This is a genomic window from Sphingopyxis solisilvae, assembly GCF_015475875.1.
In the GTDB taxonomy this organism is placed as follows: Bacteria; Pseudomonadota; Alphaproteobacteria; order Sphingomonadales; family Sphingomonadaceae; genus Sphingopyxis; species Sphingopyxis solisilvae.
In genome coordinates, this window is record NZ_JADKYM010000008.1 from 1 (window position 1) to 57,671 (window position 57,671).

Sequence of the window (57,671 nt, forward strand, 5' to 3'; positions counted from 1 at the left end):
CAATGCTGAGCACTGCGAGTTGCACATCTGGGCGGCGCAGGATTTCAGCAGCCTGCCTTCGACCCCTGCTCTATCCGGCGTGGCTTTACCGGCTTCAGCTTGTCCGCCAGGCCCTCGATCAGCGCGTCGATCGATGCGTCGGTCATTCTCATTCGCTTTCAATCAGGGCGGCGAGCTTCTTCAAACCGCGATGGATATTCACTTTGACCAGCGACTCGCTCTGGCCACAGACTTTCGACGCTTCGGCTATCGAGGCGCCTTCAATCTTGACGAGGGTGATCGCCTGCGCCTGTTTTGGCGGCAGCAAAGACATCAGGTGTTCGATGCTGAGCCGCGCATGCACCGCTTCGTCTTCGGCACCAACGGCAGCATCATTATCGCCAAGTTCGACCTCGACCCGCTGTCGGCGCAGCACGTCGATCCAGCGATAGCGCGCGATGGCCGCGAGCCACGGCAGAAAAGCCCGGTTCGAATCCCACGTCGCGAGCTTTCGATGCATCGACACCAGTGTTTCCTGAACAAGATCGTCGATTTGATGCGGCGCAATGCGGCGTGCAAAATAGCGTTCGAGCCATTTACGGCAGTCGGCCAGCAGCGCACGATATGCCGCACGATCCCCCCGCTGCGAAGCGGCCATCAGGCGCGCGAGCGAAGGTTCGTCGAGGGTCATTTCGCCCGCACTCTAACAAGCAGCGCATCGAGCGAGAACAGCCCACCGCCGCGCACGATGAGGATTGCGGCCATTGCTGCCCACAGCGAATGCACCGGCCACCAGGCATCGGGGAAAACGAAAATCTGGATAACGAGCGTCATCACCAGCAGCGCACCCGCCGAAAAGCGCGTCGCGAGGCCGAAGACCAGCAGGATCGGGAAGAAATGCTCGGCAAAAGTCGTCAGCGGCACTGCAAGGACGGGATCGAGCGGCAGCCCCGAAAATTCGGATGCGAACAAATCATATTGCGACGGGTCGATCTGCAAGTAGCTGCCCTCGACCACTTTGGTCTGTCCCGATCGCCAGAACACGCCCGCTAGCGCGAGGCGGAGCAAAAATATTGCGACGGATTCGGGAATGCGCGAGGCAGCGATCTCCACGCCGCGGTCATAGAGTGCGACTAAGCGATTCATCATCCAAGCCTTTCAAATGCCCCGGCGTCGATCAACGCCGCTAGTGCGGCGCCACCGTCAGGATGGTCTTCGGCGAGACGTGCGAGCAGGTTACCGAGCTGCGAAATTTCTTTCGCGAGATCGAGTACGCCTGCCGTGACAGCGTCAGTGGGCCATAGTTGCACATCGGCGGCGGGACGCGTGAAAAGCAGGGTCATCGGACCGCAGCGCAGCGCGGGATCGACGAGTGGCGCTGCGTCGGTCGCAAGGGAAAGGGTCCGCGCCGCCGGATGGAGGCGAACGGCCATTCCGAAAAGAGTCGCTTCGTCACATCCGGCGAGATCGGCGAGCCCGAGCGCCAATGCGTCGGCAGCGTTATAGCTTTCGAGCCAAGCCCACTCGACGCGTGCCAGCTCGGCAGCCAGCGAATCGCCCAGCCAGTCGGCAAAGCCTGCGCCAATGTCGGTCAGCGACCGCCCCTCGGCCCCGCCGGCATCGAGGAACGCGCGCGAAAGGCGGTTGAACGGCCCTTCGCCCAGATGGACGCGCGTTCGGGGAAACGTCTCTTCGAGCGCGACGAGCCGTGCGTGCGAGATGGTGTTGGCGTGAACCCGCAGCCCGCGCAGTACGGCGGCCTCGTCCCCGGCGAAAAGCGCGTCGGGCAGGTGGCCGGGTCCGTGCAGCAATGTCGCTGCGAGAGCCCTTTGGTCGCACTCAAGCAAAGGTCACCTCGGATAGCAGCAGCGCGTCGGCAGTCATCGCCTCCGCCATGAGCGTCGCATAATCCGGGACGTCCGTATCCCATTCCACAAGTACGGGCTTCGGCCCGCCGCGCGCAAGCAATCGGGTCAGCAAGTCCCAGCAACTCGATCGAACGGGCGAGCCGTGATCGTCGATCGCGATCATTCCGCCCATGTCGTCGTCCTTCACGGCATGGCCCGCGACATGGATCTCGCCCACAAGACCGGGATCGAAGGCGTCGAGCCATGCGATCGGATCGAGACCGAGATTGAAGGCCGAAACCTCGACATTGTTGATATCGAGCAGAAGACCGCAGCCACTGCGCCGGCAAAGCGCGTGGAGGAAATCGACCTCGTCCCAATCGCTCTGCGCATAGGCGAGATAGCGCGATGGATTTTCGATCAGGATGGTGCGGCCGAGCCGGTTTTGGACCTTCTCCACCTCGGCTACGAAATGATCGAGCGCCGCATGCGTGTAGGGGATGGGAAGCAGGTCGGGAAATTTGTCGTTCGGGCCATTGCTCCAACTCAGATGGTCCGAGATCATCGCGGGCTGGTACCGGTCGCACAGCGCCGCGAGCGCCTCGAGTTCATCCAAATCGACACCCGCGGCGGAGCCGATCGACAGACCGACCGAATGAAAGCTGAGCGGCAGACACTGGTCAATCGCGGTCAGCCAGCGATGCGGTGGCCCGCCCGCGCCGAAGTAGTTTTGGGGGTGCACTTCGGCCCAGGCGGGCGCCGTCCCGCGCTCCGCCGCCGCGAGCACATCGGCATAGTGCTGAGGTTTGAGCCCTATGCCAGCACGCGGCGGCAGCGATTTGAGCGGGGGAGCGGTCACGAAAGGCTTAGCCCTTGCGCGGAACCGGCTTGGCATTGCCTTTGTGTGCGGTCAGCGTGCCGCCCATCTTGACGCAGCTGCCCTTGGCGACGCTCTTCCAGGCATTACCCTGATAATCGACAGTCGAGGTACCGGCGCAGCTGGTGCCCGGGCCTGCGGCGCAGTCATTCTGGCCCTTCAGCGATACGCCATAGCATTTCTCGGTCTTGCCTTCGGCCGCCACGGCGGCCCCGCCGAAAGCGTTGCCGGCAGCCATGGCGAGAACGGCCGAAGCGGCGAGCGAAAGTTTCAGTCCGTTGGTCATTTCAATCTCCCTTGGGAAAATGGGCGATGCGAGCGATTGCATCGTCTGCCGGTTCGCAGCCCTTCTTGAGGAGGTTACGCCGCGCCCAATTATCGCGACGGGCGCAGCGTCGCGACTGCGCCGCTGTCCAGTATCGCGTGGACCGCGCCGGTAATGTCGGCATCAGAATAGAGCGCGTGCGCCGCGGCCGACGCTGCACCGATCGTCTCGCCGATCCGAAGGCCCGAGAGGATACGGTGTTCGGAAGGGCCAATGCGGCGCGCGCGGACCGTGCCCGCCGGGCGCGTGATCAAAATCCCCTCGGCCTGCCATTCAGTCGTGACCTCGGCGCGATGCGGCGCGAAATGCGCGAGCCAGATCGAGGGGGCGGGCACCGCGAACCACCCGAATCTGGTCGCGGCGTGCAGCCTGGCGCGGCTCGACGACCATTGCTCGGCGGTCATGTCCGCGATAACCGCCGGTGCGACAGGAGCATCGGCCGGCGCGCGCGCCGACGCGAGCTGCAGCCGGTCGATGCTCGCGACCGCCGAGAGGTAAGGCAGCACGCGGCCGATGTTCCGACCGACGATCCACTCCGGGAAAACATCGCCATAGGCGGCAAGTGCGGGACCGTCGGGCGGGACTGCAGCAACGAACTCGCACGCGAGATCGTGAAATGGCGCCCGCCCAAGTATCGCGGCGACTATCGGATAATTGCAGGCAAGCGCTTCGACAACCACGCTCGGCTGTGGCACGCGGCGCGGCGCGCGCGGTACGCCGAATAAACCGCGGGCGTCGAGGGCCGTCCGCTGGACAGTGGCAATATCAGACATAATCACATCCTCTCCTCAGGATGGGAGCCCCGGCCCGCGGCCGGGGCATCCGGTCAGCGCTTCTTGGGGGTCAGCGAGCCGACGCCGTTCGGCGTCTTGATCTTCGTGCAGGTGCCCTTGGCGACGTATTTCCAGGCGTTGCCCTGATAGTTGGTCGTCGAAGTGCCGGCGCAGCTCGTGCCCGGACCCGCAGCGCAGTCATTTTTGCCCTTCAGCGAAACGCCGTAGCACTTCTCCTTGGTCGGCTGCGGCGCGACCGGACCAGCCTGGACGGCAGCGGTGGCAAGGAACGAGAGGGTGGCGGCGGCAAGCGCGATTGTCGATTTGTTCATGATGAAATCCTTTCGGTTGTGAACGCCCTTAAGGGCGTGCCTCCTCATCGGCTGAAACGAGGGCGCAGTCCGCTACCCAAATCGCATCGTTTCCATGCTTAGCGCGTCAGCAGGTTGGCTCGACCATATGCCCACCGATGGCCTCGTGCAGAATGAAGCCCTCAAGAGGGTCGAAATCGCCGCGCCACGGCGCTGCTTCGAGCGTGTGCATCGTATCGGCGTAACCTGCTTCACGGCGCTGGCGGATGCCCGACGGGCTGAAATCTATGTCCTTGCTGTGATCCTCGCCCGCCAGCGCGGGGGCGAGCAAGCGAATGACGTGCATGCGCGTCGGACATCCATAGGCGGCGAGTTCGGCAACCTCGGGATCCTTGCGGCTTGCCCCGGGTAGGTGAGCGCTCAGTTCGGTGATCACATGGCGAAGTCGGTGGAGCTGGCGCTGGCGGCGGATATGGGTGCCGGCGCGGCTCGAATATTGAACGTCCTTCTGGCGGTTCATCACATCCCAGATCGTTTCCGGCTCGGACCCATGCGAGTTCCAGATGTGAACCGCATAGACCATCGAATCACGCCGCGGATTATCGTCGAACACCGCCTCGACCGGCGTGTTCGACAAGATGCCGCCGTCCCAATAGAGGTCGCCGTCGATCCGCACCGCCGGAAAGGCCGGCGGCAGCGCGCCCGACGCCATGACATGGTCGAGGCAAAGCGGCGTGTCGCGCGAATCGAAATAGCGCATCTCGCTGGTTGTCACGCAGGATGCGCCGACGGTCAGCCGCATCTCGCCGGCGTTGACGCGGTCGAAATCGATGAGGTCCGAAAGCGTCTCGCGCAGCGGCTCGACCGAATAATAGCCCGCATTCTCTGCCCCCAACGTAGAATAGACGCTGCCAAAGGCCGCAGGGTTGGGCCTGAAGAAGGTTGGCAGCCCGCCGACGATCGTTGTGAAGTTGCGAAAGAAGCTTGCGATCGGTGTCGGCAGCCCCTCGTCGAAGATGTGTCCATGCTCGATACGGCGCCAGAATTCGCCGAGCCGGTCCATCCTGTCATCGAAAGCGCTGCCGGCGATGATCGCCGCGTTGATCGCGCCGATCGAAGTGCCGATCACCCAGTCGGGTTCGATCCCGGCTTCGTGCAACGCCTGATAGACGCCAACCTGATAGGCGCCAAGCGCGCCGCCACCCTGCAGTACCAGCACTTGTTGCCCATGTGCCTTGAGTTCGCTGGTCAGATTCATTTGATTTCTCCAGGGCTGAGCGTGTCGCCGCCGGTAATCAGGCGCGCGCCGCGTTCGAAGGTAAGATAGTTCCAGAGCCAGTTCGCGCCGACGAGAAGCCGGTTGCGAAAGCCCGCGAGGAAGAAGATGTGCGCAGTGGTCCAGACGAGCCAGGCGAGTACGCCCGACATCCGCAGCCAACCGAAGTCGATGACGGCGCGGTGGCGGCCAATCGTCGCGAGATTGCCATAGTCACGGTAGCGGAAGGGCATCGCGCGACCGCGAAGGATCTGGCGCGCGACATGGCGTCCCTGCTGCTTGGCAACGGGCGCGATGCCCGGGAGGCAGCGTCCCGTCCCGTCGGTGAAAGAGGCGGTATCGCCGATCGCATAGATGCCCGCCAGGCCGGGGACCGACAGGTCTGGTCTGACGATGACGCGCCCGGCGCGGTCCGCTTCAACGCCCAACCAGGCGGCGGCATCCGATGCGCGGACACCCGCCGCCCAGATGACACTGTGCGTGGGCACCCGCACGCCGCCGATGTCGATATAGGTGTCGGTAATCGCGCTTACCCTGTTGTCGGTCATCACCGTGACGCCCAGACCTTCGAGTGCCTTGCGCGCTTTGTCGGAAAGGCACGGCGGAAAAGACGCGAGCAGCCGCGAGCCCGCTTCGACGAGCAGCACGCGCGAGCAATGCGGAGTGATGCTGCGGAAATCCTGCGATACCGACCGCCGCGCAAGTTCGGCGATCGCGCCGGCCATTTCGACCCCGGTGGGCCCGCCGCCGACAACAACGAAGGTCAGCAGCGCCTGGCGCCGCAGCGGATCGGGTTCGGTCTCGGCGCGCTCGAGCGCGAGCAGCACCTTGCGGCGCACTGTCGTCGCGTCATCGATCGATTTGATCCCCGGCGCGTGGATTTCCCAGTCGTCGCGTCCGAAATAGCTGTGGCGCGCGCCCGTCGCGACGATCAGCCTGTCGAAGCGCACCGTGCGGCGGCTCGCCATCAGCACGCGTCGTTCGCCCGCATCGATATCGATTACGGTATCTAAAAGCACCCTCACATTTTTGTGTCGCCGCACGATCGAGCGGATCGGCGCGGCGATGTCGGCGGGCGAAAGTCCGGCGGTAGCGACCTGGTAGAGTAAGGGCTGGAACAGATGATGGTTGCGCTGGTCGATCAACGTCACGCGGACATTGCCGCGCGCCAATTCTCGCGCGGCGGCGAGGCCGCCGAAACCGGCCCCGATGATCAGGACATGGAGAGGCGAGGCGTCGCTTTTCATCGCCTACCCCCGCGCTGTGCCAACTCAGCCAAGACGCCGCGCGGTGGGGTGACACCCTGACCGCGCGGCGACGGTTGCACCGGCCTGGAGACGAAGAAAGCAGCGAGATGTGGCGCGAGCGGCGGTGTCGGGAGAGTCATTGCGCCGTCCACCCGCCATCCACCGGCAGCGCCGTGCCAGTGATCGACTGCCCGCCGTCCGAGCATAGAAAGACGGCGAGCGCGCCCAGCTCGTCGACGCTCGCGAACTTCTTGCTTGGCTGCGCGGCGAGCAGGACATTCTCAATGACCTCCTCGCGTGTGATGCCGCGCGCCGTTGCCGTGTCACCGATCTGATTTTCGACCAGGGGCGTCCAGACATAGCCCGGGCAGATTGCGTTGCAGGTGACGCCGTGCCGCGCGCCTTCGAGCGCAACCGTCTTGGTCAGCCCGACGATGCCATGCTTCGCGGCGACATAGGCGCTCTTGAAGGGAGAGGCGACAAGACCATGTGCCGATGCGACGTTGACGATGCGCCCCCAGCCCACTTCCTTCATCGGGCCGAAGGCGGTGCGGATCGTGTGGAACGCCGCCGACAGGTTGAGCGCGAGGATCGCGTCCCATTTGTCCACGGGAAAATCCTCGATCGGGCTGACGTGCTGGATGCCGGCATTGTTGATCAGGATATCGGCACGGCCGAAGCGCGATAGCGTATCATCGACCAGCCGGGCCGCGCCCTCGGGCCGCATCAGATTGGCGCTGTCATAGTGGACGCGCACGTCGCTGCCCGCCTCGATCTGCGCGCAGAGGCGATCGATCGCAGCCAGCTCGCCGAGTCCGTTGAGGACGATGTCGGCGCCCGCATCGGCAAGCGCGCGCGCGATTCCGAGGCCGATGCCGCTCGTCGATCCGGTGACGATGGCGACGCGCCCGCTGAGCGGACGGACGGACGGCGGGGCGGGCTTGAGTTCGGCCAGCGGCTGAACGGTCATCTCTCTTCTCCTCGAAACTGGAATGCTCCGAAGATGTCGGGCGCGACGCCGCGGCGGAAATGCCGTTCGTGCATGGAAACCATAAGGACAATCGAATGTCCGCGCGGAGTGGCTGCGGCTAGGTTCCAGATGTCCCGGGAAGCGGCCCCGCCGTTACCGACTCCCTGGCCCCCTTGCGTCGGCGTCGTCGCTTCCCGCGGACAACAGGTTCGCAAACAACAGAGGAATATCGCTATGAACTTTAATCGCTTTTCGACGGTGGCCGCCGCGTCGGTCGCCCTTCTGGCCAGCACGCCCGCCTTCGCCGGCACCTGCCCCACCGGCCAGGTCGGCGCCAATCCGCTCAAGGATGCGCCCACCATGCCGAGCAATGTCACCGACACCGTCATCGGGTCTGTCGATCTTGGAAAGGAAATCGGCGTCGATAACCGCGACCTGCGGATGCGCCGCCTGGTCGTCCAGCCGGGCGGCATCGTTCCGATGCACAGCCATGCCGGCCGCCCAGCGCTGATCATCGTCGTATCGGGGGCGATCACCGAGTATCGCAGCAGCTGCAAGGTCGGCATCGACCATCGCGCGGGCGAGATTTCGAGCGAATCCGACGGGATTTCGCACTGGTGGCGCAACAACGGCAAGACTGCCGCAATACTCCTGTCGGCCGATGTGAAGGCGCGCGACTGACAGGCGGTACCGGAGCGTGTCCGAACCTCCGTCCCGGACCGCTCCCGGCGCGGCAGCCTTGCTTGCAGCACCGGATGCCGCGCCGTTTCCGATTCTCGCGCAAGGAATGACATTTTGACCGACCCCTATCGCGCCGGAATCGATATCCTCGCACAAACCGGAACGACACAGGACGCGCGCCGCAACCGTGCCGCAGAGGTCGCGCCCGATTTCATCCGGACAGCCGTGAGCTTCGCCTATGGGGAGATTTTCGCGCGGCCGGGCCTCGACCTCAAGACACGCGAATTGGCGGCCGTCGCCGTTTTTGCCGCGTTGGGCCGCTCAAATAAGCAGCTCCGCCAGCACGTCCAAGCTGCTCTCCATCTCGGCTGGAGCCGCGACCAAATCACCGAAATCCTGATCCAGACCGCAGCGCATGCCGGCGTCGCCGCGGCGATCGACGCGCTCGCCGAATGCCACGACCTGCTTGCCGAAAGCGTTCCAACGCCGGACTGCTGTTAGTGCTCAGGCGGCGAGCGTCGGCCATTCGTGCCGGCGTGCCTCGCGGACGAACGCCCCAACCGCCGGTGAATGCGGGCGACCCCGCATCGTGGCCAGATAGACGGTGCGGCTATATTCAGGCTCGATCAGCGGGCGCACGACCAGGTCGGCGTCGGTCACGCTATGTTCTGGGAAAAAACCGAAGCCGAGTCCCGCCTTGATCATCTTCTGGACCCATTCGTCACGCGGGCTGCTGAACACTTTTTTCGGCACCACGCCGCGCGATGCAAAATCGCGCGCTACGGCCTTGAACACCTCGCACGTCGAGCGGCTGACATAGGGTTCGCCGTCGAGATCGGCGACGCGGATGGCGTTGCGCTCGGCCCATCGATGTCCCGGTGGGAGCACAATCACAAAGCGCTCCTCGAAGATCGGCAGCTGGTGGAACTGGTCGGGCAAATCTTCGGGCACGCCAACCAGGCTCAGGTGCAGGTCACCCTTTTCGAGCGCGTCGATCATCGACGACGCCTCGCCATCGATCACCCGCACCTCGACGTCGGGATGCGCGGCCTGGAAGCGGATGATCAGGTTGGCCACCAGATCAGGACCGATCGTACACATCGCGCCGAGCGTCAGCGTGATATTCTCGGCCCTCTTCGCCGAAAGCGCAACGGCCTTGGCCGCGCGCGCGGAATCCGTAACGCTTTGCAGATAGGGCTTCATCATCCGGCCGAGTTCGGACAGGTGCGTATTGCTGCGTTCGCGGTGGAACAGCGGCCCGCCCAGTTCGTGCTCGAGCTGCTGGATCGCGCGCGTGAGCGCGGGCTGGCTGACATTGCATTTCTCGGCGGCACGAGTGAAATTGAGCGTCTCGGCAAGCGCGACGAAATAGCGGATCTGTTGCATTTCCATTGGCGTCGTTCCCTAATCAACGCGGACCAAGGTCGGTGCTCCACGCCACCCTTGACTAGCGGTTCGTCGCCCCCGCGACGGAAGTTACAGCGGACAGGCGCATTGCTATGATGATCGACAATGTCATCACCGCAACGGCCGCCCACGCATAAGCGAGCCGCGCTGGCAGACCGAGCAGGATCAAGCCGTCGTTACTGCCCGGAACGAGCATCGAACCCATCCCCATCAGCGCCCCGCCGACGCCGCAGCGTAGCATAGTCGCGGCGCGCGGGCGACCGTGGCTCAATCTTCCAGCGATCGCGCCGCCTGCAATAGCGCCGCTGAGCAACGCCGCCGCCATGGCGAGACGGAGCGGCAGCATCGCATCCATCGATTGCGCCAGCGCAGCAAGTGCATCTGTATAGGCCCAAGCGCCGGCACTCAGCAGCGTCGCCACAAAAGCAACAGCGATAACCAAGGTCGCGCGGTGCGGGTGCCAGAGAAACTGGCCGAGGTGCGGTGCGCGGATCGCACCCGCTAACCGCCAGATCAAGAGTAGGAAAAAGAGGCTCGCGATGGCCGCGCTCCCCCGACCGGCTCCTAATTGGGTGGCGGCACCTGTCGGAGCGGCCACCGAAATCGGCAGGGCGCAGCCAAGAAAGAAGCCGAAAGGCGTCGCAAGATAGGCCCATTCGCCGGAACCTATGCGTGCGACCGCGCCGAAGACACAGGCCCGGTTCACCCAGGCGCCGATGCCAAGCAGTACTCCGCCCGCGATGGTGACAGGACTGACGGGATAGGCGGCCGGAGTCATGTTTAGCCAACCCGCAGCCGTCGCCAAAAAGGCCAGCCCGCCGACCCAAACAGCTGCCTCGGCCAATGCCAGCGCCCGGCCAGCGCGCCGGTGATTGAGCAGCTCGTCGATGGCGGCCACCAGGCACGTCGCACCGCGCTGAATGGCGAGACCCATCAGCGCAGCCGACAAAAGTGCGATGACCAAAACGGCAATCGTCGGGATCATTGCGTTGCGGCGCTCGCGATCGACGCCGCCACCTCGCTTGCCATCCTGAACTGCGCCTCGCGATCGGTGATGTGGTAGCGGTTCGCGATCGCACCGAAGTCGGTCCACGCCACAGCTACGCGCCCTGCGGAATCCTCCGTCACCAGCATGCGCACCGGCCAATCGAGCCCCGCAAGCGGATTCGATTGGAGGAACTGTACGCCAAGCGGCGGGTTGCCGAACAATATGAGCGTCGAGCGGCGAAGCGGCAGGCTCGCGCCGAGCGCGAGTTCAGCTTGATCGATCGTCGCAAAATGTTGGATGCCCTTAGCAGTGACGTCGGCCACCAGCTTGTTCACCGTGGCGTCGAAGCCATTGGCGCTTTTTAGCGTCAATACGTCGCCCGCCGTTTGAGCGCGAACGGGGACTTCGCTGGCACGGCCAGCCGGAGCGACCGACAGCAGCGATCCCGCCGCCATGGCCAGAACGAACGATTTGAAACGATTCATGTGCGAACTCCTGCGAAGATTGTCGCAGGCCGGTATCACCCGCCGCCGCGGGTAAGGAAAATTGCGCTTTGCTATAGGATCAATGCGCTCATTGCATTTCCCAATCGGATTAGACGGCGTCTTGATCGATACCCCCGGCTACGACCGTGCCGTGATCGGCCGGCAGCTCGTAAAGGCGGCCGGAACCTGGACAAAGGGTGGGGCTCTGAAGGGGTAGGCGAGCGATGTTCGCTGGAGCACTTCGCGAGCCAAGCCGGCCATCTGGCGCTACGCTTCACCGGTCGCGAACCGATCGTCCGTTTCTGCCAGCGGCTTTGACGGGCGGCGCAAACGCGGCTGTCTTTCCGGCATGATAACGATGCAGCGCGGCTATTGGACGCTCAAAACGAGTCCCGATAATCCGGGCCGATCTGAAAAGCCGAAGGACAGACCATGAAACTAGCTTCCGCCCTCCTCGCCTTTGCCATCGGCCTCGGCGTCAGTCCTGCACATGCGCAATCACTCGCCGACCTTGCCTTTCTCGAAGGGAGCTGGACGAGCAACCGCAGCGGTTTCGTCATCGAGGAAAACTGGACCTCCGCCGAAGCCGGCGTCGTCATCGGCATGTCGCGAGGCACTCAGGACGCCGCGGTGCGCTTCCTTCGCTTCGCCGTGGTCGAACAAAAGGGCGACGCCGTAGTCATGCGGTTCAAGCGCTATCATTCCGACTATCGCACGTGGGAAACGAATGGGCCGAGCGTCATGCGGCTAGCGAGTGCCGAGCCTGGTCAGGCCGTGTTCGAGGCAACAGATTCCTCCTCCGACGTTCAGCGCATCGTTTATCGCGCGCGCGCGGACGGGACCATCGACGTCACCGCAAATCGCGCCGACGAGAAGGGCCCCTATCTGGTCGAATTTTCGCTGAGCAAGGCTGGCTAAGCCTATTTGGGCGCAGAGCAAGGCATTTGTCGCCACACAATCGCGGCAGATGCGAATGCGGTAATAGTGGGGATTCCAAATGAGATCGGAGCCGCCAATTTTATCGAGCCTGCCGAAAGCAAAATTGAGGCGGTGAGGGCGCCCGAGACCCGCCCTGCAAGTCGGGCCGTCCCTTGCACACCGCCAGCCGAAGCCGCCCGGTCAACGGGCACGGACGGGAACAGCGTCCGGTTGTCCGGCGTTTGATACAGGCCGAAGGTCTATTACTTGCGCTCAAACCCGCAGGACGTTCGGCAAGATTCCTATTCGAATTTTAACATGCTTTGGATCGCGCTCGGTGCGATCGGCCTGTCGGTGTCAATCTTTGGCGGCATGGTCGCCAAGAGGATTTGGTAACTCAAGCCGGTCCAAATGAAGTTGCTCCGAAACGTCCGACTGGATCGCGACCCAGCCCGCCGGCCCCCCGCTATCACTGGACCTGGCCGACAGCGGTCAGACGGCTTCAGCCGCGAGAAGGGCGAGAGCCGACATTGCCTCTGCCGCCCGTCGGGAGATGACGACGCCCGCAAGACTCATGACGTGCGCGCGATCGTTATCGTGTAATCCGCAACCAACGTCCAGCGCTGTCGGTTTGAAGATGAACGACAGGCTCGAAGGGAAAATTCGATGGCGCAACAACCTCAGGCCGGGAAGGTAGGAGAATCCCCATCCGAGAAGCGCGGCAAACAAATTGCCGCTTCCAAGCTCCGGAAGGATGTGGGTAGCGGCGAAACGATACGCAGATCGCCGAGGGATAAGGAGTCGGACCTGGACCGCGCCCCGAAGTGGGAACCGCGATATGCCGGTTCGAACCGGCTGAAAGGCAAAGTGGCCATCGTTACCGGGGGCGACAGCGGAATCGGACGGGCCGTGTGCGCGCTTTTTGCGCGCGAAGGCGCAGATATCGCGATCGTTTACAAGAACAACATTTCCGACGCCGACGACACGGCGGCAATCGTGAGAAGCGAAGGACGTGACGCAATTCTGATCAAGGCTGACGTCGGCAAGACAAGCGCCGGGGAGAAGATAGCTTCGAGGGTTCTGGCGAAGTTCGGACGCATAGACATCCTCGTAAATAATGCAGGTGAGCAGCACCCGGCGGAAGATATTCGTGATATTAGCCCGGAGCAGCTGCAACTGACGTTCGCGACAAATATCTTCGGCATGTTCTATCTGGTGCAGGCCATACTTCCGCACCTCAAAAAGGGTTCTGCCATCGTCAACTGCACCAGCGTGACGATGTATCAGGGAAGCGGCGGCCTGCTCGATTATAGCGCCACCAAGGGGGCTATCACCGCCTTCACTCGGTCCCTCAGCGAAAATCTTGTCGACAAGGGCATCAGGGTGAACGCGGTTGCCCCCGGTCCGATCTGGACCCCGCTGAACCCGCGAGGCGGTGCGCCTGCTAAGAAGGTCGCCACTTTCGGCGAAACCACTCCGATGAAGCGGCCGGGCGAACCCAATGAAGTCGCGCCAAGCTTTCTGTTTCTCGCATGCGACGACAGCAGCTACATGTCGGGGCAAGTCCTTCATCCCAATGGCGGCACAATTGTGAACGGTTAAGGACCCGATTGAACACGGCCCGCTGGCAGAATCTCTGGCCGCTTCGTGACTGTCCGGTTTCCGACTCAAATCTGCTCAAGCTGCTGTTCGGCGGTCCATATTCCCCTTTGACGAGACACCAGCGGAAAGGTCGCCTCACACACCGTTCCGATCCCTGTGATACTTTGATGCAGGGAACGATGGTGTCTCCCGGAGACTTACAGTGAGCAGTGGATGCGCCGATCGATCGTGTTTTGCGTCGCACGGAAGCTGGCGTCACGCGCAACGGTTGAACAGCGACACAGATTCCAGGGTGAGAAATGACAGACCAGCACACGTCAGACACGGAGGCCCGTTTCGTGCGAAAGGTGCTGATTTTGGGCGCCGTCGCTGTCGCCGTCGGACTGGTCATCACGCTGCACGATCTCCTGATCCTAGTCTTTGGGTCCGTCGTGATCGCCGTTCTGCTCACATCCATTGCCAACCCCATCGAACGCTGGACAAAACTGAACCGTGGCTTCGCACTGACCATTTCGATCTTGATTGTAGGAAGTACCATTGCAGGGGCCGGTGCATTGTTTGGCACGCAGGCGGCTAAGCAGGCGCAAGAGCTCTCGACGCAGATCCCTGTGGCATGGGACAGCGTCCGGCAACGGCTTTCGACTTGGGGGGTGAACGTGCCGCCTTTGCGTACCGGCGACACTGGCGAGAACGACCAGCTGGCGAGGGCGCAGGCGGCGGAAATCGAGACCAAAACAGGCAGGCTCGCTGACATCGAGCAAAACTTACTAGGCCGGGTGGGAAGTCTGGTGATGACCTTATTTGGTGCAATTGCAAACATCCTGCTCGTGATCGCTGGGGGTATATACCTCGCCGCACAACCAAAGCTCTACCGCGCTGGGTTACTCAAACTCTTGCCAGCGGCAAGGCGCAATCTGGCGGACGAGGCCTTGCTGCATTGCGGTGAGGCTCTCCGCCTCTGGATGTTGGGCACCTTGGTGTCGATGGGTCTGGTGGCGGCCGTCACCGGCACCGGCTTGTGGCTGCTTGGCGTCCAATCTCCGCTAGCCCTGGGCCTCCTGGCAGGCCTTCTAGAGTTTGTGCCGATCGTCGGCCCCATCGCCGCTGCCACCCCCGCGATTTTGGTGGCATTTTCGCAGAGTCCCGAACTCGCCCTGTGGACGCTGGGGCTCTTCGTGATCGTGCAGCAGCTCGAAGGCAATGTCATACAGCCTCTTGTTCAGCGATATGCAGTAGATCTGCCGCCGGCGCTTATGCTCTTTTCCGTGGTAGCCGGAGGAGCCCTGTTCGGGATCGTAGGGATCATTTTTGCCGCCCCGCTTACGGTCGTTGCATTCGTGCTGGTAAAGCGGCTGTATGTTCGCGAACTGTTAGAAACTGAAACCAAGCTGCCACATGAGAAATGACAGTAGTCACGATGTCGCGGCCGTGCTCACCGTGCGCCTGTTCGAGATCTTGCATGCCCATCCGGAGCTGTCACGCGCCGAAGCCTTGAAACAGGTCGAACGCGAGATCCGCAGCGACGCGCGCGACGATCCCTATCTCAAAAGCTGGTCGCACCCTAGCGCCTGGGCGCCCTTTTCGCTCATAGGAGATATCGGTCGCGAAATGTCCCGCGACTAATTGACGGTTGTCCGTAGCATTCTGGCTGTTTAGGGACGGTCCGGTTTTGGCGAGAGACCGGAAGAAGCGGACCTCCGCAGCCCGCCGTACAACCATGATCGGAAGCGACCGATTGCGGACGTCGGTTTTGTATGTATCCTCCACTATATGTTTGGGGGAGCGACCGATGATCGGCAGGCGAAAGGCAATCACAGCGGTGGCGTGCGCCACGTTCATGCCGGGAACGGCACTGTCTTGTCAGATATCATCGCCTCGCCCCGACCCTGTATTTGACAGGCAGACGCAGGAAAAACATTTAAGACTAGTCGAGAGGTTTTTCGAGAAGATTGATCAGGCGCGGTCGTTCGAAGAAATCGAGCGCTCGACCGAGAGCTTGCGACGGGCGAGTTTTCGGTGGCCCGCTCCGCAACCAACTGACCTGCTGGAAGCCACGCCAGTGGGCGATTTGGTGATCGTGCGAGCGCGAGGCATTGAAGCGACGCCCGAGAATGAGTGCAATCCGTTCGTCACGGTCCACGCCTACTACTCGTTCCATTTCGACCAAGACCAGATCGCTTTGATGAATACGATTAGCTACGGCGCTCTCCAGCCCGCCCCAGAGCTACCGGCGGCTATTTCGCTGGAACTATGTGAAGGCGCGCTACTCGAAACATTACCGGATTACCGAAGAGGAACTGCGCTGGCTCAGCGGTCATGTCGAAGAATTGGGCCGCGCGGTTCAAGCCATTTGTTCCGAACGCATTGCTTTGCTAGAGCGCCAAGCGAAATAGCTTAGTCCTCGAAGGGAAGCCCGAATGGAAGATGCCGAAACGCTGGTCACGCTGACCGCCGATATTGTCGCCGCGCATGTCAGCAACAACAGCGTTACCATCTCGGATATCCCACTGGTCATCCGCTCGGTGCACGAGGCGCTCGCCGGTCTGTCATCGAAGACCGAGCCCGAACCCGAACCGCAACAGCCCGCAGTATCGATCCGCGCGTCGGTCAAGCCCGACTATCTTGTCTGCCTCGAAGATGGCAAGAAACTCAAAATGCTGCGCCGCTACCTGCAGACCAATTTCGGCATGACGCCCGATGAATATCGCGCGAAGTGGAACCTGCCGAAGGACTATCCGATGGTGGCGCCGAACTATGCCGAAAAGCGGCGCGAACTTGCGAAACAGATCGGTCTCGGCACGAAAGGCCGTGGCGGCGGCCGCAAGCCTGGCGCGCGAGGTCGTGCGAAGGCAAAATGACCATCGCCGCCCAGATCGAAGCGCTGATCCAGCGCCTCGATGGTGTCTCGATTTGCGATGACTGCATTACAGACCGTCTCAATCTGTCGGTGCGCTCGCAGGCCAATGTTGTGACACGCGGCCTCGGCGGTGCGAACGATTATGCCCGCGAGAAGCGGCCCTGCGGTCTTTGCAGCTCGGTCAAGATTTCGACCTCGCATCGGCGCTGACGCCCTCGGCGAACGCCCGCTTCCCGCGTCGGCGCCATAGCAAAACTTGCTGCTCGCGTGCCTCGCCGCGCAGCGTCGCGGCCGCGTCAACAAGCAGCCCGAGAATGACCGCGCGATCGTCGCCGGTGAGCTCGACCAGATCGGCTTTGGCGACGAGCCCGCCAAGTTCGATCAGCTGGCGTGTGCGCTCGCGGCGCTTCACTTGCCATGCCCGCGTGTCATGTCGCGCCCGTTTCGCCTGAAGGCGATTGCGCGCCTGCACCGCTCGCCGCAGCGCCGCCCGCGTTGCGGCCAGCGCCTTTGCGAGCGCGGGCGCCGTCCCCGCAAAAGAAGGCCGCGCCGCTCTTGCGCCACATCTCCTTCCGCGCGGCGTCTGCGCCGACGGCGTCGAGCAGCGCACCGGCAAGTTGTTCGATCGACAGCGCATCTGCCCCCGTCGCAATCACCAGCTCGCCGAGCTGACTTTGCTTTTTCGTCTTGAGCGCCTTGGCCTTGTCGGTCAGCGCCTGGAGTTCGGCGTCGAAATTTCTCGGTTTGCGCATCGTCTGTCCTTCCATTTGTGAGGGTCGGACGATCCGGCTATGCCGAGTCTCACGCGTGCACAAGCAGCTGAAATCTCCCGAGACTTTGTGATCCCGAGCGCGATGAAATCGTGTGAGGGCGCGCTTATACGTCGTGCCGACGTGCTCGTTTAGCTGTAAATGGATAGCCCTTATGGCGATCTATCATTTCACAGCCAAAGTGATTTCCCGCGCTGGCGGCAGCAGCGCGGTCGCGGCCGCGGCCTACCGGTCGGCCGACCGGCTCCACGACGAGCGGCTCGGCCGTGCCCACGACTTCTCCAACAAGGCGGGTGTCGTCCATAGCGAGGTCATGTTGCCCGAAGGGGCGGACAAACAGTGGCGCGACCGCGAAAAGCTCTGGAATGACGTCGAGGCTGCGGAGGTCCGCAAGGATGCCCAGCTTGCCCGCGAGATCGAGTTCGCGATCCCGCGCGAGATGACCGAGGAACAGGGCATCGCGCTCGCGCGCGACTTCGTAGCCCGCGAGTTCGTCGACCGCGGCATGGTTGCCGACCTCAATGTCCATTGGGACATCGGCGCCGATGGCCTCGCGCGGCCGCACGCGCATGTCATGCTGACGATGCGCGAGATCAGGATCGGCGACGATGGCAGCGCTAAGTTCGGCGCCAAGGTGCGCGATTGGAACCGCACCGAGCTGCTGTCGCACTGGCGCGAGGCGTGGGCGGATCATGTGAACGAGCGTCTGGCCGCGCTCGACATCGACGCACGCGTCGATCACCGCACGTTGGAAGCGCAGGGGATCGACCTCGAACCCCAGCACAAGATCGGTCCTGCGGCATCGCGGATGGCAGCTGAAGGGCTGGAGGCTGATCGGCTCGCCGAGCATATCGAGATCGCACGCGCGAACGGCGATAAGATCATCGCCAATCCTTCGATCGCGCTCGACGCCATCACGCACCGCCAGGCGACGTTCACGACCCGCGACCTTGCAATGTTCGTGCACCGCCATAGCGACGGCAAGGCGCAGTTCGATGCGGTGATAGGCGCGGTGAAAGGATCGCCCGATCTGGTCGCGCTCGGGAAAGACGGGCGCGGCGAGGAGCGGTTCACGTCGCGCGCGATGATCGAGACCGAACAGCGGCTCGAACGTGCCACCGCAACGCTCGACGCGCGCCGCAATCACGGCGTTGCCGCGCGTCATCGCGAGCGCGCACTGGCGCGGGCGTCGGCACGCGGGCTCGACCTGTCGATCGAGCAGCGCGGCGCGCTCGAACATGTCACGTCGGCGCGGGGGATCAGCAATGTCATCGGCTATGCCGGAACGGGCAAGAGCGCGATGCTCGGCGTTGCCCGCGAGGCATGGGAAGCGGCGGGCTATCGGGTTCAGGGGGCGGCCTTATCGGGCATTGCCGCCGAAGGTCTCGAACAGGGTTCCGGCATTGGCTCGCGCACGCTCGCCAGCCTCGAGCATCAATGGGCAAATGACCGCGAGCGTCTCACCGACAAACATATCCTCGTGATCGACGAGGCGGGCATGGTCGGCACACGGCAGCTCGAGCGCGTCGTGTCCGAAGCCGAGCGGCAGGGTGCGAAAGTGGTGCTGGTCGGCGATCCGCAGCAGCTGCAAGCGATAGAGGCGGGCGCGGCGTTCCGTTCGGTCGCCGAGCGTCACGGCGCCGTCGAGATCATGGACATTCGCCGCCAGCAGGAAGAGTGGCAGCGCGAGGCGACGCGCGAGCTTGCGACCGGAAGGACGGGCGGGGCGATCGGGCGCTATGTCGAGGCGGGCCATGTTCACGCCGCCGACACGCGCGAGGCGGCGCGGGCCGCGCTGGTCGATGCGTGGGACCGCGACCGGCAGGCGCATCCGCATGCCAGCCGGATCATCCTGACCCACACAAATGACGAAGTACGCGCGCTCAACGACGCGGTGCGCGACCGGATAAAGGCGAGCAGAGCGCTCGGCGCCGAAATTGCCATCAGCGTCGAGCGCGGCGAGCGGATGTTCGCCGCCAACGACCGCATCATGTTCCTGAGGAACGAGCGCGGCATGGGCGTGAAGAACGGCTCGCTCGGCACCGTGCAGGCGGTGAATGCGATGCGCATGGGCGTGATGCTCGACGACGGGCGCCATGTCGCGTTCGATCTGAAGGACTATGCCCATGTCGATCATGGCTATGCGGCGACGATCCACAAGGCGCAGGGCATGACCGTCGATCGGGTAAAGATGCTCGCGACGCCGGGGGTAGACAGCCATTCGACGTACGTCGCGCTGTCCAGACACCGCGAGCGGGTCGATCTTTACTACGGACGCGACGATTTTGCGAGCCAGTCAAGGCTTGTCCGCGCCGCCTCGCGCGAGCGCGGCAAGGATATGGCGAGCGATTACAAGGCGGCGGAACCCGCGAAGGTGGTCGAGCCCAGGCGGTCGATGTTCCACGGGCTCAAGCGCACTGTCCCGCGCAAGGCGCTCGAAGATCCTGCGCCCAAACTGCGGCGCGATGATCGCCTCTCCGAGGTGAAAATCAATGCCCGCAGTCTCGATCCGGCCGCAGCGCGCTCGCCGCTCGACAAAGCGGTCGCGCGCTTTGCGCGGGCGACCAAGGACATCGTCGATGTGCGGCGGGCTGGCGGCAAGGAGCTGCCCCACGAACTCGCCGCCTATGGCAAAGCCGGCCAGGAGCTTGATGCGCTCCGTCCAGGCGGCGCGAGCGATCTGCGCGAGGCGTTCGAGAAAAGCTACCAGCTCACCAGCGACGCGGCCGAAGGGCGGACTGCCGCCGCCATCGCTGCGATGGACCGACAGGGCGCGCAGCGCGTAGCGGCCGAACGCACGGCGCGCGAGCGCGCTCAGCTGGCCGCGGCGCACGAGAAGCGCGCCGAGATGTTTGTGGCGAACTGGAAAAAGCAGAGCGCGCGGGCGAAGGACGCGCCGACCTATGCCGAACGAGACCGGGCGCGCGCCAATCTGACCGACATGGCGAAGAGCCTGCATCGCGACCCGCAGCTCGAGTCGCTGCTCCGGAATCGCCGCGCGGACCTCGGCCTGAAACCTTCTGCGACAGGATCGATGTCTCACGATCTCCAGCAATATCTCGGCCGTGGACGAGACATGGGGATGTCGATGTAGGCTGCACCCAAGACCCAGAAGCCTGTCCGCACCCCGCCCGCCACCGACGCCGCCAAGGCCTTCGAAGAGCTCCGCCGTGAGATCTCGCTGCAGCGAACCGCGATCGAAGGCCTCACGGCGGCGAAGGAGAAACTCCCCGATTACTCGCCCACGCTTCGGGATATGGCGGCCCGTCTCGATCGCCTCGACCAGCAAATCGAAAGCATTCTCGACAAGCCGGCGATGCGGCTCACCCCGCTGACCCTGGCCGCCGAGAGCCACGAAGCATCTCGACGCTATGGCGCCGAAGATCGCAAATCCGTCGGCGAGGCCCGCGAGGCACTGGCCCGGTCGCTCGGCCGCGTCGAGGGCATGATTAAGCAGAAGCGGTCGAACGCGGAACAGGATTGGTGGGTGGCCTGGGAGGCCATTGGCGGATTGCTCTGCGGCGCGCTGCTGGCGCTGGTTGGCGTGGTCCTTGCGGCATAATCTCGCCGCCAGACGCGGCGCGGCAGGGTTCAGGGCCGCGACAATCACGATTTGACGAGGTTTAAACCCTCCGCATGGTCGGCGGGAACGGTCGAGCCAGCGTCGCAGAAGCTGTCTGCGGCCGAGACCACGGCCCGAGTTTGCCGCGGTCACCAAGCCTCTTGCTTATCGATCTCTCGGTCAGAAACCCTCTTGCATTACGGGCGGCAACCACGGAAGTCCTGACCCTAAAACTTAACGCTCAAACCGGCGGTCAGTCTGCGATCGGTGAGACCCTGAAAACACAGCAGTGCCTTGTTGTTCACGCAATACTGGTTCTGATCGCCGCGGAGCAAGTTGATGCCCTCCAGCCCGACATTGATATTCTCGGTAATGTCGTAATTTATGCTGGCGTTGAGCTGACCGCGCGCGCCGTTGATCAGTGGCAGGCCGAAAAAGAACGGATCGTTCGAGACATAGCTCGACCGCCAAGTGTAGCGCACGCGCGCGTTCAGCCCATATTTGTCATAAAATAGCGTGGCGTTGTAAGCATATTTGGACAGGTTGCTAAGCGTGATCCGATCCTGCGAATTGGGCAGCCCAAGCTGGGTAAATACGGTCCGCGGACCATCTGCCACTCGATATTCGCGCGCCGAGCCGCCAGCTTTCTGATAGGTAAAATTGCCAATAACCCCGAAGCCGGAGGCGAAGCCCAGCGTGTTCTCCCAAGCGGAAAGGTCATGCTGGAAGGCGATCTCGATGCCTGTTTGCGTGGTGCTGCCCGGAACATTGAAGGTCGAACTGCGCGGCACGCAGATGCCGACGCCCTGAACAGGATTGTTGATGTTGCGATTCGCAATAGGATTATAGATTCCGCCGCCGGGGCAGGCTGGATCGATCGAGACGTTAAGATTGCCATTTGCGTCGAGGTTTGGCGCCGGATCCTCCTGCCGCTGCGCGAACAAGTTTGTACGGCTTTTGTGGAAGACGCCGATGCTGAACAGGCTCGACGGCGCAAAATAATACTCGCCGGACAGGTCGAACGACCACACGGCCTCGGGGACGAGATCGGGGTTGCCGACGGCAACGGGTGTGTTCGGGCCAGTGCTGAATGAATAGGAGCTCGATAACGTATCGAAGTTGGGCCGCCGGATATCGCGCGCGATCCCTGCACGTACCAGAAGGCGGTCGGCGGGTTCGAGCACGAGACTAAGGCGCGGCAGCAAGAAGGTGTAGTCGCTGTTTGCAACCGTCTGGCCGGTTACGGTGCCATTGGCGATATTATTGCCGGTCGACGACAATTTGGTTTGCAGCCAGCGAACACCGGCGTTGCCGCGTACCGGCATCCCGGCGATTTCGCTCTCCATATTGGCTTGAAAATAGAGCGCGTTCGTCGTCTCACTGATTTTGAAGAAGCCCGCGAAAGACTCGGTTGGCGTCGCAAGCGAGGCGACCGCGGGGCCCTGTGTGCGGGCCGCGTTGCTTGCCGCGATTGCTTGGTTGAGCGAGGCGAGGACGCTTGCCGGATTTCGGAACGCCAGTGCTCCATCAACCAGCAGAAAGTCGCCGAAATAGAGCCGACGCCCATCGGCCGCGTTGAAATTGCTCGGGCCCGGGATCAATATATCGGAAAAAAGATTGCCTGACGGCCGGTTCCAGGCAGTGGTCGTGTTGGTCAGGCTGACGTTGTTCGAAAACACATTATTCTCGGCCGACGTCCGATTCCAGCGCCAGCCGAAATCGATCGACGTCACGAATGGGTTGAGATCGGTGGTATCGTAAGCGAAATCGAGCCGCGCGGCGCGCTCCTGATTGTCGGTCGAATTCGCGCCCTGCGTCACCTGCTGCAGCTGATAGTTCGCCGGATCGAGCAACTGCGCGGCGGTGGGCGCAAAGGGGCTGGCTTGGTCGATGCCAAACTGCAGTGTGCTGCCGCGCAGATCGAATTCGATCGGCACCCCGTTGTCGATGCTCCGGCCGATCACCGGCTGCGGGCCGTTTGGATTGATGAAGTCGAGCGTGGTTGAGAAGTTGGGGAAATCTGACTTCGAGGTCGACAGCGAAAGCTCGGCTCGCATCTTCAGCTTGTCGGTGACCTGCCATTCGGAGCCAAGGTCGAAGACACGGCTTTTTGTCACGCGCGCACCGGTATCGCTCGAGGTGCGCAGATTTGGGTCGATGACCGTTCCCGTAGCGCCGCCGATACCGATCGTCCCTGCGAGTGCGGCCTGTACACTGCCAAGGTTGATGGGACCGTCAGGGCCATCCAGCCTGCCGAACTCAATCGTCTCGAACGCCGTGTTATTCATCGCATCGACGACGGAGGGGGTTGCGGTGCCCGAAATCTGGACGCGGTGGCTCTGTTGGCCGCGCTGCTGATTGTTCAGGGTCGCGTCGAAATAGAATTTCAGGTCGTCGTTCGGTTTCCATTCCAGGGCAGCGGTGCCGTTGTACGTTTCATACTCGTAATTCTCCAGTCCTTGCTGGAGGAACTGGATGCGCAGAAAAGGAAATGCCTCGGCACTTGGCCCCGAGCCAGGCAGGACGAGCGCGTCGCGATCCACGCGCGGCTTGAAGGCGGCGACATCCTGCCGTGCGTAGCTGCCGCTTAGGACGATACCGATCTCGCCTATGCCGGTGTCCCAACTATTGCCGAGTGTCGCCGAAACGCGCGGCAGGGTCGATTTCGACAGATCGCTGTTCTCCACCTGAATCCGTGCCGAAATCAGCGGATCGCGCAGCTCGAGCGGACGGATCGTGCGCAGATTGATCGTGCCGCCGACCGATCCTTCTATGGTCTGCGCGGTCGGAACCTTGGTGACCTCGACCGAGGCAATCAAGGCTGCTGGCAAATCCTCGAAGCTGATGCCGGAGCGACCGGCACCTGAGCCCACGGTCGATACACCGTTGATTTCGGTGCGATTAGCATCGGTGCCGCGGATTTGCACCGCATTGCCGACACCCGCCTGGCGTGTGATCTGAACCCCGGTGACATTTTCGAGCACTTCGGCGAGATTCTGGTCCGGCAGTTTGCCGATATCCTCCGCCTGAATAACCTCGACGATATTGTCGGAGGTGCGTTTTTCGCCCAATGCGCTGGCAAGGGAACTGCGAATGCCGGTGACCACGATTGCATCATCACCTGCCTCGTCAGCGGTGGCATCCTGCAACGCCTCCTGTCCGAATGCGGGCGCGGAGCCCATCGCAATCGCCGTCGAGCCCAGCAACACTGCCGCGCATTTGAGGTTACCGCATCGACCGCGCACGAGGCTGCCCCGAATCATGCCACTCTCCCTAACCGAATTTGTTTGGGCAAGAGTTGCGTTGTCAGACCAATATGTCAACATTGATTGTAAACCAATATGCGCTTGATATTGTCCTACCGCTTGTATAGTCCAAAGCGAAATAGCGAAAAATGGGTGAGGCTAGGTGTATATAAAGATGGTTCTGGCGGCAGCGATGCTGGTCTCGACAGCGCATCCGGCACTGGCGCGCGACATTCTGGTATCGGACCAAGGGCAATATAGGGCGGCAGTGAAGCGCGCAGCGCCTGGCGACACCATCGTCCTCGCGGACGGCGAATGGCGCGATTTCCAGATCGACTTTACAGCTGTGGGGGCTCCCGGACGCCGAATTGTTCTGACCGCGCAGACCAAAGGCAAGGTGCTGCTGACCGGCCAGTCCAACCTGCGCATCGGCGGCAGTCATCTCCTCGTCTCCGGACTCGTTTTCAGGAACGGCTCAAGCCCCACCTCGGCAGTAATCAGCTTTCGACGGGATTCGAAAACGATTGCCAGCAATGCGCGGGTGACCGAAATCGTTATCGACGGCTTCAGCAAGGCGGACCGCCGCGCTGAAGATATTTGGGTTGCGCTTTACGGCACCGACAACCGCGTCGACCATTCGCATTTCGAAGGCAAGACCAACGCTGGCGTGACGCTCGCCGTTATTCGGCCCAAGGGGCAGGGCGAAGCCAATCGCCATCGTATCGACCACAATTATTTCGGCCCGCGCCCGCCGCTAGGGTCGAACGGCGGTGAGACGATCCGCATCGGCACGAGCGAGGAATCGCTGTCGGACAGCCTGACCATTGTCGAGCACAACATCTTTGACCGCACGAGCGGCGAGGTCGAGATCGTATCGGTCAAAGCGGGCGGCAATATCCTGCGCGAAAATCTGGTGCTCGAAGCACAAGGTGCCTTCGTGCTGCGCCACGGCAACGGAAATCTGGTCGAGCGCAACGTCTTTTTGGGCAGGGGTGTCGCGGACACGGGCGGCGTGCGCGTGATTAACCGCGACCAGATTGTGCGCGACAATTATTTCGAGGGGCTGGCGGGCACCTCGTTCAAAAGCGCGATCAGCGTGATGAACGGCGTGCCCAATTCGGTCATAAACCGGTATCATCAGGTCGCGAACGCGCGGATCGCGGGCAACAGCATCATCGACAGCGCGCGCATCACGCTGGCCGCTGGCGCCGATGCCGAGCGATCGGCGGCGCCGGTGGACAGTCGCTTCGAGCGCAACCTGATCGTCGGCGCGAAGGGGCATAACCCGTTCCGCGCCGAGGGCGATATCACCGGCATCGCGCTTGCGGGCAATGTCCAGGCGGCGGTTGCGCATCCGCTGCCGGGGATCGAGCAGCGCGAGGTCAAGCTCGAACGCGCGGCAAACGGCCTCCTCTATCCCACCGACGCGGCGCTCGCGAGCGTCGGTGCGCCGCGCGACCTCAAACCGGTGGCGCGCGCAGAGGTCGGTGCCGGATGGTATCGCGGAGACGCGCCTGAGCCGGCATTTGGGGCCGGTACCACGCGCTCGCTCGCTGCGGGGGCATCACTGGCCGAGGCGGTGGCTGATAGCAGGCCGGGCGATACGCTCGCGCTGGCGACCGGCGTCTATGACATTGCTGCGCCGCTAACCATTCAACGCAGGCTCACCATCGCCGGGGCCCATGACGCCAAGCCTTTGCTGCGCGTCGCATCCAACTTGGCGCGGGTTGCGGCCGGTGGCGGGTTGCGGCTCGAAAATCTGGCGATTGACGCAAGCGCAGCCGCGGGCGAGGGCGCGCTGGTCGCGGTCGAGGGCGGCGTCGCCCCCAATTACAGGATCGCCTTTGACGGCGTATCGGTGCGCGGTCCCGGCAAGGGCCGCCTCGACGGCATCGCCATGGCGCCGGGCACCTTCGCCGACGACGTCACCCTTACGAACAGCGAGTTTGCCGAAATGGGCGTCGTCGTCCTGGGGACTGGCGAGCAGGAACCGAAAGGTTGGTATCCAATGGAACGACTGACGATCGCCGGCAGCCGCTTCGAGCGTGTCGGCATGGTTGCTGATCTGCTGCGCAGGGGCAATGATGAAAGCACGTTCGGCCCCTGGTTAGCGATGACCCGTTCCAGCGTGATCGACAGCGGGGCGGGCGGCGTGTCGCTGCGCATCGCGGGCGCGCAGCATAGCGATATCGCGCAGAACAGCTTTGCGGGATCGGGCGGCATTTTGGTTATCCATTCGGTTGGCGCGCCTCAAACGCGGATTGCATCGAACGTCTTCGCCGCAACCCCGGCGCCGCGGATCGAAGAACTCGTCTGGAAGGGGCCGCCGCGCGGCTTGATCGAGGGTAATCTCGTGGAGGGTCAGCCATGATCGCATTTTCGTCCCGCGCCGCCGCGCTGCTTCTCACCGCAGCCGCATTGTCAGCCGGGCCTGCGGCGGCGGTGGCGCCGCCCGCCGCCGCGGCGCAGGCCTTTGCCCCCTTGTTCGCTTCGGAAGTCGAGCGTGCGCAGCGCACCGTCGATGCCTCTATCCGCGCCGGCATCAACGTGCCCGTGCCCAAGGATCCTGGCGGTGGCTTCACCCATGAACAGCATAAGCGCAACTATCGTGTCATTTTCGAGGGCGGACAGCTGTTCCGCCTGACCGGCGAAGCGCGTTACCGCGATCATGTCCGCGATCTGCTATTCGCCTATGCCGATCTCTATCCGGGGCTCGGGCCGCATCCCGCAAAGGCGAACCAGACCGCGGGACGGCTATTCTGGCAAAGCCTCAACGATAGTGTTTTCCTCGTCAACGCCGCGCAGGGCTACGCCGCGATCCGCGGGTCGCTGTCCGCCGCCGACCGCCAGCGGATCGACGACAAGGTGATCCGCCCGATGGCGCGCTTCCTGTCCGACGAATCGCCCGAGGTCATCAACCGTATCCATAATCACGCGACTTGGGCAGCGGCAGGGGTAGGCCTGTCAGGCTATCTGCTCGGCGATCGCGACCTTGTCGACAAGGCGCTGCTCGGGCTCGACAAGAGCGGCAAGGCGGGGTTCCTGCGGCAACTCGACCTGCTTTTCTCGCCCGACGGCTATTATGCTGAAGGCCCCTATTATCAGCGCTATGCGCTCCAGCCCTTCGTCGTTTTTGCCGCGGCGATCGCCGCGAACGATCCCGACCGGAAGATTTTCGAATATCGGGACGGCATCGTCCTGAAGGCCGTACGCACCGCGATCGACCTGACCCACGACGGATATTTCCTGCCGATCAACGACGCGATGCCCGACAAGAGCCTGCGCACCGAGGAGCTCTATCACGCCGTCGCGATTGCCTATTCGGCGACGAATGACCCGGCCTTCCTGTCGATCGCCGACTGGCAGGGCCGCACCGTGCTGACCACCGCGGGGCAGGCGCTGGCGGCGGACCTGGCCGCGGGCAAGGCGAAGCCCTGGTCCTTCGGCTCCCGGCTGCTCGCCGACGGTCCCGACGGCAAGGGCGGCGCGCTCGTCCTGCTGCGCAGCAAGCCCGATCCCAAGGGCCCGCTGCTCGTCGCCAAAAATACCGTGCAGGGCATGGGGCACGGTCATTTCGACCGCCTCGGCTGGGTCTATTATGACGAAACCGGCGCGGTGGTGACCGACTATGGCGCCGCGCGCTTTCTGAATGTCGAGGCGAAGCGCGGCGGGCGCTACCTGCCCGAAAACGACAGCTGGGCGAGCGCGACGATCGCGCACAATACGCTCGTCGTCGACGAACAAAATCATTTCGGCGGCAACTGGAAAGTCGGCGAGCGGCACGGCACACGCCAGCTTGCCGTGTCGCTTGATGGCCCCACCCGCTATGCGATCGGCGAAATCGACAGCGCGTACAAGGGCGTGACGATGCGCCGCGCGCTGCTGCTGATCGAAGTCGACGGCCTGACCAATCCCCTTTCGCTCGATATCCTCCACGGAACTGGCGGCGGCAGGCATGTCTATGACCTGCCGCTGCATTTTTCCGGGCATATCATCGACAGCGATATTGAATTTGCCCGCAATCTCGCCGAACGCCCGGTGCTGGGCGAAGCGAACGGCTATCAGCATCTGTGGGTCGACGGCGAGGGCAGCAAGGCCGGTAAAGCGCGGCTGACGTGGATGCAGGGCAGTCGCTTCTATTCCTATCATATGGCGCCGCCTGCGGGCACGCGTTTCATTTTGGCGGAAAGCGGCGCGAACGATCCCGAGTTCAACTTGCGGCGCGAACCCGCTCTGATCCAGCGCGTCGTCGGCGCATCGCATGCCACCTTCGTCAGCCTGCTCGAACCGCACGGCACCTATGATGCCTCCGCGGAGACGGTGGTGGCGAGCAGCGCGCGCGTGTTGGCACTCGAGCGCCGCCGCGAAAAGGGCCTCGATCTGGTGCTCGTCACCCTCGTCGACGGCCGCCGCATCGCGATCGCGGTTGCGCAGGACGTCGCGGCCGATGCCAGGCACAGGGTCACCGTCGACGGCCACACCCTTGCATGGACAGGCCCGGTCGGCCGCCTCGACATCGCCGCAACCGGAGCGAAAAAATGAGCAATATCAAGGGCCGTTTTCGCTGGTGCGTGATCGCGCTGATCGCGCTCGCGACGGTCATCAATTACATTGACCGCAATGCGCTGGCGGTGATGTGGCCCGAAGTGTCGAAGGACATCGGCGCCACCAAGGAAGATTACGCGCTGCTGGTAACGATCTTCATGATCTTCTACGCCTTTGGCCAGTCGCTGTTCGGGCGCATCTTCGACGCGATCGGGACGCGGATGGGCTTTACCATCTCGATCGTCATCTGGTCGCTGTCGATCGCCGCCCATGCGTTCGTCCGCTCGATGCCGCTGCTGATGGTGCTGCGCGCAACGCTGGGCGTCAGCGAAGCGGGCAACTGGCCCGGCGCGGCGAAGGCGAACGCGCTCTGGTTCCCCTCGCGCGAGCGAGCGCTGGCGCAGGGCATCTTTAACGCGGGCGCCTCGCTCGGCGGCATCGTGTCGGCGCCGTTGATCGCGCTGCTGTTCATCCAGTTCGGCTGGGCTGGAACCTTCTTGCTCATCGGCCTGCTGGGCTTTGTCTGGCTGGTGCCGTGGCTCTGGTTCTACAAGGCCGATCCGGAAACCCATCCGGGTATCAGCGAGGAAGAGCGCACCTATATCCTGACCGGCCGCACCGAAGCCGGGCGCGACGAGAGCCGCCGCGTGCCACTCGGCGAGCTGCTGCGCTATCGGCAGAGCTGGGGCGTGATCCTGTCGCGCTTTTTCCTTGATCCGGTCTGGTGGCTCTTCGTGTCGTGGCTGCCGATCTATCTCGCCGAAACCTTCGGCTTTGACGTCAAGCAGATTGGGCTTTTCGCTTGGGTGCCGTTCGTCGGCGCCATGGTCGGCAGCCTGTTCGGCGGCTGGCTCGCCGGGCGGATCATCGGCGCTGGCGGCAGCGTCCACCGCGCGCGCATGACGACGATCGGCATTGGCTGCGCGATCATGCTGCCGTCGCTGCTCTTGACCATTGGCGCCAGCGAACCGCTCAATGCCGTGCTGCTGATCGCGTGCATCCTCTTCGGCTTCCAGATGGCGATCGGCAATATCCAGACACTGCCGAGCGATTATTTTGGCGGCGGTGCCGTCGGCAGCCTCGCGGGGTTCAGCGGCACCGCGGCGGTTGCGGGGACACTGATCACCACCTGGCTCGTCCCCGCGCTTACCGAGACGAGCTACGCGCCCATCTTTGCGCTCTCGGCGGCGATCGTCCCCGCCGCTTTTCTGTGTTTCTGGCTGGTCGGCGGTCGCGTCGTCCCGGTCACCGTCAAACCTGCCAACACCCGAGAATAAGGAACTTCACCACATGACTCTCCAAGGCAAAACCGCGCTCGTTACCGGCGGCGGCCGCGACATCGGCCGATCGGTCTCGATCGCGCTCGCGCGCGCCGGTGTCCGCGTCGCGATCAATTACAACAACGGCCGCAAGGCAGCAGAGGACACCTTGAAAACCATCAAGGATGCAGGCGGCGACGCCTTTCTGGTACAGGCTGACGTCACCGACAGCGGTGCTGTGCGAACCATGCTCGACGAGGTTGGCGTCGCGTTCAGCGGGCGGCTCGACATCCTCGTCAACCTTGCGGGCGGCATGGTCGCGCGCAAGACGCTGAGCGAGATGGACGAAGCCTTTTTCGACCTTGTGATGACGCTCAACCTCAAATCGGCGTTCCTCGTGCTTCAGGCGTCGCAGCCCTTCCTTGGCGAAGGGTCGGCGGTGGTGAACGTGTCGTCGCTCGCCGGCCGCGACGGCGGCGGCCCCGGCGCGTCGGTCTATGCGACCGCAAAGGGCGCACTGATGACCTATACGCGGGCGATGGCAAAGGAGCTGGGACCGCAGGGCATTCGCGTCAACGCGGTTTGCCCCGGCCTGATTGGCACCAGCTTCCACGACATTTTTTCCAAGCCCGAAGGGCGCGCCGCGGTCGCGGGCAACACGCCGCTGCGCCGCGAAGGCCACCCCGACGAGGTTGCCGATACGATTGTCTATCTCGCCTCGCCTGCCGCGAGCTTCCTCGCGGGCGTGTGCCTCGACGTCAACGGCGGGCTGGCGTTCTCGTGATGCGCAGGCTTGCGGCAGTCGCTGCCTGCGCCCTGCTCGCCAGCGGGGCCGGGGCGCAGGAGCGCGAACGCACCGATGCCGAACCGCTGTCGCCCTACAAGATCATCCTTGTCGGTGATTCGACGATGGCGCCCCACAGCGGCTGGGGCGGCGCGTTCTGCGCGCAGCATGTCAAATCGTCGGTTGCGTGCGTCAACGCGGGGCGCGGCGGGCGCTCGACCCGCAGCTATCGGCAGGAAGGCAGCTGGGACATCGCGCTCGCCGAAGCGCGGGTGCCCGGTTACCGCGGTACCTGGGTGCTGATCCAGTTCGGGCACAACGACCAGTCGTCGCGCGCCGAACGCTGGACCGACGAAACGACCGAATTCCCCGCGAACCTCCGCCGTTTTGTTGAAGAGACGAGGGCTGCTGGCGCTACCCCCGTGCTTGTTACCCCGCTGACGCGCCGCGAGTTCAAGGAGGGCAAGCTTCGCAACACGCTTGCCAGCTGGTCGGATCAGGTACGCGGCGTTGCAAAGGCGATGGACGTGCCGCTTGTCGACCTGAATGCGCTCAGTGCGGCGCAAGTGCAGAAAATGGGAGCAGAGACTTCGACCATGCTCGCACAGGTGCCACCGACCGACGAGGAATTGGCAGCCGCGAAGGCCGGTACGACGCTTGCTGCACGTCCGGCGCCGCCTGAGCCCACGCCGATCGCGGGTAACGGCGCACGCGGGCAGGTGACCAGGAAGTTCGATTATACGCATCTCGGCAATGTCGGCGCTGAGGTAACGGCGAAACTTGTAACCCAGGCGCTTGCACGAGTGGTTCCCGGCCTCAGGAGCCAGCTTGTTCCCTGATCATGTATATCAATATGGACTAACCAAATTGACATACATGATTGTTGACAAAGTGGCCGCCATGGTTGACGGTTGGGATAAGAAAAGAATCAACTCAGGGAGAGATAACGTGAATTCTCGCAATCCGATTCGCGCGCGCAGCTTGCGCGCCGCGCTGCTGGCTGGCGCCGGTTCGACTCTGCTAGTCCTGGCGGCGCCAGCCGCGGCTCAGGAGATGGCTGCGCCGCAGGCCGAACCGGATGACGATGCGATTATCGTGACCGGGATCCGCGAAACCATTCAGAATTCGATCAATGCAAAGCGCGAAGAGACGGCGATTGTCGATGTCCTGAGCGCCGACGACATCGGTGACATCCCGGCCATATCGGTCGGCCAGGCGATCCAAACCATTACCGGCGCCACAACCCACCGCGAAAAGGGCGATGCTTCGGAAATCGCGCTGCGCGGCCTTGGTCCCTTCCTCAGCAATTCCACTTTCAATGGCCGCGACGCCAGCAACGGCAGCGGCGACCGCGCGGTCAATTTCAACCAGTTCCCGTCCGAGCTGGTGAACAAGATCATGATTTACAAGACGCAGCAGGCGAATCTTGTCGAGGGGGGCGTGGCTGGCACCATCGAACTCGGAACTCTCCGCCCGCTCGACTTCGGCAAGCGCCGTATTCAAGGTGAAGTCAAGGCCCAGTATAATCCCTATGGAAACAGGGTCATTGGGTCAGGGGGCATCGGCTGGCGCGGAACGCTGAGTTACGTGGACCAGTTCGCCAATGACACGATCGGCATCGCGATCGGCGTCCAGCGCAACGAGACCAACAATCCCGAAGAAACCTTTGCCGCCAGCACGACCTGGACGGCATGCCGCGCCGATATCGTCGTGGCGAACAATAATTGCAGCGAATATACGCGCGCCCAATATGGGCAGGACCGCCCATTCTATCTTGCACCCAATGCCTATACTTTTCGGCAGATCAGCGAAAAGGACCGGCGCGACGCGATCTTCGGCGCCCTCCAGTGGCGCCCGTCGGACCGCTTCAACCTCAATTTCGACCTGCAATATTCGGACCGCACCTTTGTCGAGAACCGGCAGGATTTGAACCTGTCCGAAGGCCGCTTTGGCCTGACCAATGTCGAATATGACGAGCATGGCATCATTCGCCGATTGAACGGCCTCAGTGCCATCGAATCGAACGCAACCGAACTGACCCGTTCCGAAGAATATCTGGGCGGCGGCATTGCTGCCGAGTGGAAACCCGCCGATCGTCTGACTGTCGCTGCCGACGCCAGCTATTCGCGCACCATTCGCGTTGAGGTCAATCGCAATTCGCGCCTCCGGACCGACCCGTTCGACGTAAACAACGCGCGTAATTTCTTCAGCGTCACCGGCAATGGATTTCCTGCCAACAACATGCGTGTGCCCTATACCTATGAACTGGCGCCCGGCAGCTTCGTTCCGGTCATCACGATCGACCCGCGTTTCGATCTCAACAATCACGATCTTTTCTGGGACGACGCGCGTTTCCGGCGCGACCAGACGCGCCGCTACAACGAGATCGTCGCCGGTCGCGTCGATCTCACCTATGAATTGGACGGCTTCTTGAGAGCATTGTCAGCGGGCGGACGCTGGACCGAGCAGAAATATAGCGCATACAGCGCGCGCAACGGCGATTTCAATTTCAACCCGCCGATGACCGAAGACGCGCGCATCAACAATCTATGTCGCACGCGTTTTCCGCAAACCAGTTTCCTGTCCGCGGCGAAAGGAAACAGCATTAACAGCTGGGCGACATTCGACGTGAACTGCCTGTTCCGCGAATATATGGGTGTCGAAGATCCTGGCCTGCCCGCGGATATCCGCTCGGTCGCCAACGTCGATGTAACCGAACGCACACTTGCGGCCTATGTCATGGCCGAATATCGAGGCGACCTCGGCAGCCTGCCGGTGCGTGGAAATTTGGGCGTCCGTATCGTGAACACGCGCGTTACGTCCGATGGCTTACGCAGCGATCTTGACATCGTAACGAACCCCGACGGGTCGATCCGGCTCGTTTCGAGCGGCGATTTCGAAACAGTGACAATCCGGAGTCAATCGACGCGTCTTCTTCCCAGCCTGAACGCGATTTTCGAGGTTGCACCCAACACCCTGATACGGGCGGCGATCTACCGTGCAATGTCGCGGCCGGCGCCGAACGATCTGGGGGCGGGCCGCACAATTCTTCTCGAGGATGGCAACAATTTCTCCTCGGTCGAAGATGCGATCCGGAACATCACTGCCAACGGCAGCCCGCGCCTGAAGCCTCTGATGTCCTGGAACGGTGACATTGCGTTCGAATGGTATCCGAACAAGGACAGCCTGCTGTCCGCAACCGTCTACTACAAGCAATTTACCGGCGGTTTTCAGCCTGTGGTATTTGACGAGGATTTTGTGATCGACGGGCAGGCGGTGACCATCCCCGTGACCCAGACGCGCAATAGCGACGACAAATCGCGGATCTATGGTCTGGAAATCACCGCCGCGACACGCTTCAGCTTTCTGCCGAAGCCGCTGGACGGTCTTGGTGCCAAAATTAGCTACAATTACGCCAATTCAAACTTCAAGACCCAGGATATCCGCCTCGGCGATATATATGACCCGGAGACCGATACGGTATCGTCCGGCATCATCCCGCCGGCAAACATCTCCGGATATTCAAAGCATGTACTCTCGGCGCAGGGCTATTACGAGATAGGGCGGGTATCGCTTCAGGCAATCTATAATTATCGAGGACGATATTATCAGGATTTTGTCGGCGGCGGCAATCAACTGCGCTTCGTCGCACCGAACGAAACCTTGGATCTGCGCGCGTCGCTGGCGTTGATGCGGGGAGTATCGCTGCGGCTCGAGGCGCTCAACATCTTCAACGAGCCCAAGACCACCCACATGCCCGTCTACGGCAGCAGTCGACAATATCACTACTACGGATCGAAATATCTGATCGGCATCCGGGCGCGGATCTAGGCGGATGTGGCGCAACTTTCTGGGCGTCGTTTTGGCAGCGATGTTTCCGGCGACGGTCGTCGCCAGCGACGCGACGCCGCATAAAATCCTGAAGGACGAGGTGTATCGCACCGTCGACGGGCGTAGCTTGCGTCTCGACATCTATGTCCACCCCGAGGCGATGCGGACGCCAAGTCCGGTGTTGGTGCATTTCCACGGCGGAGGCTGGGCGCGAGGTATGCGCCCAGCCAGCTGGATTGGTTTTCGTCCCTATTTGGCCGCGGGATTTTCGGTGGTGACGGTTGAATATCGTCTCGCCGGACAGGCGCACGCTCCCGCCGCCGTTGAAGATGCCCGCTGCGCCCTGCGCTGGGTGGGCACACATGCCGCGCAAATGGGTTTCGATCCGAGGCGGATCGTGCTGTCGGGAACCTCGGCAGGTGCTCATCTGGCCCTGATGGCCGGACTATTGCCCGATGCGAATGACATCGACCCGCCCGAATGTGCGGGAGCGCCGCGCGCCTCGGCGATCCTCGACTTCTATGGGCCGACCGACCTTACCGCTTTGCGGCCGGGCACTACGGCGCTTCACCCGACCGTCGCGAACTGGATAGGCCCAAGACGCAACGCCGGAGAACTCGCCCATCGCATGTCGCCCGCTGCCTGGCTGAGCGCGCAAAGTCCGCCGATTTTCATTGTGCACGGCGATGCTGACCCAATCGTACCGCTGGCCCAGTCGGAGGTGTTCAAGAAACGGCTCGACGATCTGGGGGTTCAGGCTGACCTCCATATTGTTCGCGGCGGAGGGCACGGCAGATTTGATGCTGCAAGCCAGTTACTGCTCACCCGCCGGATACTCGCCTTCCTATGCACCCAAAAGCTGACAGCGACCGCTTCGTGCGAAATCTGACCAAGTCATGTTGATGGGCTTCAAACTTGTCATACCAAAATGTATGAACCTTCCCGAGACATCACGGGGAGACAATTAATTATGGCCGAACGCCGCCTTTTTGAGGACATCGCAGACGAAATCCGACGTCTGATTCTGGATGGGAGCTATCCCCCCGGGACGCGCCTGCCCGGAGAACGCGAATTGTCGGAGCGGTTCGAGGTCAGTCGCGTGACGATCCGCGAGGCCGAGATTGCGCTGCAGGCGACGGGGTGGATTCACATCCGGACCGGCGCAGGCGCCTATGTCGAAGCTGTGCTGCCCGGAGACAATGCGATCCTGCCAAAGGTCAGCGCCTTCGAACTGACCGAGGCACGTTCGCTGTTTGAAGCCGAGGCTGCGGCGCTCGCAGCGCCGACGATCTCTAGCGAAACTATTGAAAAACTTGACGAACTGCTTGTTGCCATGGCCGACGACAGCAAGAGCGAGGACGAGATCAGCGCGATTGATCGCGAGTTCCATATGACGATCGCCGCAGCGTCGAGCAACAAGGCGATCATCCATGTGATCGAAAGTCTGTGGCGGATGCGCATGGAATTGCCCGAAGTTCGGAGCAGCCATTCGCTTGTCTGCCGCAAGGATGGTGCGGCGCGCCAGGCCGAACATGCCGATGTCGTCGCAGCGCTGCGCAAGCGCGACGCAGCGGGGGCGCGGCTGGCCATGCGGCGTCATTTCAACCGCCTAATCGAATCGATGCTGGACGAGACGGAAGAGCGCGCGATGGTCGAGCTGCGCCGCCAGTCCGCGGAAAGCCGCCAGCGTTATCTTTTGAGCGCCAAGCTCGCCTGATGACGCGAGCCCCGGATCCCGTCGCGGTGTTGCTCGCCGCGCGTCTTTCGGGGCGGGCACTGCCGACTTTTCCCGCGCCGGTCCCGACGACGCTTGCGGACGCTTATGCGATGCAGCGTCAACTCGTTGCCGCGCTCGGGGCAACCGTGCTTGGATGGAAGGTGGGGCGAATCCCGCCGGCACTCGTCGATACGCTCGGCACCGACCGGATTGCGGGCCCGGTATTTCGCATCACCGAGCTGAACGGGTGCGCGCCGGGCGATGCGCCGGTCTTTGTGGGGGGAGCCGGGGCGATCGAAGCGGAGGTCATGCTGCATCTTCGTGACGTTCCGGACAGGCCAGCGGTCTGGGATTCCGAAGGCACGGGATGCGTTGACGAAATCCGGGCCGGTTTCGAAATCGCGAGTTCACCGGCGCCCGATGTACACGGCCACGCCCCCTACGGCATCATTGCAGACATCGGGATCAACAACGGGTTGCTCCTCGGGCCGCGGCTCGATCGCCCCGATTTCGCGGCGATCATGGTGGAAACAAGGGTCGGGGAAAAGGTCGTTGGAACCGGGAGACCCAATGAGGTGCTCGACGGGCCATGGGGATCGCTGAACTTCCTGATTGACCTCCACCGGCGCGGCTTGATCCGGCTCGAACCCGGACAATGGATTTCGGCCGGAGCGATCACGGGGGTTCATCCAATAGCCATCGGACAGGTGGCCACCGCGCGTTTTGGTGCTGACGCGCAAATTGCCTGTACCGCCATAGCGGAGAACGGATTTCGGCCATGATTGCTCCTCGCGGTGCTATCGCTTGTTTTGGCGAGGTCGTGTTGCGCCTCTCGGTCCCATATGGCGAACTGCCGTTGCAGTCGCCGCGGCTTGACGCCTACGTCGGAGGCGCGGAAGCGAATGTCGCTGTCGCGCTCGCTGCTCTGGGTCGCATGACGGCTATGATCAGCGCGATTCCCGAAGGCGCGATTGGTGACGGCGTCCTCGCGGAACTTCGTCGCCATGGCGTTGACGTTGCTCGGGTGCAGCGCCGCGCGGGCCGGATCGGCCTCTATTACCATCTTCCCGACGGGGGCGCGTTGCGTCCGGCTGAGGTAATCTACGATCGCGCCGGTTCTGCCTTTGCGGCGATGACTCCCGAGAACTGGGATTGGGACGCGCTGCTCGACGGTGTCGGTTGGCTCCATTTGTCAGGCGTTACCCCCGCGCTTGGACCGGAGGGCGCTGCTGCGACGCTCGAAGCAGCAACCCGCGCGCGGGCGGTCGGCATCGGCGTGTCGTTCGACGGAAACTGGCGAGGCCGCCTATGGGAACGCTGGCAGCCCGATCCGGCGGAGGTTCTGAAACCCATTGTTGCACAAACAACAGTTTTGTTCGGCAATCATCGCGACGCCGCACTCCTCCTCGGACGCGAATTTTCGGGACAAGGCGAGGATCGTCGACGTACGGCCGCGCTGGCGCTGCTCGACACTTTTGGTTCAATTGAGCTTGTGGCGTCGACCGCCCGCGAGATACTTGGTCCCGATGCCCACCGAATGACGGCGCGGATCGACAGTCGCGATGACGGACGGACCACTGAGCCGATGATGATCTCTCCAATCGTTGACCGTGTCGGAACCGGCGACGCCTTCGCCGCCGGCGTGCTCGACGGATTGTGGTCGGGCGCCGGTCTTGCCGAGGTCGCGCGTCGCGGACTGGCGCTCGCTGCGCTCAAACACGGCCTCCGCGGGGATTTCGTACCTCTTTCGCGGGCTGCGCTTGATGGAGCGACAGCGGGACCGAGAGATATAACTCGCTAGGGTCAGGACCCATTGATTGAGGGTGTGATCGTGATTCAGGCGGCCGCGAAGGAGCCCGAATTTGAGCGATCCACTCTGGCTGGCGGACGAGCGGATGGCGCGTCTTCGGCCCTATTTTCCGAAGAGCCATGGAAGTGAGCGCGTTGATCACAGGCGTGCTTTGAACGGGATCATCTTCGTCAACCGCAATGCGCTGAGGTAGCAAAATGCGCCGAAGGACTATTGCCCGCACAAGACGTTATACAATCGCTGAAAGCGGTGGAGCGATAAAGGCATCTTCACTGCATTGGGATTGCTCGATCGGCTGCCGGATAAATGTGCTGGCCAGAACCCGCTGGAGAATTGCAAGGTCGACCTGGGCCTTTCCGAAATCGACTTCGAACAGGCACGCGCCAGAGACGCGCAGAGGATGGTGATCGGTGTCTCGTCTTTTGGCGGCACGATTGCGGATAACTGGGTCGCGTCGATAGTTGCGGCCATGCAGGCAGGACTCACTATTGCCAGTTGCCGGCGCGCGCCCGGCTCAGCGTGTCGGCTCATTTTCGACGGGGGAAATAATCAGTTCGCCGTACTACTCGAACGGCCTATCGAAATTCACAATTTATCCCAAAAATACTCGCTGCAGCTCCCCAAAATCCCGAACCAGACACGGGTATATTGTCGGATAAGTGCCAATAAAGGCATAATATTCAATGTGATAAAAAATCTTCAAGCGACCTGCCGCCCCAGCCAGCCGGTGTCCTGCCGCCACTATCATGCGGCGATGCCCGCCTGTCCGCTGGGCAAGTCAAGCCCGCGACGGTACCTTTGACGCCCTTGCCGCAGCATCCCGATTTCCTTGCCGGCCGTTCCCGCGCGCCAGGGACCACGCACGGGAACGGCGGCTGGCGGCGATCGGCCGTCAGGGCTTCTCGCCGGGAAACAGCAGCAGCCAGTCGGCCTCCGCCTGGATGCGCGCGAAAAAGCTCCAGCTGTCGACGTTGATCGACCGCTGGAGCCAAGGTTTCGCCTTTTCGGCCTCGCCCATCAGGATGTAATAGTTGGCGAGGCTGTAGGCGGTCGATGCGGCGACGCCGTCGGCGGTCGCAAAGGCGCGGCCGGTGTCTTCGGCGCTGAAGAAGGATTTGGGCGAGCGGTTCCCCTTGAACAGCTGGATGCCGTCGAAATAGGTGTCCGGGCTGCCGTTGGGCTGGACCTCGAACAGCGTCAGGTCGTAATCGTCCAGCACCTTCTGCGCCGCGCGCAGATTGCCGCCGCGCGCAAGCGACAGATATTCCCAATAGCTGTTCGCGGTGCGCGCCTCGACATCATGGTTGAACGCGGCGGATTCGGCCGACTTGGCGAACCATTTGGCGGCATTGTCATAGTCGTGCTTGGCGAAATAGGCCTGACCGAGGTGATAATAGAGATAATATTGCACCACGTCGGGCGAGCCGGGGAAATAGTCGGGGCCGGGCTTTTCGCGTTCGAGCGGCTTGCCCTCGTAAAGCTTCGCGGCCTTCAGCCCGACATCGATCGATTTGTCGAACTGGCGCAGCGAGAAATGGCGGTGCGCGAGGTGGCGCATCAGCTTGCCCGAATTGGGAAAGCGTTTGAGCGCGGCTTCGTAAACCGCCGCCGATTCCTTGGAATAGCCCTGATAGAAGAGGATGCGACCGTACCAGGTCGCGGTATCGACGGTCATGCTGCTTTCATAGGCGGCCTTGGCGTCGCGCGCCGCGCGCTCGAGCAGCGCAACGTCGGCCACCCCGACGTTGCGGGCGGGGGTGGTCACCATCGGCTGGCCGAGCAGCGAGGTGCCCTGGAAGCTGCCCTCTTGCGCGGCGGCCAGCGTCGGCGTTGCCAGCATCAGCAGGCTGGCCGACGCGAGCAGTTTCAGGGTGCGGGGGATCATATTCACTCTCCTTGGACTTGTTTCTTGTGCGTCTGTTTCACGGATCGATGTCGAGGTCGAACTTCACGCCCTGCGCCAGCGGCAGCGATGCCGAATAATTCACCGTCGCGGTGGCGCGGCGCATGTAATTTTTCCAGCTGTCCGAGCCCGACACGCGGCCGCCGCCGGTGACCTTTTCGCCGCCGAAGGCGCCGCCGATTTCGGCGCCGCTGGTGCCGATGTTGACGTTGACGATGCCGCAGTCGCTGCCCTGCGCCGACTGGAAGCGCTCGGCCTCGCGGACGTCGCTGGTAAAGATGCTCGACGACAGGCCTTGCGACACGCCGTTCTGCAGCGCGATCGCTTCGTCGAGCGTGTCATAGCCCATGACATAGAGGATCGGAGCAAAGGTTTCTTCGCGCACGATGTCGCTTTGCTGCGGCATTTCGACGATCGCCGGGCGGACATAATAGCCGTCGGCGACGCCCGCGAGATCGATGCGCTCGCCGCCATGGACGATCCCGCCCTCGCGCCGCGCCTGTTCGAGCGCGCGCTGCATGCCGTCGAACGCCATCCGGTCGATGAGCGGTCCGACATGCGTGGCGTCGTCGAGCGGCGAGCCGATACGCAGCGTTGCGAAGGTCGCGATCAGCCGCTGAACGAACGCCTCGCGGATGCTGTTGTGGACGATCAGGCGGCGCAGCGTTGTGCAGCGCTGGCCGCAGGTGCCGGTCGCCGCGAACACCGCGCCACGCAGCGCGAGGTCGAGGTCGGCGCTGGGCGCGATGATCGCGGCATTGTTGCCGCCGAGTTCGAGGACCGAGCGGCCGAAGCGCCCGGCGACGCGCACTGCGACATCCTGTCCCATTCGCACGCTGCCCGTCGCGCTGACGATCGCGACGTCGGGGTGGTCGGCGATCGCGGTGCCGCAGCGCGCGTCGCCGACGACGACCTGGATCAAATTGGCGGGTGCCAGATCATATTCGTCGGCGGCCTTTGCCAGCAATCCGGCAAAGGCGAGCGCGGTGAGCGGGGTTTTCTCGGACGGTTTCCAAATTGCGCTGTCGCCGCACACCAGCGCGACGGTCGTCCCCCATGCCCACACCGCGGCGGGGAAGTTGAACGCCGAGATCAGCCCGAGCACCCCCATCGGGTGCCAATATTCGGTCAGCCGGTGTTCGGGGCGCTCCGATGCGATGGTCAGCCCGAACAGCTGGCGCGACAGTCCGACGGCATATTCGCAGATGTCGATGACTTCCTGCACTTCGCCGCGCGCTTCGGTCAGGATCTTGCCGTTCTCGATCGACAGCAGCAGCGACAGCGCCTCCTTATGCTCGCGCACCAGTGCGCCATAGCGGCGGATCAATTCGCCGCGATGCGGGGCGGGAACCTGGCTCCACGCGGCAAAGGCGGTGCGGGCGTTGGCGACCATCGCGTGCACATCGGCGGGGGTGTCGGTGCGCAGCACCGCGAGTTCGGACCCGTCGATCGGCGAAAAGACGGGCAGATCCGACCCGCGGCGGTCGTCGATCGACAGGCCGAGCTGATCGAAGGTGGCGGCCGCCTGCGTCGCCAGCGGGGAGTTCGCGTGCCGGGTCGACGGAATTTTCGTAATATTTTCAGGAGCGTTCATAAGTTTCTTTTCTGCCATGGATTCGGTGGTTTGTGGGTATTGCATTGGTCAGTCGTCATCCCGCGCGACGATCTGGCCGTCCTTGATGACGAGAGCGACCTTCTCCAGCACGGTGACGTCGCGATAGGGATCGCCCGCGACCGCAATCATGTCGGCATATTTGCCCGGTGCGATCGTGCCGATATTATCGGACTGGCCGAGCAGTATTGCGGCGTCTACGGTCGCCGAGCGGAGCGCCGCCATCGGGGTCATCGGCCCCTGTTCGACCATCTTGCGAAACTGCCGCGCGTTTTCGCCGTGCGGCGAAACCCCCGCGTCGGTACCGAAGGCGATGTTGACCTTATAGCGAACGGCAAGGCGGATATTGTCGCCCGACACCTTGCGCGCCTCGGCCATCTTGGCCGCCACCGCGGGGGTGATGCGCGCGGTGTCGGCGGCGTTGTGCGAATCGAGCAGGCCGAGCGTCGGCACCAGCCAGGTGCCGCGTGCGGCCATCATTTTTGCGGTGTCGGCGTCGAGCCAGGTGCCATGTTCGATCGAATCGACCCCGGCGCGCACCGACGCGGTGACCCCCTGCGCGCCATGCGCATGCGCCGCGACCTTCAGCCCCAGACCGTGCGCGGTAGAGACGATCGCGTTCAGTTCCTCGTCGCTCAGATGCTGGCCCAGCCCCCGCGCCTGCTGCGACATTATGCCTCCGGTCGAGGTGATCTTGATCAGGTCGGCGCCATATTTCGCCGCCTCCCGCACCCGCAGCGCGCATTCGACCGCGCCGGTGCAGGCGCCGGTATAGTCATAGGGAAACAGCGCCTCGGTTGTCTTGCGGTTAAGCCCCGACATGTCGCCATGGCCGCCGACAATCGACAAGGACGTCCCGGACAGGAAAATGCGCGGGCCGACCACGATGCCGTCGTTGATCGCATCGCGCAGCGCATGGATCGCATAACCGTCCGACCCGACATCGCGGACCGTCGTGAAGCCTGCTTCCAAGGTCTTTTTCGCATTGGAAAAGGAAAAGAGCGCGACGTCTTCGGGCGTATCGATCGCCGCCGACCATAGCGGTGTCGCGGGCGAGAAGCTGAAATGGACGTGGGTATCGATCAGGCCGGGCAGCACCGTGCGGTCCTTGAGGTCGATCACCCGTGCGTCGCCGTCGTCGACATAGCCCGGCAGGATCTGAGCGATCCGCTCGTTGCGCACCACGATCGTCGTTGGGCCGAGTGGGCGCTCGCCGGGCACCGCGATCACCGATCCCGCATGGATAACAAGATCTTGCGCGGCGGGGTCCGGCTGGGCCGCTCCCGCGGCGCCCGCCATCAGCGTGGCCAATGCCGATACTGACAACGCGCCGAGGCGACGGCGCGACAGGACACGCGTGGACGGGTTGGCGATGTCGGTCACGTCTTGAAGCTCCCCGTCGATCGGGCCGGTGCAGATCAGCGGCAGCCCTTGAGCTACCACATAGGAATATTTTGCTAGCTAGGCAATAAAATTTATGATAGGAAAAATTTCAAGAATAAGACAAGGCTCGGAAAATTGGACGTTTCGGGGTCGATAATGGGTTACCAAGGAGGGAAATAATGTCGAAGTTCGTTTCACGTCTGTTGTTGTCGTCGGCGCTGGCGTTCGCGATGGCGCCGGTTGCCCAGGCGCAGACGCCGCCGCCCGAAGCCGACGGTGCCGATGCCGGCGAGGGCGGCAACGACATCGTCGTCATCGGGACGCGCCGCAAGGACCGCTCGGTCACCGACAGTTCGGTCGCGATCGACGTTATCGCGCCGGAAAGCATCACCGCGACCGGCTATACCGACGTGAACGACGCGCTGCGCACGCTCGTCCCGGCGTTCAACGCCCAGCGCCTGCAGGGCAACGACGGTTCGTCGTTCGTGCGCCCGATCACGCTGCGCGGTTCGCCCGCCGACCATGTCCTGCTGCTGATGAACGGCAAGCGCCGCCACCGCGCCTCGATCGTCCAGATCGGCACTGGTCACTCGTCGACGTCGGGTTCGCAGGGTCAGGATTTCAACGTCATTCCGCCGATCGCGCTGTCGAGCGTCGAGGTGCTGCGCGACGGTGCGTCGGCGCAATATGGCTCCGACGCGATCGCCGGGGTGATCAACTTGGAACTGAAAAAACAGAAAAGCGGCGGCTCGATCATCGGGCAGGTCGGCGAATATTTCAGCAGCGGTGGCCGCACCTATGACATCCAGGGCCATATCGCGGTGCCGGTCGGCGACAATGCCTATTTCAACCTGGCGGCCCAATATACCGATCAGGCCAAGGCTTATGCGCGCAAGGCCAGCCATGCCGGGGCCGTCGCGATGCGCGCGGCGGGTATTCAGGGCGTGCCCGCGCATCCCGAAGGCAATCTCGACCCGCGCTATATGGCGTTCAAGTCGGTGTGGAACGCGGGAATCGAGCTGAGCGATGCGCTCGAACTTTACACCTTCGGCAACTATATGACCGGCAAAAGCTCGGTCACCTTTGGTCTGCGCCAGCCGATCACCGCGGGCGGGCTGAACCGGCATGGTACCTATGCCAATTCGGCCTTCGACCTGTCGCCGGCGCATCCGCAGCTGTTTGACCTGACCGCCATCTATCCGGGCGGCTTCACCCCCGAATTTGGCGGCCATCTCGAAGATTTCAGCGCCCTTGTCGGCCTTCGCGATCAGGAAGGCCCGCTGACCTGGGATTTGTCGGCGCGTTATGGCACCAACACCGTCGATTATTCGATCACCGGCACGATCAACGCGTCGATGGGGGTCAATTCGCCGACGTCGTTCAAGCCGGGTTCGCTGACCCAGCGCGAAATCCAGTTCGACGGTGAAATTTCGTACGAGCTGAACGACCAGATCCTGCTGTTCGCAGGCGCCAGCCATCGCCGGGAAACCTATGTCATCGGCCAGGGTGATCTTGCGAGCTATCTGACCGGGCCGCTGCGCGATCTGCCTGCCGGCTCGAACGGCTTCCAGGGCTTCTCGCCCGAATTTGCGGGAAGCTTTGACTCGAACAGCTACGCGGTGTTCGCCGAGGTGGACGCCGACATCACCCCGTGGTGGAACCTGTCGGTCGCCGCGCGTTTCGAAGACTATGACCAGTTCGGCGACAATTTCAGCTACAAGGCGGCGACGCGGTTCGAACTGAGCGATGCGTTTGCGCTGCGCGGTTCGGTCAGCACCGGTTTCCGCGCTCCGGCGGCCGGGCAGGTGTTCGGGACCAGCCTGACCTCGCAGCTCGATGGCGTCGGCGGCTTCATCCTCGACGCGGTCCTCGTCCCCGGTTCGCCCGCGGCGCAGGTTTTTGGGTCGAAGGCGCTGACCCCGGAAACGTCGTTCAACATGTCCGCAGGGATCGTCTTCACCGGTCTGGACGGCTTCCTCGCCACGCTCGATTTCTATCAGATCGACGTGGACGATCGCCTGCTGCTGACCCCGTCGCGCAACACGACCGCTGCCGAGCGTGCGGCGCTGGCTGCGATCAACTTCCCGAACGGCGGCGACATCCAGCAAGTACGTTATTTCCAGAACGAGATGGACACGCGGGTGCGCGGTTTCGATCTGGTCAGCACCTATCGCCACGGCTGGTCCGACAATGCCTCGACCGATTTCAGTCTGGCGGTGAACTATAACGAGCAGCATCTGCGCGGGGCGCCGCCTCCGGGGTTCAGTCCGGCGATCGTCACCGAATTCGAACGGGGCACGCCGCGCTGGCGCGGTAATTTCTCGACGACAACCAAGGTTGGCGATTTTGGGTTCATGGCGCGCGCCGTCCATTATGGCGCCTGGCGCCGTCTCGACGGCGCCACCTTCCTGCCGCGCAAGGCGGTGACGCTGTTCGACGCCGAAATCTCCTATACCGGGATCCAGGATGTCGAGCTGAGCGTCGGGGCGCGCAACATCTTCAACATCTTCCCGCCCGATCGCGGTCCGGCGCGTGCACGCGCCGGCCTGATCTACGACAACCATAGTGTGTTCGGGGTTGCCGGCGGCTTCTATTATCTGAACGCCAAGTATAAATTCTGATCCTCGCACCTCGCGGGACGCAGACTGTTTCCGGTGGGCATATGCGGCGCTGACATGGGCGAATGTCAGCGCCGTAGCCTATCGGAAATTTGTGCATTATAGGATCGTGAAGCGGACAGGATGGGGCTTGTCTTGATGCCCGATCCGAACCCGTCGATCTTGCACTGTTTGGCCAAGGTAAGGACCGCCGATATATGCCCCCCAAAACAGCAGATGAGCCGGAAATTCTGGGTGCCGTTCGTCAATCGAAGCGGCCCCGAACCGAAGGATTTCATCTGGGGCGCCGCCTGCACCAGCTGCGCCGCGAACGCGGGATGACGCTGGAAGATGCCGGGCGCCTGACGTCGCTCGCCGCATCGACGCTGTCGAAGATCGAAAATGACCAGATGTCGCCGACCTTTGATGTCGTGCAGAAGCTGGCGCTGGGGTTCGACATCGATATTACCGAACTGTTTGCCAGCAATAGCGGACAGGATGCGGCCGGGCGGCGCAGCATCACCCTTGCCGGAGCGGGGCGCCCGATGGAAACCCCGGTCTATAATCACCGCCTGATCGCGGTCGAATTGAAGCACAAGAAGATCCTGCCGTTCGTTACCACGATCAAGGCGCGCAGCCTGGAGGATTTCAAGACCTGGTCGCAGCACAGCGGCGAGGAGTTCCTATATGTGCTGGAGGGCGAAATCTGTTTCCAGACCGAGCATTATGAACCCGCAATCCTGGGGGTCGGCGACAGCGTCTATATCGACAGCAGTATGCAGCACGCCGCCTATTCGACCAGTGAGCAGGACGCGGTTGTGCTTTGGGTGAACACCGGTTGATTTCGCCGACTTCGCGTGCTTGGCGCGGAAAATTGCGTCGCTTGCAATAATTTTCTTATCGGCTATAAATTTCCAATAGAAAATATTGGGAGTCGGCAGGATGGACAGGCGGCAATTTGTGCTCTCGGGCGCGGCGATGACAGCGGCGGTGGCGATGGCGCCCGCTTTGGCGGCGAAACAGTCTACTCGCCCGCTGACCTTTGACGCGATGGGCGAGGTGCGCTTCGAATATGACGCGGCGCTGGTCGGCCAGATGCGCGATAGCGGGCTCGATGCAATTACCGTCACCTTGTGCGATCCCAAGACCTACGAAACCCGTGCCTATGAGGACGCGATCCAGGCCGTGCTCGACCATGACGCGCATATCGCCGTCAACCCCGCGCTGTTCCTGAAAGCGACGCGCACCGCCGATATCGATGTTGCGCGCCGGAATGGCCAGATCGCGATCTACTATCTGTTCCAGAACAGCACCCAGTTCGGCCGCGACCTCGACAACATCGACCTGTTCTACAAGCTGGGCGTTCGATCGTCGCAGATCACCTATAATGACCAGAATTGGGCGGGCGCCGGGTGCAAGGAGCTGGGCAGCAACGGGCTGACCCACTGGGGCCGCGCGGTGGTCGAGCGGATGAACAAGCTCGGGATGCTGATCGACCTGTCGCACGCCAATATGCAGACGATGGCCGACACGATCAACGCATCGACCGACCCGGTGATCATTTCGCACACCGCCTGCATGGCGCTGCACAAAAATGTCCGCAACACGACCGACGAGAATCTGCGGCTGCTCGCGAGCAAGGGCGGGGTGGTCGGCATCTGCCAGATGCGGCCGTTCCTGACCACCAAGCGCCAGGGCGCGCTCGCCGACTATTTCCGTCATATCGACCATGCGGTGAAGCTGATCGGCGCCGACCATGTCGCGATCGGCAGCGACCGCGACCACCGCGTCGTCGAAATGACCGACGCCTATATCGCTGAACTGAAGGCCGAGGAGGGCGCCAATTTTAACGAGGCCGACTGGCCGCTGTTCATCGACGAACTCAACGGCCCGCGCCGGATGGAAGTGGTGTGGGACGGGGTGCGCAAGCTGGGTTATGCGTCGAGCGATGTCGAAAAGATTATGGGAACCAATGTCCGCCGCATCTATCAGGATGTGGTCGGATGAGCGTGCGGTTGATGGGCGGCGCAGGGATCGCACTGGCGCTGGTACTCGCGGCGGGTCCGGCGGCGTCGCAGCCTGCCGCTACAAGCGCGGGCCAATGCACGACCAGCCTGATCGGCACCCCGCTGACGCTGCCAAAATTTTCGGAGGCGACGCAAAAGCGGCTCGATCAGGACATCGAGATCGCCCGCGCCGCGCTGCGCATCGCGCCCGACCGCGAGGATTCGCATATCTGGCTGGGGCGCCGCCTCGATTATGCCGGGCGGATCTGCGACGCGGTCGATGCGTTCACCGACGGGCTGAAGGCCTTTCCGAACAGTTATAAACTCTATCGCTTTCGCGCCCGCGACCTGACCCGCGCGCGCCAGTTCGACGCGGCGCTCGCCGACTATAGCAAGGCGCTGGAACTGATGGGCGACACCCCCGACAGCTTCGAACCCGACGGGCTGCCCAATCCGATCGGGCTGACGATCAGCACCTATCGCGGCAATATCGTCTATTATCACGCGCAGACCAGCTTCGCGACCGGTGACTATCAGACCGTCGTCGACGGCATGGCGAAATCGCTCGCGCTGGCGGCCGATTTTGCGCGCGACGACATGCGCGTGCCGACCGCCTATTGGACGTACATCGCTTACCGGAAGATGGGCGAGCATGCCAAGGCGCGCGCCGCGATCGACGCGATCGAACCAGGGCTGAAACTGATCGAGAACGACATCTATTATCAGGCGGTGCAGATCATGCAGGGGCGGCTGAAGCCCGCCGACGTCGGTGCGACCAAGGACAGCACGATCAAGTTCGCGATCGCGATGGAGCGCCGTTTTGCGGGCGATGAAGCGGGCGCCAAGGCGCTGCTGGCCGAGATCATCGCCGAAAACGCGCAGGGCCATTGGCCCTCGGAAGCCGAGCTGGCGGCGCCCGACCGCGCGCCGCGGCGATAACCCAACCGGACACCAATCGGTCGCACCCCGTCCACCGTTTCCCGCCTGACGAAGGCGGGAGGCTTGGACGTTGTTTTTACCGTCGGGTGCCAGAACATGCGGCATCTCGCTGCGGTCTGCGTCCCCCAAGCCGATATTCTCTCACGCTGCTATTTTGTCGCTTGCCCTTGATTTCGGAGGCGCTTTGCGCGCACGCTGAATGTGTTTGATGACAGGGGGAAATTCATGGCAGTAGAGACAGCCAGCCACGCTGCGGAGGCCGCGGCGCACGGCTTCGACCTGCTGCCGATCGTCGTGCTCCTGGCCGCGGCGGTGGTCGCGGTGCCGTTGTTCAAACGCCTGGGACTCGGCTCGGTGCTGGGCTATCTGGCGGCGGGGCTTGCGATCGGGCCGTTCGGGATTGGGCTGTTTTCCGACCCGCAGGCAATCCTTCACGTCGCCGAACTGGGCGTCGTCATGTTCCTCTTCGTCATCGGGCTGGAGATGCAGCCGTCGCGGCTCTGGGCGATGCGCGGCGAGATTTTCGGCCTCGGGCTGGCGCAGGTCGGCATTGCGATGGGCCTGCTGACCTGCGTCGGACTGGTGCTCGGCTATCCGGTCGCGGTCAGCTTTGTCGCGGGGACCGGCTTCGTCCTGACATCGACCGCGATTGCCATGCAGATGCTCGATGAGCGCAATGCGCTCGGCCAGCCGCGCGGGCGACGCGTCGTGGCGATCCTGCTGCTCGAGGATCTGGCGATCGTGCCGCTGCTCGCGCTCGTCGCCTTCCTCGCACCGGGCGGCGAGGCGGTATCGACCGCCGACCGATTCCTCGCGATCGCGATCGGGATTGGCGCCATATTGGGGCTGATCGTCGCGGGCCGCTATCTGCTCGACCCCATGTTCCGGCTGCTCGGGCGGACGAAGGCGCGCGAGGTGATGACCGCGGCGGCCTTGCTCGTCGTGCTGGGGTCGGCGCTGTTGATGCAGCTTGCCGGCCTGTCGATGGCGATGGGCGCGTTCCTGGCCGGGGTGCTGTTGTCCGAATCCTCGTTCCGCCATCAGCTCGAAGCCGATGTCGAGCCGTTCCGCGGTGTGTTGCTCGGCCTGTTCTTCCTTGGGGTCGGCATGGCGCTCGATCTCGACATCGTCGCCGCGAACGCGGGGCTAATCGCAATTTCGGTGGTGGCCTATATCATATTGAAGATGATCTCCATCTATGGCGTTGCGCGGCTGTTCAAGCACGAACGCGGCGAGGCGATCGAGCGCGCGGTGCTGATGGCGCAGGGCGGCGAATTCGCCTTTGTCCTCTATGCCGCCGCCGTCGGGGTCGGGATCATTGATGCCGAGGCGAACGCGATCCTGACCGCGATCATCATCGTGTCGATGGTGCTGACCCCGATCATGGTGATCCTGCACGACCGCTTCCTGCCCAAGGTCGCGCCGTCGATCGAGGGGCTGGAAATTCCGCATGATTTGCGCGCCAGCGTGCTGCTCATCGGCTTCGGCCGATTCGGGCAGATTGTCAGCCAGCCGCTGATCGCGCAAAATTGCTCGCTGTCGTTGATCGATACCGACACGATCGCGATCCGCGAGGCGGAGGCGTTCGGGTTCAAAATCTATTATGGCGACGGCACCCGGCTCGACATTCTGCACGCCGCGGGGGCGCACGCCGCCAAGCTGATCGTGGTGGCGGTCGACGACCGCGAAACGTCGAACCGCATCGTCGAGCTGATCCGCGCCGAATTTCCCAACACCCGATTGTTCGTTCGCGCGTTCGACCGCGAACATGCCGCCGAGCTCAACCGCGCCGGGGTGACGTACCAGATCCGCGAAACCTTTGAATCGGCGCTGCTGCTGGCCGAAGAGGCGTTGCGCGCGATGGAGGTTGACGAGGAAACGATCGCCGATCTGATGGAGGATACGCGGCGCCGCGACGCCGAACGGCTGATTATCGAAACCGCCGAGGATATTTACGCCAGCCGCCACTTGATCCGCGGCAATATGCCCGGTGCCAACAGCTGACCGGCAGGCGTTTTTCGCGAGGAGCAAAGGGAAACCTTTGTCCCCCGTCCGCCACCTTTGGCAGCCGCGACGGGGGACGAGGTTGGTCGTGCACAATGGAACAATAGGTGAACACCTGTGCCTCGTCAACCCCCTTTTGTTCTCATCGCCGCGCCGGACCGAGCGTTGACGTAAACGTCAATCGGCGCCAAGGCAGCGGTAGCAACGAAAGGGAGAGATGATGGCCGCAGCACCCCAGTTCGATCTGTCCGGGCGCGTGGCGCTCGTCACCGGCGCCTCTTCGGGACTGGGCGCCGGCTTTGCGAAAGCGCTTGCGGCGGCGGGGGCCAGGGTCGTGCTCGCCGCACGCCGCGCTGACAAGCTCGCCGAGCAAGTGACGGCGATCAAGGCGACGGGCGGGCAGGCGATTGCGGTCAGCATGGACGTCACCGACGAAGCCTCCACTATCGCCGCCTATGACGCTGCCGAAGCTGCGTTCGGCACCGTCGATACGATCGTCGCCAACGCCGGTGTGGCGACCGAGAAAATGGCGATGGGCCTGTCGGTTGACGACGTCGATTTCCTGCTCGCGGCCAATGTCCGCGGCGTTTTCCTGACCGCGAACGAGGGCGCGAAGCGCCTCGACAAGGCGGGCAGCCGCGAGAAGGAACATGGCCGCATCGTCCTGATCGGGTCGATTACCGCCGAGAAGATCTTTCCCGCCACCTCGGTCTATGGCGCGACCAAGGCGGCGGTGCGCCATCTCGGCAAGGCGCTGGCGCGCGAATGGGCGCGGCGCGGGATTTGCGTCAATGTGATCCAACCCGGCTATTTCGAATCCGAAATGACCGCCGAGCTGTTCGACAGCGACCTTGGCGCGGCGATGGTCAAAAGCTTTCCGCGCCAGCGAATGCGTCCGGCGAGCGACCTGCACGCGCCCCTGTTGATGCTCTGCTCCGACGCCGCGCGCGGCATCACGGGCAGCGTCTTCACTATCGACGACGGTCAGACGCTGTGAGCGAACTGCTGATCGAGGCGCGCGGGCCGGTCGAGATCGCGACGCTCAACCGCCCCGACCGGCTCAATGCGCTGAACGAGAGGCTGGTCGAGGAGCTCAACGCCTATTTTGCCGGGCTTGCCGACCGCCCAGACGTGCGCGTCGTCATCCTGCGCGGGGCGGGGCGCGGCTTCTGTGCCGGGCTCGACATTCAGGAAGACCGGTCGTCGGACGAGACGCCGGTGCTCCGCACGCTCCGCACCCAGACCGCCATCGGCAACATCTATCGCAAGATGCGCGCCTGTCCACAGCCGATCATCGCGCTCGGCCACGGCGCCGCGTGCGGCGGCGGGCTGTCACTGCTGCTCGCGTCCGACGTGCGCTATGCGGCGCCGTCGTTCAAGGCGAACGCCGCTTACATCCGCATCGGCCTCGGCGGTTGCGATATGGCGTCGAGCTATTTCCTGCCGCGGCTGGTCGGCGCGAGCCTTGCGGCGGAAATGATCCTGACCGGGCGCTTCATCGACGCCGAGCGCGCGATCCGCGCCGGGCTGGTCAGCGAGATCGTCGATGAGGACGCATTGCTGGGTCGCGGCCTCGCGCTGGCGGACGAGATGCTGGCGACCAGCCCGCATGGCCTGCGGCTGTCGAAACAGGCGCTGAACCTCAATATCGACGCGCAGAGCCTCGACGCCGCGATGGCGATCGAGGATCGCCAGCAGGTCATCCTGTCGGCGACCGAAGATCATCGCGAAGCGCTCGCCGCCTTCCTCGAGAAACGCGCGCCCGAATATCGCGAACGATAGCCCGCGCGTCAACTTGACTCGCCGATATATTGGCATAGTAAGTGTCATTATCCCAAGGGGAGGGGGCGATGGCAGTGCGCGTGAGGACCACCAACGTGCCGGGTCGCAAGGGCCGGTTCCGGCGTACTGCCATCATTTTTAGCGCCGCGCTGCTCGCCGCCATCACCGCACAGGCGCAGCCGCAATCGGCACCGCCGCGCCACCCTAACATCGTCATCCTGCTCGCCGACGACTGGGGCTTTACCGACGTCGGCGCGTTCGGGGCCGAGTTCGCGACACCTAACATCGACGCGCTCGCCTACGCCGGAACGCGCTTTACCAATTTCCATGTCGCCGGATCCTGCTCGCCGACGCGCGCAATGCTCCAGACCGGGGTGATGAATCACCGCAACGGCCTCGGCAACATGCCCGAAACGATCCCCGACGAACATCGCGGCAAGCCCGGATACGACACGGTGATGAACCACCGCGTGGTGACGATCGCGCAGCTTCTCAAGGCCGCGGGCTATCGCACCTACTTCACCGGCAAATGGCATTTGGGCAGTGACGCGACACGGCTGCCGCACGCGCGCGGTTATGACCGGGCCTATAGCCTCGCCGATGCGGGCGCCGACAATTTCGAACAGCGCCCGATCGAGGGGCTGTACGATACCGCCGCTTGGACCGAAAACGGCAAACCCGCGACCTTGCCCAAGGACTATTATTCGTCGCGCTTCGTCGTTCAAAAGATGATCGACTATGTCGAGGCGGACCGCGCGACCGGCAAACCCTTTTTCGCCTCGATCAACTTCCTCGCCAACCATATCCCGGTGCAGGCGCCCGACAGCGACATCGCGCGCTATGCCGCGCTATACAAGGACGGCTGGACCGCGCTGCGCGCCGCGCGGGCGAAGCGCGCCGCGGCGCTCGGCATCGTCCCCGCGGGTGTCCCGATCGTCACCATGCCGACCACCCCCGACTGGCAAAAGCTGGGCGCCGCCGAACGCGCCGCCGCGGTGCGGGTGATGCAGGCCTATGCGGGGATGGCGACCGCGATGGACCGCGAGGTCGGGCGGCTGGTCGCACATCTGAAAGCGACCGGCGATTATGACAACACGATCGTCGTCTTCCTGTCGGACAACGGCGCCGAGCCGACCAATCCGTTCGCCAGTCTGCGCAACCGGCTGTTCCTGGGCATGCAATATGATCTGTCGACCGCCAATATCGGCCGCCGCGGCAGTTTCAGCGCGATCGGACCCGGCTGGGCGAGCGCCGCCGCCTCGCCCTTGTCGGGATATAAATTCAGCGCGACCGAGGGCGGGCTGCGCGTTCCGCTGATCGTGACTTGGCCGGGGAGCGATCAGGTGCAGGCGGGGGCGATCCGCCACGGGCTGGCGCATGTGACCGACATATTGCCGACGCTGACCGAACTCGCCGGGGTCGCGGGTCATGGCGGCCGCTGGCAGGGCAAGGATGTCGAGCCGGTCACGGGCCGCAGCCTTGTCCCGATGCTGAGCGGTGCAACCGACAGCGTCCATGGCGACACCCCGCTCGGCTATGAATTATCAGGCAATGCGGCGCTGTTCCGGGGCGATTACAAGCTCGTCCGCAATCTGCCCCCGACGGGCGACGGCAAATGGCGGCTGTTCGACCTCAAGACCGATCCCGGCGAGACGCGCGACCTGTCGGCGGCGCAGCCCGAACGATACGCCGCGATGCTCGCCGACTACCGCGCCTATGCCAAGGCGAACGGCGTGCTCGACATGCCCGCAGGCTACACCGCCGACGAACAGATCAACGCCTATGCGTGGGCGCAACAGGGCCGAAAGCGCGCGATCAAGGCCGGGCTGTGGCTGGGCGGCGGGTTGCTGGCACTGGCGCTTTTGATCTGGAGCTGGCGGCGGCGGAGACACGCGGTAAGCTGAGAGGCGGACATCACGTCGGTTTTGGGGTGGTTGGCGGACTGTCGGGTTTTAGGCAGACAGAATGCTAAGCAGCCGCGCAGTGATAACGAAGCTATTTGACGGGAATGAACTGAAGTGTGCCTGCTCGACGTGGCCCATTACCACTGTCGTTTGGATGGTTGACGCCATCTAGAACGGGAACCTCAAGGAAATCGAACGGGCTTATCCCATCGAGACAAGCCACATTCACGCCATACTGATTCTGATTGGATCGCCGTTGGTGATGGGTGTATATTCCACAGATTGAACAGAAAAAATGCTGTGCTGATCCAGTATTGAAACGGTAAGCTGTCAGCATATCATCGCCTCTCAGCAACTTGATCCCACCCATTTCTACGGAAACGGCAACGGCACCTCGCATTCGGCAATATGAACAGGTGCAGCGTCGGATTGTATTGAAGCCGTCGCTAAGCGACGCCTCGAAACACACTGCCCCGCAATGGCATCGACCAGCCTTCACATTCACATCTTCTGTCATTCAGTCTGCTTCCTATACTCGCCATTTTTGGTCTAATATTGGCAGAATACCGATAGCATCTCAACGGCCTAGAATGGTCGTAACCCGCCATTTCGTTCATCACCTTACCGCCAACCTACCCGACAGGCGCCGCGCGCGCCGGATCGATCAGCCGAAACCCGATATGGTCCGTCCCCAGGCTGCGTTCCTGAAACTGCCGTGCGGCGGGGCGATAGCGGGCGCAATAATTGGCGGCGCACAGGAAACTGCCGCCCTTGATGATATTGCTTTCGCCGCTCGCCTTGCTCGTCGTCCATTCCCACACATTGCCGATCAGGTCGTGGACGCCGTGGTCGTCCGCCGGAAAGCAGGCGACCGGGGCGCGACTGGTGAAGCCATCGGTGCCAAGGTCGCGCGCCGGAAAAGCGCCCTGGTAATAATTGGCCAGCGGCTTGCCCGCAGCATCGACCGGCACATTGCGGTCGGCGCCGCCGGTCGCCGCGGCCAGTTCCCATTGTTCCTCGCTCGGCAACGCTTTGCCCGCCCAGCGCGCATAGGCCAGCGCGTCGTCATATGCGATCTGCACCACCGGCTCGCGGTCTTTCCCGTCGATCGCGGTGCCGGGACCCGCGGGGTGGCGCCACTGTGCGCCGACGACCCAGCGCCACCAATTGGGATTGCCGTCGGTCGGCGCGGTGAACACCGCGCCGCCGGGGATCAGCATATCGGGCGGCGCACCCGGCAGTGGCGGCGGGTCGCGCTCAGCAAGCGTCTTGTACCCGGTCGCCTTGACGAAGGCGGCGAACTCGGCGTTGGTCACCTCGTGCGTCGCGATCCAGAAACCGTCGACGCGGACCTCGCGCGCCGGACCTTCCTCGGGCAGCTGCGCGTCGGCGCCCATCGCGAAGGTCGCGCCAGGGATCCACACATAGTCCTGCTTGGGCATCGCGGGGCAGGCGGGTGCCGCGGCCTCGGCAGGCGGTGCCTCGGTCGCCTTGCCGCACCCCGCCAGCGCGCCGATCAACGCGAGCGGAAACAGCGCGGCGCTGCGGTATCTCAAGCGGCCTCGCCGATCGTCGCCAGCAAGGCATCGACCATGTGCATCGTCACCGTCCCGGCTTCCTCGGCCGACAATCCCTGATCGTGGCGCAGAGCGCGCCAGTTCTGGAACGACAGCGTCGCGCACAGCGCCTCGACATTGATCCGGTCGGTCAGGACGGGGCCGGGAAGGAGCCGCAGCAGCAGGTCGCGCTCCAGCATCACGACCTTGCCATATTGGCCCATCAGGAACGGCGACTGGTAGCGCTTGATGTTGGCGGCGAGACGAAAGGGCAGGGTCGTTTCGAACACGCGGACGCGGCGCCGCACCATATCGCGGACATTGGCGCGCCAATCCTGATCGGGATAGGGCGCGGCAACAATCGGCATGACCCGCTCGGTAATCGTCGCGGTGATTTCGGCGTACAGCGCATCCATGTCGTCGAAATGGCGAAACACGGTGCGCGGCCCGATCCCGGCCTCCTCGGCAACGCGCGCTGCACTCGGCGCCAGGTCGCCGCCGACGATCAGTTCCATCATCGCCTCGACGATCCGCTTGTGGCTCGACCGTCCGCGTTCGCGGCGGCCGTCAACCCGCGGGGGATCGGCCTTCGTCGCCATCGATTTGCTCGCCGCCTTGGACATGGCTTCTCCGCTGGCCCAGCTTGGTCCCGGGGTCAATGACCTCGTTCTGCGCCATCTTGCGCTGTCATCAATATAGTGACACATATAGTGCCATAATATCGACGGCAAGGGGGCTGGGTTGCCATGCAGAAAAGATGGATCGCATTGGGGGTCATCGCGGCGCTGGGGGCGGGCGGCTACGCTGCGTTCGAAGCGAACAAATATCGCCTGCCCGGTATCCTGCAGGACTGGCGCGATCCGGTGCAGCCGAACCAGCCGGTCGCGTGGCAGCAGGGACCGGCGACACCGGCCGCGGGCAAGCGCCCGCCGAACATCATCCTGATCGTCGCCGACGACCTTGGCTATAACGACATCAGCCTGAACGGCGGTGGCGTCGGCGGCGGAATCGTCAAGACGCCGAACATCGACGCCTTGGCGCGCGAGGGGGTGAATTTCACCATCGCTTATGCCGCCAATGCGACCTGCTCGCCCTCGCGCGCCGCGATGATGACCGGGCGCTATCCCACGCGCTTCGGCTTTGAATTTACCGCGGTGCCGGTCCAGTTCGCCGAAAATCTGGCGCATGGTGAGGGTGTCGGGCCGCTGCGGGCGATTTTTCACGGCGACCGGATCAACCCCGATATTCCCGACTATCCCGACATGGGGGTTCCCGCGAGCGAGGTGACGATTGCCGAGGCGGTGAAGGCGGCGGGCTACCACACGCTGCATATCGGCAAATGGCATCTGGGCGAGGCGCCCGCGCTGCGCCCCGACGCGCAGGGTTTCGACGAAAGCCTGGCCGTGCTGGCGGGCGGCGCGATGTTCATGCGCGAGGACGATCCCGGTGTCGTCAACGCCAAACTGCCATGGGACCCGATCGACCGCTTCCTGTGGGCCAATCTGCGCCACGCGGTGACGTTCAACGGCAGCAAGCGTTTCTATCCGCGCGGCCATATGACCGACTATTTCGCCGAAGAGGCAATCAAGGCGATCGAGGCGAACCGCAACCGGCCCTTCTTCCTGTATCTTTCGTTCACTGCCCCGCACACGCCGCTTCAGGCGACGAAGGCCGATTACGACAAGCTGGCGGCGATCAAGGATCACCAGACACGCGTTTATGGTGCGATGATTGCGCAGCTCGACCGGCGGATCGGCGACGTCATGGCCAAGCTGAAAGAACAGGAGATCGACGACAATACGCTGGTCATCTTCACCAGCGACAATGGCGGCGCGTGGTACAACGGGATCGCAGACCTCAACGCGCCCTTCCGCGGCTGGAAAGCGACCTTTTTCGAAGGCGGCATCCGCACTCCCATG

At 63.2% G+C, this 57,671-nt stretch carries 53 protein-coding genes and 2 pseudogenes (1 of these 55 running past the window's edge); 32 read left to right on the forward strand and 23 right to left on the reverse strand.

The features are described from left to right. Positions 1-148: 148 nt before the first annotated feature. The 10 genes from IR187_RS07370 to IR187_RS07415 form a co-directional block, all read right to left on the reverse strand. On the reverse strand, positions 149-670 hold the full coding sequence (locus tag IR187_RS07370; protein WP_194953965.1) for a sigma-70 family RNA polymerase sigma factor: 522 nt from the start codon (positions 668-670) through the stop codon (positions 149-151). Continuing rightward, a complete protein-coding gene (locus tag IR187_RS07375; protein WP_194953966.1) occupies positions 667-1,125 on the reverse strand; it encodes a DoxX family protein in 459 nt (152 codons plus the stop codon). The genes IR187_RS07370 and IR187_RS07375 overlap by 4 nt, the downstream gene beginning before the upstream one ends. Beyond that, positions 1,125-1,826, reverse strand: coding sequence for an HvfC/BufC N-terminal domain-containing protein (locus IR187_RS07380; RefSeq protein ID WP_194953967.1), 702 nt, complete (start codon positions 1,824-1,826; stop codon positions 1,125-1,127). Before IR187_RS07380 ends, IR187_RS07375 begins: the two co-directional genes overlap by 1 nt. Further along, entirely contained in the window at positions 1,819-2,685 is an 867-nt protein-coding gene (gene bufB / locus IR187_RS07385) for an MNIO family bufferin maturase (RefSeq protein ID WP_324187655.1), read from the reverse strand. The genes IR187_RS07380 and bufB overlap by 8 nt, the downstream gene beginning before the upstream one ends. A gap of 7 nt (positions 2,686-2,692) precedes the next feature. Continuing rightward, complete coding sequence (locus tag IR187_RS07390) at positions 2,693-2,989, reverse strand: BufA1 family periplasmic bufferin-type metallophore (protein WP_194953969.1); 297 nt, start codon at positions 2,987-2,989, stop codon at positions 2,693-2,695. A gap of 89 nt (positions 2,990-3,078) precedes the next feature. After that, positions 3,079-3,801, reverse strand: a complete 723-nt coding sequence (locus IR187_RS07395) for an HvfC/BufC family peptide modification chaperone (protein WP_194953970.1) — start codon at positions 3,799-3,801, stop codon at positions 3,079-3,081. A 53-nt stretch (positions 3,802-3,854) separates the two neighbouring features. Then, complete coding sequence (locus IR187_RS07400) at positions 3,855-4,133, reverse strand: BufA1 family periplasmic bufferin-type metallophore (protein WP_194953971.1); 279 nt, start codon at positions 4,131-4,133, stop codon at positions 3,855-3,857. A 106-nt stretch (positions 4,134-4,239) separates the two neighbouring features. Next, on the reverse strand, positions 4,240-5,370 hold the full coding sequence (locus tag IR187_RS07405; RefSeq protein ID WP_194953972.1) for a patatin-like phospholipase family protein: 1,131 nt from the start codon (positions 5,368-5,370) through the stop codon (positions 4,240-4,242). Next, positions 5,367-6,635, reverse strand: coding sequence for an NAD(P)/FAD-dependent oxidoreductase (locus IR187_RS07410; RefSeq protein ID WP_194953973.1), 1,269 nt, complete (start codon positions 6,633-6,635; stop codon positions 5,367-5,369). The genes IR187_RS07405 and IR187_RS07410 overlap by 4 nt, the downstream gene beginning before the upstream one ends. 136 nt (positions 6,636-6,771) lie before the next feature. Further along, the gene (locus IR187_RS07415) at positions 6,772-7,605 is read right to left on the reverse strand and encodes a 3-hydroxybutyrate dehydrogenase (RefSeq protein WP_194953974.1); all 834 of its coding nucleotides are present in this window, start codon (positions 7,603-7,605) and stop codon (positions 6,772-6,774) included. A 234-nt stretch (positions 7,606-7,839) separates the two neighbouring features. Between IR187_RS07415 and IR187_RS07420 the strand changes: the two genes are divergently transcribed. Together IR187_RS07420 and IR187_RS07425 are read left to right on the forward strand one after the other, a co-directional pair. Beyond that, on the forward strand, positions 7,840-8,286 hold the full coding sequence (locus IR187_RS07420; protein ID WP_194953975.1) for a cupin domain-containing protein: 447 nt from the start codon (positions 7,840-7,842) through the stop codon (positions 8,284-8,286). 114 nt (positions 8,287-8,400) lie between these two features. Next, a complete protein-coding gene (locus IR187_RS07425; RefSeq protein ID WP_194953976.1) occupies positions 8,401-8,787 on the forward strand; it encodes a carboxymuconolactone decarboxylase family protein in 387 nt (128 codons plus the stop codon). A gap of 3 nt (positions 8,788-8,790) precedes the next feature. On the opposite strand, the gene IR187_RS07430 is transcribed toward IR187_RS07425, so the two are convergent. The 3 genes from IR187_RS07430 to IR187_RS07440 are packed head-to-tail and all read right to left on the reverse strand — an operon-like array spanning position 8,791 to position 11,166. Then, positions 8,791-9,678 carry a LysR family transcriptional regulator gene (locus tag IR187_RS07430; RefSeq protein ID WP_194953977.1) on the reverse strand — a complete coding sequence of 296 codons (888 nt, stop codon included), beginning with the start codon at positions 9,676-9,678 and terminating at the stop codon, positions 8,791-8,793. A 55-nt stretch (positions 9,679-9,733) separates the two neighbouring features. Further along, positions 9,734-10,678, reverse strand: coding sequence for a YeeE/YedE thiosulfate transporter family protein (locus tag IR187_RS07435; protein WP_194953978.1), 945 nt, complete (start codon positions 10,676-10,678; stop codon positions 9,734-9,736). Then, positions 10,675-11,166: a DUF302 domain-containing protein gene (locus IR187_RS07440; RefSeq protein WP_194953979.1), complete on the reverse strand. Its 492-nt coding sequence runs from the start codon at positions 11,164-11,166 to the stop codon at positions 10,675-10,677. The genes IR187_RS07435 and IR187_RS07440 overlap by 4 nt, the downstream gene beginning before the upstream one ends. Positions 11,167-11,598: 432 nt before the next feature. On the opposite strand from IR187_RS07440, the gene IR187_RS07445 reads away from it, so the two are divergent. From IR187_RS07445 to IR187_RS07460, 4 genes are all read left to right on the forward strand, one after another. Continuing rightward, positions 11,599-12,084 carry a DUF6265 family protein gene (locus tag IR187_RS07445; protein WP_194953980.1) on the forward strand — a complete coding sequence of 162 codons (486 nt, stop codon included), beginning with the start codon at positions 11,599-11,601 and terminating at the stop codon, positions 12,082-12,084. 666 nt (positions 12,085-12,750) lie between these two features. Next, entirely contained in the window at positions 12,751-13,686 is a 936-nt protein-coding gene (locus IR187_RS07450; RefSeq protein ID WP_194953981.1) for an SDR family oxidoreductase, read from the forward strand. A 299-nt stretch (positions 13,687-13,985) separates the two neighbouring features. Continuing rightward, entirely contained in the window at positions 13,986-15,092 is a 1,107-nt protein-coding gene (locus IR187_RS07455; protein WP_194953982.1) for an AI-2E family transporter, read from the forward strand. Further along, positions 15,082-15,309, forward strand: coding sequence for a CHAT domain-containing protein (locus tag IR187_RS07460; RefSeq protein WP_194953983.1), 228 nt, complete (start codon positions 15,082-15,084; stop codon positions 15,307-15,309). Before IR187_RS07455 ends, IR187_RS07460 begins: the two co-directional genes overlap by 11 nt. A gap of 301 nt (positions 15,310-15,610) precedes the next feature. Here IR187_RS07460 and IR187_RS07465 read toward each other — a convergent pair whose 3' ends face one another. Then, positions 15,611-15,826, reverse strand: coding sequence for a hypothetical protein (locus tag IR187_RS07465; RefSeq protein ID WP_194953984.1), 216 nt, complete (start codon positions 15,824-15,826; stop codon positions 15,611-15,613). A 109-nt stretch (positions 15,827-15,935) separates the two neighbouring features. On the opposite strand from IR187_RS07465, the pseudogene IR187_RS16725 reads away from it, so the two are divergent. The 3 genes and pseudogenes from IR187_RS16725 to IR187_RS07475 form a co-directional block, all read left to right on the forward strand. After that, positions 15,936-16,079, forward strand: a pseudogene (locus IR187_RS16725) (nucleotidyltransferase); the annotation flags it as partial. A gap of 24 nt (positions 16,080-16,103) precedes the next feature. Continuing rightward, entirely contained in the window at positions 16,104-16,544 is a 441-nt protein-coding gene (locus tag IR187_RS07470) for a MucR family transcriptional regulator (protein WP_194953985.1), read from the forward strand. Further along, positions 16,541-16,753, forward strand: coding sequence for a hypothetical protein (locus IR187_RS07475; protein WP_194953986.1), 213 nt, complete (start codon positions 16,541-16,543; stop codon positions 16,751-16,753). The genes IR187_RS07470 and IR187_RS07475 overlap by 4 nt, the downstream gene beginning before the upstream one ends. On the opposite strand, the gene IR187_RS16985 is transcribed toward IR187_RS07475, so the two are convergent. Further along, positions 16,725-16,955, reverse strand: coding sequence for a conjugal transfer protein TraD (locus tag IR187_RS16985; protein WP_324187656.1), 231 nt, complete (start codon positions 16,953-16,955; stop codon positions 16,725-16,727). The genes IR187_RS07475 and IR187_RS16985 overlap by 29 nt on opposite strands. 16 nt (positions 16,956-16,971) lie before the next feature. After that, complete coding sequence (locus IR187_RS07485) at positions 16,972-17,295, reverse strand: conjugal transfer protein TraD (RefSeq protein WP_228765626.1); 324 nt, start codon at positions 17,293-17,295, stop codon at positions 16,972-16,974. 172 nt (positions 17,296-17,467) lie between these two features. Here IR187_RS07485 and traA point away from each other — a divergent pair, with 172 nt between their 5' ends. Both traA and IR187_RS07495 read left to right on the forward strand, forming a co-directional pair. Continuing rightward, complete coding sequence (traA, locus tag IR187_RS07490) at positions 17,468-20,407, forward strand: Ti-type conjugative transfer relaxase TraA (protein ID WP_194953988.1); 2,940 nt, start codon at positions 17,468-17,470, stop codon at positions 20,405-20,407. A 162-nt stretch (positions 20,408-20,569) separates the two neighbouring features. After that, positions 20,570-20,875 (forward strand): hypothetical protein, encoded by a 306-nt coding sequence (locus IR187_RS07495; RefSeq protein ID WP_194953989.1) that lies wholly within the window; start codon positions 20,570-20,572, stop codon positions 20,873-20,875. 227 nt (positions 20,876-21,102) lie between these two features. Here IR187_RS07495 and IR187_RS07500 read toward each other — a convergent pair whose 3' ends face one another. After that, positions 21,103-24,084, reverse strand: coding sequence for a TonB-dependent receptor (locus tag IR187_RS07500; protein ID WP_324187657.1), 2,982 nt, complete (start codon positions 24,082-24,084; stop codon positions 21,103-21,105). A 211-nt stretch (positions 24,085-24,295) separates the two neighbouring features. Here IR187_RS07500 and IR187_RS07505 point away from each other — a divergent pair, with 211 nt between their 5' ends. The 12 genes and pseudogenes from IR187_RS07505 (at position 24,296) to IR187_RS07560 (ending at position 38,868) form a co-directional block, all read left to right on the forward strand. Then, the gene (locus tag IR187_RS07505) at positions 24,296-26,491 is read left to right on the forward strand and encodes a polysaccharide lyase 6 family protein (protein WP_228765627.1); all 2,196 of its coding nucleotides are present in this window, start codon (positions 24,296-24,298) and stop codon (positions 26,489-26,491) included. Continuing rightward, positions 26,488-28,662, forward strand: a complete 2,175-nt coding sequence (locus tag IR187_RS07510) for a heparinase II/III domain-containing protein (protein ID WP_194953990.1) — start codon at positions 26,488-26,490, stop codon at positions 28,660-28,662. The genes IR187_RS07505 and IR187_RS07510 overlap by 4 nt, the downstream gene beginning before the upstream one ends. Further along, positions 28,659-29,942 carry an MFS transporter gene (locus IR187_RS07515; protein ID WP_194953991.1) on the forward strand — a complete coding sequence of 428 codons (1,284 nt, stop codon included), beginning with the start codon at positions 28,659-28,661 and terminating at the stop codon, positions 29,940-29,942. The genes IR187_RS07510 and IR187_RS07515 overlap by 4 nt, the downstream gene beginning before the upstream one ends. 13 nt (positions 29,943-29,955) lie before the next feature. Next, positions 29,956-30,708, forward strand: coding sequence for an SDR family NAD(P)-dependent oxidoreductase (locus tag IR187_RS07520; RefSeq protein ID WP_194953992.1), 753 nt, complete (start codon positions 29,956-29,958; stop codon positions 30,706-30,708). Further along, the gene (locus IR187_RS07525; RefSeq protein WP_194953993.1) at positions 30,708-31,547 is read left to right on the forward strand and encodes a rhamnogalacturonan acetylesterase; all 840 of its coding nucleotides are present in this window, start codon (positions 30,708-30,710) and stop codon (positions 31,545-31,547) included. Before IR187_RS07520 ends, IR187_RS07525 begins: the two co-directional genes overlap by 1 nt. A gap of 109 nt (positions 31,548-31,656) precedes the next feature. Further along, positions 31,657-34,539, forward strand: coding sequence for a TonB-dependent receptor (locus IR187_RS07530; protein ID WP_324187658.1), 2,883 nt, complete (start codon positions 31,657-31,659; stop codon positions 34,537-34,539). A 4-nt stretch (positions 34,540-34,543) separates the two neighbouring features. Then, positions 34,544-35,428, forward strand: a complete 885-nt coding sequence (locus IR187_RS07535) for an alpha/beta hydrolase (RefSeq protein ID WP_194953995.1) — start codon at positions 34,544-34,546, stop codon at positions 35,426-35,428. An 81-nt stretch (positions 35,429-35,509) separates the two neighbouring features. Next, a complete protein-coding gene (locus tag IR187_RS07540; protein WP_194953996.1) occupies positions 35,510-36,256 on the forward strand; it encodes a FadR/GntR family transcriptional regulator in 747 nt (248 codons plus the stop codon). A 26-nt stretch (positions 36,257-36,282) separates the two neighbouring features. Continuing rightward, positions 36,283-37,038: a 2-keto-4-pentenoate hydratase gene (locus IR187_RS07545; protein ID WP_194953997.1), complete on the forward strand. Its 756-nt coding sequence runs from the start codon at positions 36,283-36,285 to the stop codon at positions 37,036-37,038. Next, positions 37,035-38,057: a sugar kinase gene (locus IR187_RS07550; RefSeq protein ID WP_228765628.1), complete on the forward strand. Its 1,023-nt coding sequence runs from the start codon at positions 37,035-37,037 to the stop codon at positions 38,055-38,057. Before IR187_RS07545 ends, IR187_RS07550 begins: the two co-directional genes overlap by 4 nt. 61 nt (positions 38,058-38,118) lie before the next feature. Continuing rightward, positions 38,119-38,307 (forward strand): annotated as a pseudogene (locus IR187_RS07555) (transposase); the annotation flags it as partial. Positions 38,308-38,343: 36 nt separating this feature from the next. After that, positions 38,344-38,868, forward strand: a complete 525-nt coding sequence (locus IR187_RS07560) for a DUF1611 domain-containing protein (protein WP_194953999.1) — start codon at positions 38,344-38,346, stop codon at positions 38,866-38,868. A 90-nt stretch (positions 38,869-38,958) separates the two neighbouring features. Here IR187_RS07560 and IR187_RS07565 read toward each other — a convergent pair whose 3' ends face one another. From IR187_RS07565 to IR187_RS07575, 3 genes are read right to left on the reverse strand one after another with little or no spacing between them, the layout of a single operon-like run. Continuing rightward, a complete protein-coding gene (locus IR187_RS07565; protein ID WP_194954000.1) occupies positions 38,959-39,951 on the reverse strand; it encodes a tetratricopeptide repeat protein in 993 nt (330 codons plus the stop codon). A 37-nt stretch (positions 39,952-39,988) separates the two neighbouring features. Further along, the gene (amaB, locus tag IR187_RS07570; RefSeq protein WP_194954001.1) at positions 39,989-41,563 is read right to left on the reverse strand and encodes an L-piperidine-6-carboxylate dehydrogenase; all 1,575 of its coding nucleotides are present in this window, start codon (positions 41,561-41,563) and stop codon (positions 39,989-39,991) included. 48 nt (positions 41,564-41,611) lie between these two features. Continuing rightward, positions 41,612-43,024 carry a metal-dependent hydrolase family protein gene (locus IR187_RS07575; RefSeq protein ID WP_324187659.1) on the reverse strand — a complete coding sequence of 471 codons (1,413 nt, stop codon included), beginning with the start codon at positions 43,022-43,024 and terminating at the stop codon, positions 41,612-41,614. A 119-nt stretch (positions 43,025-43,143) separates the two neighbouring features. Here IR187_RS07575 and IR187_RS07580 point away from each other — a divergent pair, with 119 nt between their 5' ends. The 8 genes from IR187_RS07580 to IR187_RS07615 all read left to right on the forward strand — a co-directional run bounded on the left by IR187_RS07580 (position 43,144) and on the right by IR187_RS07615 (position 54,196). After that, positions 43,144-45,585: a TonB-dependent receptor plug domain-containing protein gene (locus tag IR187_RS07580; RefSeq protein ID WP_194954002.1), complete on the forward strand. Its 2,442-nt coding sequence runs from the start codon at positions 43,144-43,146 to the stop codon at positions 45,583-45,585. 194 nt (positions 45,586-45,779) lie between these two features. Next, positions 45,780-46,403, forward strand: a complete 624-nt coding sequence (locus IR187_RS07585; RefSeq protein WP_194954003.1) for a helix-turn-helix domain-containing protein — start codon at positions 45,780-45,782, stop codon at positions 46,401-46,403. A gap of 100 nt (positions 46,404-46,503) precedes the next feature. Next, positions 46,504-47,568, forward strand: coding sequence for a dipeptidase (locus tag IR187_RS07590; protein WP_194954004.1), 1,065 nt, complete (start codon positions 46,504-46,506; stop codon positions 47,566-47,568). Then, on the forward strand, positions 47,565-48,506 hold the full coding sequence (locus tag IR187_RS07595) for a tetratricopeptide repeat protein (protein WP_194954005.1): 942 nt from the start codon (positions 47,565-47,567) through the stop codon (positions 48,504-48,506). The genes IR187_RS07590 and IR187_RS07595 overlap by 4 nt, the downstream gene beginning before the upstream one ends. Before the next feature lie 225 nt (positions 48,507-48,731). Next, positions 48,732-50,510, forward strand: coding sequence for a monovalent cation:proton antiporter-2 (CPA2) family protein (locus IR187_RS07600; RefSeq protein ID WP_194954006.1), 1,779 nt, complete (start codon positions 48,732-48,734; stop codon positions 50,508-50,510). Positions 50,511-50,730: 220 nt separating this feature from the next. After that, positions 50,731-51,507 (forward strand): SDR family NAD(P)-dependent oxidoreductase, encoded by a 777-nt coding sequence (locus IR187_RS07605; RefSeq protein ID WP_194954007.1) that lies wholly within the window; start codon positions 50,731-50,733, stop codon positions 51,505-51,507. Then, complete coding sequence (locus tag IR187_RS07610; protein WP_194954008.1) at positions 51,504-52,292, forward strand: enoyl-CoA hydratase/isomerase family protein; 789 nt, start codon at positions 51,504-51,506, stop codon at positions 52,290-52,292. The genes IR187_RS07605 and IR187_RS07610 overlap by 4 nt, the downstream gene beginning before the upstream one ends. An 80-nt stretch (positions 52,293-52,372) precedes the next feature. After that, positions 52,373-54,196, forward strand: coding sequence for an arylsulfatase (locus IR187_RS07615; RefSeq protein ID WP_324187660.1), 1,824 nt, complete (start codon positions 52,373-52,375; stop codon positions 54,194-54,196). A 91-nt stretch (positions 54,197-54,287) separates the two neighbouring features. Here IR187_RS07615 and IR187_RS07620 read toward each other — a convergent pair whose 3' ends face one another. The 3 genes from IR187_RS07620 to IR187_RS07630 all read right to left on the reverse strand — a co-directional run bounded on the left by IR187_RS07620 (position 54,288) and on the right by IR187_RS07630 (position 56,375). Then, positions 54,288-54,713 (reverse strand): GFA family protein, encoded by a 426-nt coding sequence (locus tag IR187_RS07620; RefSeq protein WP_194954010.1) that lies wholly within the window; start codon positions 54,711-54,713, stop codon positions 54,288-54,290. 115 nt (positions 54,714-54,828) lie between these two features. Beyond that, entirely contained in the window at positions 54,829-55,752 is a 924-nt protein-coding gene (locus tag IR187_RS07625; protein WP_194954011.1) for a formylglycine-generating enzyme family protein, read from the reverse strand. Further along, a complete protein-coding gene (locus tag IR187_RS07630; protein WP_194954012.1) occupies positions 55,749-56,375 on the reverse strand; it encodes a TetR/AcrR family transcriptional regulator in 627 nt (208 codons plus the stop codon). Before IR187_RS07630 ends, IR187_RS07625 begins: the two co-directional genes overlap by 4 nt. A gap of 123 nt (positions 56,376-56,498) precedes the next feature. Between IR187_RS07630 and IR187_RS07635 the strand changes: the two genes are divergently transcribed. Beyond that, positions 56,499-57,671: the 5' portion of a sulfatase-like hydrolase/transferase gene (locus IR187_RS07635; RefSeq protein WP_194954013.1), read on the forward strand. The gene runs 462 nt beyond the window's last position; the window shows 1,173 of its 1,635 coding nt (coding positions 1-1,173); the start codon lies at positions 56,499-56,501; its stop codon lies beyond the right edge, outside the window.

Coding starts and splice junctions, on each gene's coding strand:
- IR187_RS07370 (WP_194953965.1), bottom strand. CDS start 670: ATGACCCTCGACGAACCTTCGCTCGCGCGCCTGATGGCCGCTTCGCAG.
- IR187_RS07375 (WP_194953966.1), bottom strand. CDS start 1,125: ATGAATCGCTTAGTCGCACTCTATGACCGCGGCGTGGAGATCGCTGCC.
- IR187_RS07390 (WP_194953969.1), bottom strand. CDS start 2,989: ATGACCAACGGACTGAAACTTTCGCTCGCCGCTTCGGCCGTTCTCGCC.
- IR187_RS07395 (WP_194953970.1), bottom strand. CDS start 3,801: ATGTCTGATATTGCCACTGTCCAGCGGACGGCCCTCGACGCCCGCGGT.
- IR187_RS07400 (WP_194953971.1), bottom strand. CDS start 4,133: ATGAACAAATCGACAATCGCGCTTGCCGCCGCCACCCTCTCGTTCCTT.
- IR187_RS07405 (WP_194953972.1), bottom strand. CDS start 5,370: ATGAATCTGACCAGCGAACTCAAGGCACATGGGCAACAAGTGCTGGTA.
- IR187_RS07410 (WP_194953973.1), bottom strand. CDS start 6,635: ATGAAAAGCGACGCCTCGCCTCTCCATGTCCTGATCATCGGGGCCGGT.
- IR187_RS07415 (WP_194953974.1), bottom strand. CDS start 7,605: ATGACCGTTCAGCCGCTGGCCGAACTCAAGCCCGCCCCGCCGTCCGTC.
- IR187_RS07420 (WP_194953975.1), top strand. CDS start 7,840: ATGAACTTTAATCGCTTTTCGACGGTGGCCGCCGCGTCGGTCGCCCTT.
- IR187_RS07430 (WP_194953977.1), bottom strand. CDS start 9,678: ATGGAAATGCAACAGATCCGCTATTTCGTCGCGCTTGCCGAGACGCTC.
- IR187_RS07435 (WP_194953978.1), bottom strand. CDS start 10,678: ATGATCCCGACGATTGCCGTTTTGGTCATCGCACTTTTGTCGGCTGCG.
- IR187_RS07440 (WP_194953979.1), bottom strand. CDS start 11,166: ATGAATCGTTTCAAATCGTTCGTTCTGGCCATGGCGGCGGGATCGCTG.
- IR187_RS07445 (WP_194953980.1), top strand. CDS start 11,599: ATGAAACTAGCTTCCGCCCTCCTCGCCTTTGCCATCGGCCTCGGCGTC.
- IR187_RS07450 (WP_194953981.1), top strand. CDS start 12,751: ATGGCGCAACAACCTCAGGCCGGGAAGGTAGGAGAATCCCCATCCGAG.
- IR187_RS07455 (WP_194953982.1), top strand. CDS start 13,986: ATGACAGACCAGCACACGTCAGACACGGAGGCCCGTTTCGTGCGAAAG.
- IR187_RS07460 (WP_194953983.1), top strand. CDS start 15,082: ATGAGAAATGACAGTAGTCACGATGTCGCGGCCGTGCTCACCGTGCGC.
- IR187_RS07470 (WP_194953985.1), top strand. CDS start 16,104: ATGGAAGATGCCGAAACGCTGGTCACGCTGACCGCCGATATTGTCGCC.
- IR187_RS07475 (WP_194953986.1), top strand. CDS start 16,541: ATGACCATCGCCGCCCAGATCGAAGCGCTGATCCAGCGCCTCGATGGT.
- IR187_RS07485 (WP_228765626.1), bottom strand. CDS start 17,295: ATGCGCAAACCGAGAAATTTCGACGCCGAACTCCAGGCGCTGACCGAC.
- traA (WP_194953988.1), top strand. CDS start 17,468: ATGGCGATCTATCATTTCACAGCCAAAGTGATTTCCCGCGCTGGCGGC.
- IR187_RS07495 (WP_194953989.1), top strand. CDS start 20,570: ATGGCGGCCCGTCTCGATCGCCTCGACCAGCAAATCGAAAGCATTCTC.
- IR187_RS07505 (WP_228765627.1), top strand. CDS start 24,296: ATGGTTCTGGCGGCAGCGATGCTGGTCTCGACAGCGCATCCGGCACTG.
- IR187_RS07510 (WP_194953990.1), top strand. CDS start 26,488: ATGATCGCATTTTCGTCCCGCGCCGCCGCGCTGCTTCTCACCGCAGCC.
- IR187_RS07515 (WP_194953991.1), top strand. CDS start 28,659: ATGAGCAATATCAAGGGCCGTTTTCGCTGGTGCGTGATCGCGCTGATC.
- IR187_RS07520 (WP_194953992.1), top strand. CDS start 29,956: ATGACTCTCCAAGGCAAAACCGCGCTCGTTACCGGCGGCGGCCGCGAC.
- IR187_RS07525 (WP_194953993.1), top strand. CDS start 30,708: ATGCGCAGGCTTGCGGCAGTCGCTGCCTGCGCCCTGCTCGCCAGCGGG.
- IR187_RS07535 (WP_194953995.1), top strand. CDS start 34,544: ATGTGGCGCAACTTTCTGGGCGTCGTTTTGGCAGCGATGTTTCCGGCG.
- IR187_RS07540 (WP_194953996.1), top strand. CDS start 35,510: ATGGCCGAACGCCGCCTTTTTGAGGACATCGCAGACGAAATCCGACGT.
- IR187_RS07550 (WP_228765628.1), top strand. CDS start 37,035: ATGATTGCTCCTCGCGGTGCTATCGCTTGTTTTGGCGAGGTCGTGTTG.
- IR187_RS07565 (WP_194954000.1), bottom strand. CDS start 39,951: ATGATCCCCCGCACCCTGAAACTGCTCGCGTCGGCCAGCCTGCTGATG.
- amaB (WP_194954001.1), bottom strand. CDS start 41,563: ATGAACGCTCCTGAAAATATTACGAAAATTCCGTCGACCCGGCACGCG.
- IR187_RS07580 (WP_194954002.1), top strand. CDS start 43,144: ATGTCGAAGTTCGTTTCACGTCTGTTGTTGTCGTCGGCGCTGGCGTTC.
- IR187_RS07585 (WP_194954003.1), top strand. CDS start 45,780: ATGCCCCCCAAAACAGCAGATGAGCCGGAAATTCTGGGTGCCGTTCGT.
- IR187_RS07590 (WP_194954004.1), top strand. CDS start 46,504: ATGGACAGGCGGCAATTTGTGCTCTCGGGCGCGGCGATGACAGCGGCG.
- IR187_RS07595 (WP_194954005.1), top strand. CDS start 47,565: ATGAGCGTGCGGTTGATGGGCGGCGCAGGGATCGCACTGGCGCTGGTA.
- IR187_RS07600 (WP_194954006.1), top strand. CDS start 48,732: ATGGCAGTAGAGACAGCCAGCCACGCTGCGGAGGCCGCGGCGCACGGC.
- IR187_RS07605 (WP_194954007.1), top strand. CDS start 50,731: ATGGCCGCAGCACCCCAGTTCGATCTGTCCGGGCGCGTGGCGCTCGTC.
- IR187_RS07620 (WP_194954010.1), bottom strand. CDS start 54,713: ATGACAGAAGATGTGAATGTGAAGGCTGGTCGATGCCATTGCGGGGCA.
- IR187_RS07630 (WP_194954012.1), bottom strand. CDS start 56,375: ATGTCCAAGGCGGCGAGCAAATCGATGGCGACGAAGGCCGATCCCCCG.